This window comes from Aeromonas sp. 600886, assembly GCF_049174935.1.
Taxonomy (GTDB): domain Bacteria; phylum Pseudomonadota; class Gammaproteobacteria; order Enterobacterales; family Aeromonadaceae; genus Aeromonas; species Aeromonas veronii_A.
On sequence record NZ_JAAKUB010000029.1, the window covers coordinates 1 to 56,762 of the forward strand.

Consider the following 56,762-nt stretch of genomic DNA (forward strand, 5'->3'; position numbering starts at 1 on the left):
GTTCGTTTCACACCTTGTCCCATCGGGTTCTCCATGTATTGGGGGGAAAGGTGTAAACCATATTCAGGACGGGACACGGATAACGAAGAGGGGGCCCGCGGGCCCCCTCTTCTTGTTTGGCATCATGAGCGGCCTTGCTGACCCTCAGTCGCCCCGGCGCAGGGAGAGCTCGCCCCCCAGATAGTATTTGATCCCTTCACCTGTCTCCAGTCGCAGGGCGCCGCGATCGTCGATGCCACGAGCGATGCCGCGGATCTCCTGATCCCCCATCAGCAGGCGCACAGGGCGACCGGCAAAGTGATCGAGCCGGTTCCACTCATCGACAAAGCTTGCCAGCCCCTGCTGCTCAAAGGTGTGCAGCGCCCGCTGCAGATGGACGATCATCCGGGCCGCCAACTGATTGCGATCCACCAGTTCCGGATTGATGTGACGCAGCTCAGCCCAGGCCTGATCAATCTTCTCACCTTCGCGGGCAGGCATCGCCAGATTGAGACCAATGCCGATCACCAGATGACAACTGGCCCCGGCGCTACCGCTCATCTCCACCAGTATTCCCGCCAGCTTGCGGCCCTGATAGTAGAGGTCGTTCGGCCACTTGAGCTCGACGCCTTGATAGCCAAGGGACTCCAGCGCTTCAACCACTGCCACGCCGACCGCCAGACTCAGCCCCATGGCCGCCGCCATGCCTTGTTCGAGTCGCCAGTACATGCTGAGGATCAGCTGGCAACCAAACGGCGAAATCCAGGGTTTGCCACGACGACCGCGCCCGGCTGTCTGACACTCGGCCAGACAGCTCTCGCCAGAGCGCAGCTCATTGACCCGATCCAGCAGGTGTTGATTGGTCGAGCCAATGACCGGAAAACAGTGCACCGGTGCCATCGGGGCCAGTGCCTGCAAGGTAGCCTGATCATAGAGCGCCATCGGCACCGCCAACCGGTAGCCCTTGCCGGTCAGGCTAAAGAGATCCAACCCCAGCTCCTTGAGCGCCGCCATGTGTTTGCTCACCGCCGCCCGGCTGATGCCGAGCTGCTCACCCAGCTGTTCGCCGGAGTGAAACTGGCCGTCGCTAAGCAGGGTGATCAGGGTCTGTCTGATGGGAGTCAACGTCATGAGAGCACCTCGTCGAGCCAGGTTTCACCATGCGCACCCATAAAGCGCACCTCGTGCTCCAGCACCACGCCAAACGTCTGCTCCACGCTGTCGCGGACATGAGCCGCCAGCGCGATCAGCTCCATGGCACTGGCGCCCCCCAGATTGACCAGCACCAGCGCCTGCTCCTGATGAACAGCGGCACGGCCAATGGCAAAACCTTTCAAACCGCACTGATCGATGAGCCAGCCCGCCGCCAGCTTGGCCTGCCCTTCTCCAGCCGGATAGCAGGGCATCTGCGGATAGCGCGCCTTGAGATTCTCCGCCAGCGCGGCAGGCACCACCGGATTCTTGAAGAAGCTGCCCGCATTGCCGAGCACCGCAGGATCCGGCAGTTTGGCCATGCGGGTGGCACAGACGGTATCGAAGATGGCCTGCGCCGAAGGCGCGTCACCGAGCGCAGCCAGTGGGCCATAGCCCTGCACCGGTTGCCACGCCTTGGGCAGTTTGAGCCCGACGGCGGTGATCAGGTGGGAATCCTGATACTCGTGTTTGAAGATGCTGTCGCGATAACCGAAGCGGCACTCTGCCGCCGCGATCCGTTCAATCTCGCCACTCTGCCAGTTGAACGCCTCGACATAGGCGCAGAAGTCGGCCAGCTCAACGCCATAGGCACCGATGTTCTGCACCGGCGCGGCACCGACCGTACCGGGAATGAGCGCCAGATTCTCTAGCCCGAACCAGCCCTGTTGCAAGGTATGGCGCACCAGCTGATGCCAATCTTCACCGGCCGCCACATGGAGCAACCAGTGATCGCCACCATCTTCAGCGGTAATCCCCTTGAGCCGGTTGAGCACCACCAGACCGAGAAAATCGGTGGTGAAGAGCATATTGCTGCCGCCGCCCAGATTGAGGCGAGGCAACTGGTTGAGTTGTGGATCAGCACGCAGGGTCGCCAGATCGGCAACCTGCTCCACCTCGGCCAGCCAGAGGCAATACGCATCGAGGGCAAGGGTGTTGAGCTTCAACAAGGAGGCGTTGGCATTCAGTTTCATCGGTCTATCCCGGCTTGGTGCAAGGGCGCAGTCTACCTCAAGTTGCCCCATGACGAAAAACCCGAGCCCTTTTCGGGGGAATAGCAGTGGTTTAGAGTAGGCGACTTCAACTGCTGAGGAATAACTCATGAACAACCAGTTTGCCGTCATCGGCCTGGGCCTGTTTGGCAGCGCGCTGTGCGAAGAGCTGCAACGGCAAGATGCCGAAGTACTGGCCATCGATATCGACGAGAGCAAGACCCGGCAAATCGCCGCCCTCTGCAATCACGTTATCGTGGCCGACGCCACCGATGAGGCCACCGTGGCCGAGCTGGGACTGGCCAATTTCGATATCGTCTTCGTTGCCATCGGTGACAACCTGGAGACCAGCATCCTCACCACCCTCGTCTTGAAAGAGGCGGGCGTGAAGAAGGTGTGGGTCAAGGCGCGCGACAAGTTCCACGCCAAGATCCTGCAGAAAGTGGGCGCCGACAAGGTGATCAACCCGGAGTGGGACATGGGCCGCCGGGTCGCCCAGAGCATGCTGGACAACCGGCTGTTCGACTATCTGGAGCTGGGCCACGACATGGTGCTGACCGAGTTCGTGATTGGCCTGCAACAGAACGGCCGGGAACTAGGCGACTTCCATCTGCTGCAACAGAGCGATTTCCAGCTGCTCGCCATCAAGCGTGGTGACGTGCTGCACAACGTGCTGACCGGCAAGATGGAGCTGCAACTGGGCGACATCCTGATCCTGGCGGGCAACAAGCACGCCATCGACCACTGGCTCGAAACCCTATGATCAACTGGCGCAGCAGCTACGCCTTCGCCCTCCATCGGGAACAGGACTCTCGCTGGAGCGAGGCCCGGCTGATCCTCGGCAGCTTTCTGATCATTCTGCTGATTGGCACCATCTTTCTGGTGCAACCCTCCAGCCACAATGGCGAGGTTACCTTCGTCAACGCCCTGTTTACCGCCACCTCGGCCATCAGCGTGACAGGTCTTGGCGTGGTGGATACCGGCACCGCCTTCACCCTGCAGGGGCAGATTTTCCTGCTGATGCTGATGGAGATCGGCGGTCTGGGCCAGATGACCATGACCCTGTTGCTGATCGCCATCTTCAGCAAGCGGGTCGGTCTGCGCCAACAGGTACTGGCCAAGGAGGCGCTGGGACAGGAGGGCTCGGTCAACATCATTCAGCTGGTCAAACGGATCGTGCTGTTCGCTTTTATTGCCCAACTGATCGGCACCGGCATCATGGCGATCCGCTGGGTGCCCGAGATGGGTTGGGTGCACGGCCTTTACGTCAGCTTCTTCCACGCAGTATCGGCCTTCAACAACGCCGGGTTTTCGCTGTTTGCCAACAACCTGATGGACTATAGGGACGACCCCATCATCAGCCTGACCATCGCCGGCCTGCTGATCCTGGGGGGGATCGGCTTTACCGTCATCGTCGATCTGGTGCGCAACCGCCGCTGGCGCAAGCTGAAGCTGCACAGCAAGCTGATGCTGCTGATGACCCCGGCGCTGCTGCTGGCCGGTACCCTGATGTTCTGGCTGCTGGAACACAACAACCCGGGCACCCTCGGCAAGGCAGGTATCGGTGGCCAGCTGCTGGCTGCCTTCTTCCAGTCTGCCAGTGCCCGTACCGCCGGTTTCAATACCATAGATATCGGGCTGATGACCCCGGCGGCGTTGCTGTTCCTGATGATGCTGATGTTTATCGGTGCCGGTGCCACCTCGACCGGTGGCGGTATCAAGGTGACCACCTTCGCGGTCGTGCTGCTGGCGACCAAGGCGTTTCTGACCAAACGGCCCCATGTCACCGCTTTTGGCCGCACCCTGTCGCCCCAGATCGTGACCCGCTCGCTGGCTATCATCATCGTCAGCACCATGGTGCTGATGCTGGCGATGTTCCTGCTGATGGTGACCGAGGATCTGCCGTTCGACAAAATCATGTTCGAGACCATATCGGCATTTGCCACCGTCGGCCTCTCCACCGGCATCACCGCCTCCCTGAGCGAGCCGGGCAAGCTGATCCTGGTACTGGTGATGATCTGCGGCCGTCTCGGCCCCCTGACCCTGGCCTTTATGCTGGCCCGCCCGGTCGAGACTCGCATCCGTTATCCGGAAGAGAACGTCTATACCGGCTGACCGGTTATGAACACGGGGCAGCCACTAGCTGCCCCATTTTTTATTCGGCTTGTTGTTGCGCCTTGAGCCAGCGCCCCGGGCTCACCCCCAGCTCCCGCTCGAATGCCCGACCAAAGGCAACACTGCTGCTATACCCCGCCCCCAGCGCCACCTGCACTATGGGCTCCCCCGCCAGTAGTTGCTGGCAGGCGCGCGCCATGCGCCAGTGGGTCAGATAACCAAGCGGCGCTTGACCAACCCGCTCCTGAAACCTCGCGGCAAAGCGGGCCCGCGACATGCCGGCCTCCCGCGCCAGCGTGGCCACCGTCCAGGGTTCATCCCCACGCTGATGCATCACCGAGATCGCCTTGGCCAACTGGGGATCGGAAATACCTGCCAGCATCCCCTGCTGACACACCCCTTGCTCGACCAGATGACGCAGCAGCAGGATCAACAGTACCTCCAGCAAGCGGGAGATCAGCGGATCCTGCCCGTAGCGGGGGTGAAACGCCTCGTCAAACAGCTGACTCAGCACCGGCGTCAGGACAGGCAACTCACGTAGCGGCAGCACCAGCGAGCCCGGTAATGCCAGTTGCAACGGCGATGATCCCCCCTTGCCGAATACGACATTGGCGCACACCAAATCACAACCCCCCAGAGTTCTGGGTTCAAGCTTGTGAGGACGTCCCCGAGGGAACAGGATCAGAGTCGGCTCCTCGAGCAGCAAGCTGGCTCCCCCCTCTTCACGCAGCATGACGGCACCACTGCGCAGCAGATGAAGATGTCCGCCACTAGGGTAATCATCACTGGAGGAGTTCTGGCACAGGTTGCCGGCGAAGAAGATCTTGGCTTCGGGGGAGGCATGAACCAACAGGGCAGAGAGCGGATCCATATTTGAGACGAATAGTATTTATTTGCAGACGATGAGTGATAAACCGTATCACGAATGACGGCACACTGTCTCCCGTACCTTCACTACCACAGGAGAAGATCATGAGCCGTATCCAACCCGTATCCCAACCGCAACCCGCAGCCGCCCAGACCCTGGCCACCCTGCAACGCAATCTGGGTATGGTGCCCAACCTCTACGCCACCCTGGCCCACTCGCCAGCCCTGCTCAATGGCTTCCTGGCCTTTGCCGAGGCTCTTGGCAAGGGGCGTCTGACTGCCCCACAACGGGAGTTGCTGGCACTGGCCATAGGTCAAGCCAACGCCTGCCAATACTGTTTGTCTGCCCACACACTGCTCGCGGGCAAGGCCGGATTCTCGGCCCAGGAGATCCGGGCGGCCCGACTCGGCCAGGCCTCGGCTCCCCTTGATCACGCCCTGCTGCAACTGGCAACGGCGCTGGTCAACCAGCGCGGGGTGATCAGTGACGAGCAGCTTGCTAGCGCCCGTGCCGCAGGCGTAGATGACGAGCTGCTGCTGGAGGTGCTCGGCCAGGTGGTGGTCAATACCCTGACCAACTATGGCAACCACCTTGCGGCGACCGAGATCGACTTCCCGCCCGTCACTCTGACCCCTTAAACAAGGAGCCCCCATGCAGCAACATGACAAAGGCTTTCTGGTCGCCCTAGCGGGCGTGGTATTGACCCTGCTCTGGATCGGCGTCTTCAAGTTTACCCCGACCGAGGCAGCCGCCATCAAACCACTGGTAGCCAGCCACCCCTTGATGAGCTGGCTCTATGGCCCCCTGTCGGAACAGAGCGTATCGAACCTGATCGGGGTGGTTGAGATAGTGATCGCCATCGGGCTGGTCGTGGGCCTGTGGCAACCTCGCATCGGTTACTGGTGCAGCATGGGGGCTATCGTCACCTTCCTGGCGACGCTGAGCTTCCTGCTGACCCTGACAGGTGTCTGGAAAGTGGTTGATGGCGTGCCAGTCACCGAGTTCTTCCTGTTCAAGGATCTGGTGTTTCTCGGTGTGGTTCTGCACTACCAGCACAGGATCCGTGCCAGCTTGTCCACTCAGGCAGCCTGACAACAATGCCTTTGGCGCCCGGGATGGGCGCCTTTTTTCGTTATGCCGCCTTGGTCTGGCGCTTGCTGGCCGTCTTGCGCGGTCGGGACCCGCCAGTCGTGCTGGCCGCCGGACTCTTGCGCTTGGTAAAACGCCGCTTGCCGGCACCCGGCGCCTCCTTGGGCAGGGTGCTGAAGCTGGCGCCAGAGTCCTGCCGCGCCCCCTCGATCAGACCGTGCAGTTGCTCAGTGAGCGGCCCCATAAACTGCTGATAGCTGCCGTGACGCTCGGCGATCTGGCCGAGGCTCTGCTCCCACAGCGCCGTCATATCCGGCGTGGTGGCGGTGGCAGGCAGTGCCTGCACCAGTGCCCGCCCGGTCGGGGTCGCCTTGATGCTCTTGCCCTGGCGCACCAGAAAGCGGCGCTTGAACAGCAGGTCGATAATGCCCGCCCGGGTCGCTTCTGTGCCGAGACCATCGGTGTCGCGCAGGGTCTTGCGGATCTCGGGATCCTGCACATAGCGGGCGATGCCAGTCATAGCCGCCAGCAGGGTGGCATCGGTGAACGACTTGGGCGGCTGGGTCATCTTCTCCTGCAGTTCGCCCCGCTCACAGAGCAGTTGCTCTCCCTCCTTCAGTGCAGGTAGCGTGCCCGCCTTCTCTTCGTCGTCATCCTCTTCCACCCCGAGCAGTGCCTTCCAGCCTGCCTTGAGGATTCGCCGCGCCTTGGCCTGAAACAGGCCACCGGCGATGCGCAGCAGCACCTTGCTGTCGTTGTATTCGAACGGGGGATAGAACTGCAGCAGATACTGGCGGGCAATCAGGCCATAGAGCTTCGCCTCGTCGGCCCCCAGCATACCGGGGTTGCCCTGCTTCTCGGTGGGGATGATGGCGTGGTGGGCATCCACCTTGCTGTCGTTCCACGCCTTGCTGCGGATCTTGCTGTCCGCCTCGGCAACTGCCTTGGCCAGCGCGGGCGCTGTGGCGGCGATGGCACTGCGCACCTGCTCGGCCCGCTTGAAATGGTCGGTCGGCAGATAGCGGCTGTCGGAGCGCGGATAGGTGATGAGCTTGTGACGCTCGTAGAGGCTCTGGCAGATGTCGAGCACCCGCTTGGCATCCATGCCGAAGCGCTTGGCGGCATCGATCTGCAGGCTGGAGAGGTTGTAGGGCAGCGGCGCCGCATGCTTGCGGGCCTGCTCCTCCACCGATTCGACCTGTGCGGGCTGGCCGTTGATCCGGCTCACCACCTTGTCGGCCAGCGCCCGGTTGAGCACCCGCCCCTCCTCATCTTGCCACGGCAGGCAGGCTTCGGACGGCAGCCACTTGGCGGTGAAGCGCTCGTTGCTATCGGTCAGCAGATGGGCCAGCACCTCGTAGAAGGGTTTGGGCACGAAGGCCTCGATCTCGAGATCCCGCCGCACCACCAGCCCCAGCAGCGGAGTCTGCACCCGACCGACAGAGAGCAGCTCGCTGCAACCCGCCTTGCGCCCGAGCAGGGTATAGGCGCGGGTCATGTTGATACCGTAGAGCCAGTCGGCCCGACTGCGGGCCAGCGCCGAGACCGCCAGCGGTACGAACTCCTTGTTGTCCCTCAGTTTGTCGAGGGCGCGGCGCACCGCAGGCGGGTTGAGATCGCTGATGAGGCAGCGCTGCACCGGCTTGGTCTTCGGGTAGCCGAGAAAGTCGATCACCTCGTCCACCAGCAACTGCCCTTCCCGGTCCGGGTCACCGGCGTTGACCACGCAGTCCGCCTGCTTGATCAGCCGCTTGATGACGGTGAGCTGGGTTTTGGTCTTGGGCTTGGCCACCAGCTGCCACTGGGCGGGGATGATGGGGAGATGCTCCATCCGCCACTGCTTGAAGGCGGCGTCATAGGCATCGGGCTCGGCCTGCTCCAGCAGATGGCCGATACACCAGGTGACCACATCCCCCTGGGCTGTTTCGATAAAACCGTCGCCCTTCTTATGGGGCTTGGGCAGGGCATCGGCAATGGCGCGGCCCAGCGTGGGCTTCTCGGCGATAAAGAGTCGCATCGGTGGCTACCTGCAATACTGTATATGCAGACAGTATACAACTGCCACCGCGAAAGCCCAACTGCCCCTATTCGTCGAACGGGTGATCGTGGATAGCAGCAAACAGCCGCGCCTGATTGAGCAGCGGCGCATAGTGGAAGGCATTCTCGCCATCCTCCGCCAGCAGGTAGTCGGTCAACTGTTCGCGCACCGCCTCTTGCAGGGTCTCCAGCTTCCACGGCTTGGCTAGGTAGTAGTGCAACCCCCCGCGATTGACCGCTTCGACGGTGGCCTCCAGCCCCGCTTGTCCGGTCAGCAGCAATTTGCGGCTGGCACGGGTGGTGGCACGCCGGTTCAACTCCACCAGAAAGTCGACCCCCAAAGTTCCCGGCATGATGTGATCGCAGAGGATCAGCGCCAGCTTGCCCCCCTCCTCTTCCCACTCGTGCACCACCTCCCGCGCTTCGTCGACGCTCTCGGCGGCTTCCAGTTCGAAGTGGGAACGGAACGGGGCGAGATCGTGGATCACCGCATCCAGCACCTCCCGCTCATCGTCCACACACAGGATCAGATAGTGTTTGTTCATTGCTCCTCCTTGGCGACATGGTTTGGCACGCCGCGCGATTGATGCTGGCGACGGCTCAGGCCGCATGCTCCTTGTTGTGATGAGGTTCGCCCCCGTAACCGGCCTGCCCCATGCCGTCCAGCGGCAGACAGACCCGCATCCGGGTGTAACGGCCCGGTTCGGAGGTCACCTCGATCCGGCCGTGGTGCTGCTGAACTATCTGCAGCGAAACGCTCAGACCAATCCCGAGGCCGAAATGTCCCTCCCGCTTGGTGGTGAAGTTGAGATCGAAGATCCGCTGCCACAGCTCGGGCTCGATGCCGCAACCGCTATCCTCGATCTCCACCATGACCCACTCGGGATCCAGCAATCCGGTGCGGATGGTGAGTCGCCCCGGGCCGCTCATGGCATCCAGACTGTTGGCGATCAGGTTGGTCCACACCTGTTGCAGGGCGATGGGGTGACAGCGCACCAGCGGCAGCGGCTGGTACTCCTTGCAGAGCTCATGATGCTTGAGGCGGTTTTCGAAAATCATCAGGGTATCTTCCAGCCCCTCGTGCAAGTCCACCAGCGAGGGCTCGGCCCGATCCTGCCGGGCATACTGCTTGAGGCTCTTGACCAGATCGCCGATGCGACGGGCACACACTTCGATATTGCGCAGGAAGCTGCCGGTCTGCTGGAACAGCTCCAGCCGGGAGAGCAGCGCCTCCCGCTCGTCGGCAGTGCGGCTGGCAAACCAGCGCTGCCAGTTCAGCTCGTCATCCAGATTCATCTGCACCGCCAGCCGCGCCTGCTGACGATCGCCAAAGCGCCCCTCCGCCTGCCGGGTCTTGTCACGGATTTCGCTGGTCGAGACCGGCTGGGAGGAGAGCGCCTGACAGAGGGTCTGGTTGCCCAGCCCCTTGATGGTTGCTGGCAGCTCGAGATTGACCAGATCGGGGATGGCGGCCCGCAGGGTCTCGCTGCCACGGATAATGGCCGCCACCGGGTTGTTTAGCTCGTGGGCGACACCGGCCACCAGCTGACCCAGCATCGCCATTTTTTCGCTCTCCACCAGCTGGGCGTGAGCGGCATCGAGGGAGTTGAGGGTCTGTTGCAGCCGCATCTCGGTGCGGATGCTGTTTTGCAGGCGGCGATTGAAGTGGCGCAGCAGCAGGTTGGTAAAGGAGGGGAGCAGTTCGCTGCGCGCCTGCATCACCCGGGAGAATTGCAGCTTGTCGAGCTTGATCACCTCGGCGCCGGTCAGGGTCACGCCGGTGGTGAAAGCGGGTTCGCCGGTCACGAAGGACATACCCCCCACCAGCGAACCGGTGCGGTAGTGCACCACCTCCTGATCTATCCCCTGCTCGTCCCGCTTGCGCAGCACCACCTCACCCTTGGCGATAAACCAGAGAAAGCTGTTGGGCTCCCCCTCGCGGGTCAGCACATGGCCCGGACTGTAGTGGCGGCAGACCCGCGCCTCGTCATTGCCATCGAAAAACTGGTAGAGGCCGTCGATCACCACCCGCGACAGCTCTTCATCACTGCAGTGGGTGTAATCCATAAAACCCTGCCGATAGGCCGCCAACTGGCGATCGACGTGGACCCGCAGCAACTTCTGGTTGTCGAGCACGGCGGCATAGCTCAGCAGGTCAGCCTCGGGCTGGAGCAGCACAAAGTGGCTGGCCTGCTCGATCACCGCCCGGCGCAGGCTGCCATCGCGCCAGGGGCGTTGCAGGTAGTAGTCGAGACGACCGAGGTTGACCGCCTCGATGATCGATTTCATCTCCGGCTGGCTGCCCAACAGGATCTTGCGGCACGCCTCGTGGCGGCTGCCGAGGCGGATTAGAAAATCGGCCCCTCGCCCATCCCCCAGCTCGCTGTCACACACCACCACGGCGGGCGGCTGCCCCTTGCGGTCCAGCTCGTCGAGGGCCAGCTCCGCCGACTCCTGCCCGACCACCACCACCAGCGCAAAATGGCCGAGCAGCGGGGCCAGCTCCTGTTCGAATTCGGTCAGCAGCTGCACGTTGGCGGCGACACACAGCAGTGAGAAAGGGCTCATCGGCGACACTCCGTTGTGGCTCACTGTTCACTATATCAACGAATCTTGTGGGGTTTTGCGAGGGGGCTAACAGCTGCCAAGGAAAGTGTCAAAAGCGGATAAATACAATAAAACAGAATTTAATTCGATATTATTGTCAATAACAGAACTATGAATTGAGTGTGACTTCCATCAAAAAATATAAACCATGATGGAGGTCAACGCCTTATCCCTATCATTACTACTACTATTGGACTAGTACTATGTAGGTAATTATTGACCGTAGGAAAACGCCGCCATGATTGGAAAACTGATAAGAAAAACCTGGTTCTGGCTCCTGCTGCTCGGGGCCCTGTTGGGGGTCGCGGCACTGGGTGTCACCGTGACCGTGCTGCACAAGACCAGCTCCACCGAATTCTGCGTCTCCTGCCACTCCATGCAGACACCGCTCGCCGAGTATCAGGGCAGTGTCCACTTCCAGAACACCAAGGGGATCCGCGCCGAGTGCGCCGACTGCCACATCCCGGGCGACCCCACCTCCTACCTGTGGACCAAGATCCGCGCCGTGAAGGATATCTATCACGAGGCGATCGGCACCCTGGATACCCCGGAAAAGTATGAAGCCCACAAGCTGCGGATGGCTCAGTCCGTGTGGGACGAGCTGAAAGCCAACGACTCCGCCACCTGCCGCAGCTGCCACAGCTACGAGGCGATGGACATTCTGGCCCAACGCCCCAATGCCCGTGCCGAGCACCCGGTCGCCATCAAGGAAGGCCAGACCTGTATCGACTGCCACCGCGGTGTCGCCCACATCATGCCTGACATGAGCGGCCTGGCTGCCGCCGGTGCCAGCGAGCTGGCGCAGGCTGCGGCCCAGACCCCGGCCAATGTCACCACCCGCTACGCCATCGCCACCACCCCGCTGTTCCTTGATGCCGCTGCCAAGACCGACGAAGGTACCCTGATGCCCTCCACCAAGGTGGAAGTGCTGGCCAACGAAAATGGCCGCGCCAAGGTGCAGATCGAAGGCTGGCAACAGGATGGTGTGAGCGAAGTATTCTACGCCGCACCGGGCAAACGGATCCTTAGCGTACTGGTCGGCGATGCCGCCAAGAAAGCGCTGGTCACCGGCCAGAGCGAAACCGACAGCGCCACCAACCTCACCTGGCATCAGGTCAAGCTGACCGCCTGGGTAGACCAGAGCCAGCTCATCGGCGATCAGGGCAAGCTGTGGCAATACGCCTCCACCCTGATGTCCAATAACTGTACCGGCTGCCACGGCCTCACCGCGCTGGATCACTTCAATGCCAACCAGTGGATCGGCGTCATCAAGGGGATGGAATCTCGTACCTCCCTGACCCCGGAACAGGCTCGCATGTTGACCCAGTATGTCCAGAAACACGCCAGTGACATGAGCGCGGCCCACTAAGGCTGGCACAGAGGAAAACCGTTATGACTTTTTTCAATGACAAGAAGACCAATCTGTCCCGCCGCAACCTGCTCAAGGGGCTCGGCGCCTGCGCAGCCCTGCCCCTGCTCGGCGGCATTTTTCCCAAGAGTGCGCTGGCGCAAGCCATCAGCACCGCATTGAGTCAGTTCCCGACCCTGGTGCCCGCCCAGAAGGGCATTCTGACCGGCGCCCACTGGGGTGCGTTCGAGGCGATCGTCGAGGATGGCCGCATGGTGCGCGTCCAGCCGGTGGCCGATGATCCGGCGCCGAACGATCTCATCGATATGGCGCCATTCCAGGTGCATGCCAAGAACCGCATCAAGTACCCCATGGTGCGCAAGAGCTGGCTGGAGCATGGCCCGGGCGCCAAGCCTGAGCTGCGCGGTGCCGACGAGTGGGTACGAGTGAGCTGGGACAAGGCGATCGAACTGGTGGCCGGCGAGATTCAGCGGGTCCAGACCGACTTCGGCCCGCAGGCGATCCACGCCGGTTCCTACGGCTGGAAGAGCGTCGGCATGTTCCACAACAGCCGTACCCTGCTGCACCGCCTGATGAACCTCTCCGGCGGCTTCACCGGTTATGCCGGTGACTACTCCACCGGCGCGGCTCAGGTGATCATGTCCCACGTGATGGGCTCCATCGAGGTGTACGAGCAGCAGACCGCCTGGCCCAACGTGGTGGAGAACGCCGAACTGGTGGTGCTGTGGGGGGTCAACGCTCAAGTAACTCTGAAGAACAGCTGGAACATGCCGGATCACGAAGGTCAGGCCGGCTTCATGGCGCTGAAAGAGAAAGGCACCCGCGTCATCAGCATCGACCCCATCTACAACGAGACCGCCAAGCTGGTCGGTGCCGAGTGGATTGCGCCGAACGCCTACACCGACGTGGCCATGATGCTGGGTGTGGCCCACACCCTCTACAGCGAGAAGAAGCACGATCAGGCCTTCCTCGATCGCTACACCGTCGGCTTCGACAAGTTCCTGAACTACCTGCTCGGCAAGGATGACGGCCAACCGAAGAGCGCCGAGTGGGCGAGCACCGTCTGCGGCGTCGATGCCAAGGTGATCCGCCAACTGGCTCTCGACATGGCCGCCAAGCGCACCATGATCATGGCCGGTTGGGGCATGCAGCGTCAGCAGCACGGCGAACAGCCCAACTGGATGCTGGTCACTCTGGCCTCCATGCTGGGCCAGATCGGCCTGCCGGGCGGCGGCTACGGCTTCAGCTACCACTACTCCTCCGGTGGCAGCCCCACCGCCAAGGGCGGCATTCTGGCGGGCATCTCCGCCGGCAACGCACCGAAGAACAGCCCGGCCCCGATCCCGGTGGCCCGCATCGCCGACTGTCTCGCCAACCCGGGCAAGACCATCGACTTCAACGGCCGCAAGGTGACCTATCCGGACATCAAGCTGGTCTACGTGGCGGGTGGCAACCCCTTCCACCACCATCAGGACACCAACAACCTGCTGCAGGCGTGGCGCAAGCCGCAGACCGTGATCGTGCACGAGCCTTACTGGACGGCCACCGCCAAACACGCCGACATCGTGCTGCCGGTCACCACCAGCTACGAGCGCAACGATCTGGAGATGGGCGGCGACTACTCCCAGCGCTATGTGTTCCCGATGCACCAGTGCGTACCGCCGCAGTTTGAAGCCCGCAACGACTTCGATATCTTCAGCGCCATCGCCGCCAAGCTGGGCGTGCAGGAGCAGTACACCGAAGGCAAGGACGAGATGCTGTGGCTCAAGCAGATGTACGACGGCATGGCGGCGCAGGCCCGCGGCGCCCGCGTGGCGCTGCCGCCGTTCAACATGTTCTGGGAGTCCAACAACTACATCCGCTTCCCGATCCCCGAGGCAAACCGCCAGTGGATCCGTCACGCCGATTTTCGCGAGAACCCGCTGCTCAACCCGCTCGGCACCCCATCCGGCAAGATCGAGATCTTCTCCAACACGGTGGCGGGGATGGGTTACGCCGACTGCGCCGGCCACCCCAAGTGGTATGAGCCCAAGGAGTGGGTGAAGAGCGAGGTGGCGGCGCGCTATCCGCTGTCGCTCAACACCTCCCACCCGACCCAGCGGCTGCACTCCCAGCTCGACAACACCCCGCTGCGGGACAAGTTCGCCATCGCCGACCGCGAGGCGATCATGATCCATCCGCTGGATGCCAAGGCTCGTGGCATCGCCCAGGGGGATCTGGTGCGCGCCTTCAACGAGCGCGGCCAGATCCTGGTGGGCGCCCTGCTCTCCGAGGATGTGCGCCAAGGGGTGGTGCGGATCTGCGAAGGGGCCTGGTATGACCCGGCCAAGCCGGGCGAAGCGGGCAGCATCTGCAAGAACGGCAACGTCAACTGCCTCACCTTCGACGAAGGCTCGTCCAGTCTGGCGCAGGGCAACTGCGGCCACATGGCCCAGCTGCAGATCGAGAAGTACACTGGCCCGATGCTGGCCAACACCGCCCACGCGGTACCGGCCAACGGCTAAGGCGATTGCCACCCAATAAAAACGGCGCCATCAAGGCGCCGTTTCTTTATCTGTCTGCCAAAGAGCACACATAGTCCGGACAGATTTAAAAATCCCCCTCTTCCATATACTCCTGCGCGCACTCCACCAGCTGTGGCCACAGCTCTTCCGGCACCCAGGCGTCCGGGTCATCTTCGTCACCGTCGTACTGGCTCCAGAAATAGCGGCGCAGGCCGGAGGCAAACTCGTCGCTGATCTCGGCCAGCTCGGAGAGCGGCCCCAACCAGGCGATGCGACGCAGGCCGGAGGCGAGATCGTTGATGGCATCCATCAGGGTGCGATCGTCGAAGCTCTGCTCCACCAGCAGGGTGAAGCGCTCGCGCGCCTGCTCGGTCTGCTCCTCGTCCAGTTCGCCCACATCGGCCAGCAAGTCGACAAAATCTTCCAGCAGGAACGCGATCAGGCCATCCCTGTCTTCAAACCACTGGATCTGGGCGCCCTTGACCCCCAGTACAGAGGCATCGAATGAATCGTCAAGATGGCACAGGGCCCACGGATCGTCGGTCATGGTTCTCTTCCTCAGGCTAAAACAAATGCCATATCTTATGCCTAGCTCTCGACCCTTGCCACCTTGGGCAACGAGAGGGAGGCGGCCAGCCCGCCCAGTTCGGCGCGGCCCATAATAAAGCTGCCGCGATAGGCTTCCGCCAGATCGGAGACGATGTTGAGACCGAGACCGGAACCCGGCACCTTCTCGTCGAGCCGCACCCCGCGCAGCACCGCCTTGGCGATCTGATCCTCGCTCATGCCGGGGCCGTCATCCTCGATACGCAGGGTGATCCAGCCCCCCAGCTCGGCGCTGGAGATACGCAGCTCGCTGGCGGACCATTTGAAGGCGTTCTCCAGCAAATTGCCCACCATCTCGTCGAAGTCCTGCTCCTCCACCCCGACCGCCAGATTGGCGGGCACTTGCAGATCCACCGTCTTGCCCGGATAGAGGCGGGAGAAGGCGCGGCAGATATACTCCACCCGCGCCCGCACCGGGGTCGACACCCCGAGGATCTTGGCGGCGCCGGTCACCCGCGCCTTACCGAGGTGATAGTCGATATGGCGCTGGATCTGGTCGAGCTGCTCGCCGATGGCGGCCTGATCCTCCGGCGGCAACTGGGCAACCTGATTGCGCATGATGCTGAGCGGCGTCTTGAGGGCGTGAGCCAGATTGCCGGTGTGGGCACGGGCACGCTGCAGCAGCTCGCCGTAGTGGTGCAGCAGCCGGTTGATATCCTCAACCAGCGGCTGGATCTCCAGCGGATAGCGCAGCCGGAATCCCTCCTGATGACCCTCGTGAACCCGCCCCAGTTCACGGCGCAGCAGATGCAGCGGCCGCAAACCATAGACGATCTGGAACATGAAGCCGAGCACCAGACCGGCGGCGGCAAAGCCGAGACCGAGGAACAGGCTGATGCGAGTTTTCTTCAGGGTCTGGATCAGGGTGCTGCTGTCCTTGGCCATCACCAGGGTAAAGACCCGATCCGAACCGGGCAACAGCACGGTGCGGGTCATGATCAGCAGCGGCTCCTTGTTGGGGCCCTTGCCAAAAAAGAGGTCAGGATCGCCAAAGGCAGACTTGAGGCCACGGCTCACCAGATGGGTGTCCCACAGGGATCGGGAGCGGCCCACCACATTTTCCCCCAGTTCCAACTGCCAGTAGTAGCCGGAGTAAGGTTGGCTGAAACGGGGATCGGCCATCGGTTCGATCACCACAGGTAGACCACTCTTCTCCACCTCCAGCCGGGAGAGCAGATCATAGAGCTGCAGGCGAAGGCCGTCGGCCTCCGCCTCCTGCCAGTAGTTGCGCATCATGGTCTGCAGGCTGAAGCCGGTGGCGAACAGGAACAGCCCGCACCACACCAGCGCAATGGCAAGCAGCCGCCCCCGCAGGGTTCGGACCAGCCTCATTCGTTGATCCGGTATCCGAGACCACGCACTGTCTCAATCAAGTCGGGATGGGTCTTCTTGCGGATCCGGCCGATGAACACCTCTACTGTGTTGGAGTCACGGTCGAAATCCTGAGCGTAGATGTGATCGATCAGCTCGCTGCGCGACACCACCTTGCCCCGATGCTGCATCAGGTAACCCAGCACCCGGAACTCGTGGGCGGTCAGCTTGATGGGGGTCCCTTCGTACCACACCTGGGAGGCCGCCATATCGAGCCGTACCCCGCCAATCTCCAGAACGGAGCTGGCGTTGCCTGCCGCCCGGCGCACCAGCGCATGCACCCGCGCCACCAGCTCGGCCACCTGGAACGGCTTGGTGAGGTAGTCATCGGCACCGGCATTGAGCCCCTCGATCTTCTCGTGCAGTTGGCCACGGGCGGTCAGTACCAGCACCGGGGTATCGATTCCCTTGCTGCGCCACTCCTTCAACACGCTCAGGCCATCGCGCCCAGGCAGGCCGAGGTCGAGAATGATGGCGTCATAGGGTTCGGTCTCACCGAGGAAACCGGCCTCGTTGCCGTCGTGGCAGAGGTCGGTGACAAAGCCGGAGAGGCGCAGCTGTTCGGCCAGCTGACCAGCCAGAATTTTTTCGTCTTCAACAATCAGAATTCGCATGAACAGGCTTCCACACAGGGGTTATTCATCATCCTCGACCGGGGGCTTTGGTGGTTCGAACAACCGCTCCAGATGGTGGCCCTTGGCCCACACCAGCTCAAGGTTGTCGGCCCGATAGGCTACCTTGATCACGCTGTTTTCCCGATCGATGACTCGCAGTTCATAGAGCCAGATACCATCCTCTTCTCCCAGATCCACCCGCAACACCCGCACCGGCAATCTGGCCGCCACCTCCATCATTTCATGGAAGGGCCGAACCCGTCCCTCATGGACAGCTTGCTGCAGCATGGCTTCATCAGGCGTGACCGCCTGTGCCAGCAACGGCAGCAATAACCCAAGCAGAGGGAGCGCTCTATTCATGGATGATTCATCTCCAAAAACCTAACATAATGGCGTTTATAGTCTGCCAGCCATGAATCCGGAATGAATATGATCCCGCGCAGTTTCCTGCTGATCCTTTGCCTGTTGAGTGCCACAAGCTGGGCGGCCCAGAGCCGTCTCGACATGGCCGGGCTGGTCAAACTCCTGCTGGCGCAAGGGTATCACGACATTCGGGAAGTGGAGCTGGAAGGGGACAAATTCGAGGTCAAAACCCTCAATCGCCAGGATCAGAAGGTGCATCTCATCGTCGATGCCTACACTGGCGAGATCAAACAACAAGAGGCCGATTAGGCCTCTTTTGCATTCCAGCGTCCCCGCATGGGGCGCAGCAGCTTCTCCCGCCTCGGCCAGAGCAGGGCGCAGGCCAGCAGCAGGTAGATGAGGGGCTCCCCCCAACCGCTCTTGAGCGACCACCAGTAGTGCACCGGCACCAGCAGGGCGATGGCATAGACCCAGTTGTGCAGCTTCTGCCATGCAGCGCCCATGCTGCGCTGCAATGCGGGCAGCGAAGTGATGCTGAGGGCGGCCAGCAGCAGCAGGGCCACCATCCCCACCACTATGTAGCTGCGCTTGACCAGCTCGCCGCCAATCAGCCCCCAGTCAAACTGCAGATCCAGCCCCAGCCACGCCATGAAGTGGAGCAGCGCCCAGGCAAAACACCAGAGCCCGAGGGGGCGGCGCAGCTTGATGAGCTGCCCCTGCCGCCAGCGCTTGGCCAGCGGCGAGACCAACAGGGTGAGCAGCAGCAGATTGAGCGCTCCCTTGCCGAGGTAGTGGATGAGCTCGGGCACCGGATCGCCCCCCAGCAGGCCTGCCGGGATGGCAAAAACCAGCCAGAGCAGGAAGCCGAGGGAGCACAGATGCACCAGCGCCCGCAAGCCGCTGATATGGGCCGGTTTCAATCTCAGTACCATTGGCGCAGATCCATCCCCTGATAGAGCGAGGCGACTTCGTCACCATAGCCGTTGAACATCAGGGTCGGCTGACGCTTGGCGCCAAACACTCCTCCCTCGCCGATGAAACGCTCGCTTGCCTGGCTCCAGCGCGGGTGATCCACCTGCGGGTTGACGTTGGCGTAGAAGCCATATTCGTTGGGAGCCAGCAGGTTCCAGGTGGTGGGCGGCATCTCCTCTACCAGCCGGATCGAGACGATGCTCTTGATGCTCTTGAAGCCATACTTCCACGGCACTACCAGCCGGATCGGCGCGCCATTCTGGGCGGGCAGGGTCTTGCCGTAGAGCCCCATCGCAAGGAATGAGAGAGGGTGCATCGCCTCGTCGATACGCAGCCCCTCCACATAGGGATACTCGATGCCGCCCCCCAAACTGGAGGCCTGCCCCGGCAGCTGTTTCGGATCAAACAGGGTTTCGAAGGCGACAAACTTGGCGCGACTGGTGGGCTCGGCACGGCGGATAATCTCCGCCAGCGAGATGCCGTTCCAGGGCAGTACCATGGACCAGGCTTCAACGCAGCGCAGCCGGTAGATCCGCTCCTCCAGCTCGCTTTTGTTGATGAGGTCCCACACATCGAGGGTAAAGGGCTTGGCCACCTCCCCCTCCACCTTGAGGGTCCAGGGTTCGGGCTTGAGGTAATGTGCGTTGCGAGCCGGGTCGGACTTGTCGGTGCCGAGCTCATAGAAGTTGTTGTAACTGGTGGCCTTCTCTTCCGGTGTCAGCACCAGATTGGCCGGGCGCTCCGCAGGCTTGCTGTTGAGCGGTTTGGTAGCTAATTGGGGGGCATCCTCTTTACCGCGCAGCAGGTCGAGCACTCCGGCCTGAGTGGGGAACGCCAGGGTGGCTGCGCCCAGACCCAGCCCCTTGAGAATAAGGCGGCGGTCCTGATAGACGGCTTCCGGGGTAACATCCTGTTCGGTGAGGGGGTGGGCGGTACGACGCTTGATCAACATTAAAAACTCCCGGGGCTGAGTGAGGCAGTATGGATAAGACCCGCCCCGGCAGATTTTTATTTCACACAAATTTACATCATGTGGTGCAGGGGCAGTGCCTTGGCCATGGTGCCGACCAGAAACAGGACTACGAACACCAGCAGGGGAACGATCACATTTGGCGCCATCAGACTCACTCCATGAGCAGGACAGGGCCTCTAACTATGGCCGACTGTCAGGCCGGTCACCAATGAATTTTTTTCGCGAGCGCAAGCGTATTCCTGAGTTGAAAAGGGTGATGAAGATCACACACAATTCGGCCCCCGCTTGCCGCCCCAATTGCCGGGGGTAGGCTGCCCATTTTGCGAAGCCAACTGAAGAGTCGCCCCCATGAGCCCACTGATCGCCATCGCCATCACTACTGGAATTCTCTCCGCCGTCTGGGGCTGGATTGCCGTCGCGTTCGGCCTTATCTCCTGGGTCGGCTTTCTCGGCTGCACCAGCTATTTCGCGTCAAGCGGCGGCTACAAGGCGCTGCTGCAGACCATCTTCTGCAACACCAGCGGCATGCTGTGGGCACTGCTGCTGATCCATGGCGACAGTCTGTGGGGAGCGGGTGTGGCGGGTTACGTGATGACGGGGGTGGTCGCAACCCTGATGTGCGTACAGGCCAAGCAGCAGTGGCTCGGCTACATTCCCGGCACCTTTGCCGGTTGCTGTGCCACCTTCGGGGCGGCTGGCGAGTGGCGGCTGATCCTGCCCTCCCTCATCATTGGCGCCTTGTTCGGTTACCTGATGAAGGCGAGCGGCCTCTGGCTCTCCCATAAAACCCAAAAAGCCGATGCCGCTCCGGCTGTGGTTGATCCCGCCTGATTTATCCCTTCGATTTGAAGTTTGCTGCTTCGATACCGTGCCGATTCAATAACTTGTAAAAATCGGTGCGGTTTCTACCCGCCAGGTTGGCCGCCAGAGTCACGTTGCCCTCGGTAGTGCGCAGCAAACGGATCAGATATTCCTTCTCGAATTCGGCACGAGCCTCATTGAAGGAAGGGATGCCACCACCGCCGCCGCTCAGGGCGGACTCCACCATGGAGACCCCGATCACCGGGCTGCAACAGAGGCTGGCGAGTTGCTCCACCAGATTGCAGAGCTGACGCACGTTACCGGGCCAGGCAGCTGCGGCCAACATCGCCAGCGCCTCCGGCGAGAAGCCCATCGCGGCGCAGTCGCTGTGGCGGCAGCGATAATCATCCAGCGCCTGTCTGGCCAGCAGCGGAATGTCTTCACTGCGGGCACTGAGAGACGGTAAGGTGATATTGGCGACGTTGAGACGATAGAAGAGATCTTCCCGAAAGCGTCCCTCCTCCATCGCCTTGACCAGATCCTGATGGCTGGAGCTGAGCACACGCACCTCCGGCGTGCCCTGGCCATACTCCTCCATCACCTGCAGCAGCTTGGCCTGCAAGGATTCCGACAGGCTGCCAATTTCGTCGAGAAACAGGGTCGCCCCCTTGGCCTGCTCGAACAGCCCGGACTGACCATCTTCACCAAACAGCTGCAAGTCGAGTGACGCCCACGGAATGGCGGCGCAGTTGATGGTATGGAGCGGCTTGTCGCGGCGCTGGCTGGCCTGGTGCAGCGCCTGCGCCATCGCCCCCTTGCCGGAGCCTGACGGCCCCATGATCAGTACTGGCACCTCCATGGTGGCGATGCTGTGAGCCTGGATCAGTAACTGTTCCAACTGGGGATTGCGGGTCAGGATCAGTGACTGCCACTCCTGCTGCTGTTTCGGCCGGGTCAGGCTGAGAGCATGCTCTATGGTGGCCAGCAGCTCATCCTTGTCAATGGGCTTGGTCAAAAAGCTGAAGACGCCGGAGCGGGTCGCCTGAATGGCATCCGGGATGGTGCCGTGGGCGGTCATGATGATCACCGGCAGCCCCAGCCACTGGGCCTGGATCCGCTCGAACAGCGCCAGACCGTCCATGCCCCCCATCCGCAGATCGCTCAGCACCAGATCGGCCCGCTGCTGGCGCAGCAGGTCGAGGGCCCCTTCCGCACTGTCGGCAGTATCCACCTCATAACCCTGACTGCGCAGCCGCATGCTCATCAGCTTGAGCAGACTGACGTCATCATCCACCAGCAAGATCCGGCTCATGGTATTACCTCACGATGCTCGTTGAGCTTGCGCTGGTTGAGCTGGTCATCGATGGCGGTCAGCTGTTCGATCTGGCGACGCAACCGCTGGATCTCCTGACTTTGATCATCGCGTCGGCTGTCGCGAGCCAGCAGCTGTTCGCCGAGGGCGATCCAGCTGCGCAAAAATGCCTGCGCATCGAGACCCAGCTCGGGCAGCATCTGCTTCAGGCGCGCCAGCCCGGCGGTACGATTGGCCACCGATTCGGCCGGGTGGGAATCCACCATCGCCAGACTGACCCGGCTCTCCAGATCATCCGCCCCTTTCAGGCGTTGACGCTCCTGCATCCGCTGCTGGGGGTGACTGGCCAGCAACCAGTCGGAGTATTGCAGACGTACCTGCATCTCCTTGTTGGCAAACTCCATCCGCTTGGCAAAAGCGATATCGGTGGAGTTCTGCTGTTCGTGCTGTGGCAGCAGGGCGCAACCCGCGAGCAACCCCATCATCAGGGCTGGAAATACGCGCTGTATCTTCATAGTTCTCTTTTCAACGTCAACCTGAAGCAGACATCCGCCTGTTCATCTTTCACCAGAACCAACTCACCTCCGAGACTATGGGCAGACTCCCGTGCGATAGAGAGGCCCATACCAGAGCCTTTCAATACACCTTGTCGCACTGTACTGCCTTGTTCGAAGGGTTCAAAAATACGTTGCTGATCGGCAGCGGGGATCTCTGGCCCCTCGTTGGCTACCTCCAGCCAGCTTGTCTGTTCATCCTGCCCTGCCCTGATCCAGATATTGCCCCCGCTGGCGCCGTAACTGACAGCGTTGGAGAAGAGGTTATCGAGGATCAGTCTCAACCGGTAGGGCTCCGCCCACAGGGTAACCGGCCCGATCGGCAAGTGTACACGGATCTGCTTGGACTCCAATGCCAACCGGTACTCGATGGTGAGTTCTGACAGCATGGGCAGCAGGGGGACAGATTCCAGCTCAAATGCCTCCTGCTGGGTGAGTCGATTGAAGTCGAGCAACCGCTCGATCAGGGTTTGCAAACGGCGACTGCTCTCGTCCAGCATCTGGCAGATCTCCAGCTGATCCGGCGTCAACGGCCCGACCAGCTGCTCGCAGAGCAGATCCGACCCCTCCCGCAGCACCGCTAGCGGGGTCTTGAGCTCGTGGGAAACATGACGCAGAAACTGGTACTTTTGCTGCTCCAGCTCCTTGAGCTTGTCGTAAAGCCAGAGGATCCGCTCCCCCAGCAACACCAGCTCGGCGGGGCCATCTACCGGCCTTGGATCCGGCTCGACCCCCGCCCCCAGGCTCAAGATGCGCGACTCAATCTGTCGTACCGGGTGGATGATCAGGTAGGTGAAGATAAAGACCATCAGCAGGCTGAGCGCCGCTACAGCGCCGCTCACCCACCAGAGCTCCCTGGTCAGTCCGGCGATGGTGAGTCGCACCCGATCCATGTGTTCGTCAACCCGGCTGCGCGTGACCATCTCAAGCTGCTTGTTGGCATCGTTAAACAGCTCTAGCTTGTCCCCCGCCACCGCAGCCTGGGCCAGCGCGGCATCCTGCAAGCTGTCGAGCCAAGCCAGCCCCTGATCGAGCCCCCTGTAGAGCTGACCGTCGGAGATAGAGCTGCGATGTTCTGCCAGCAACACCCGATACCCGTCGAGTTGCTGCTGGTAGCTGGTGAGACTGCGGCGATCCCCCAGCACCGCGAAGCGGCGCAAGGTGCGTTCGATATCGATGGCTTGCGCCGTCAGCAGGGTGGCGCGGCGGGTATCCTTGACCGCCCGCTCCATCTCGTCGCTGGTGAGCTGACTGAGGTGGGCAAGGGAGGTGCTGTTGTGCCAGATCATGCCGCCCAGCGGCATCAACACCAGCACAAATCCCATCAATACTACCTGCAGCAGGGAGCGTGGGCGAACCTTGGTCATCATCTCTTCTCTTGCATTCTCACCGGTGCGCCAGCATAGCCGCACCGCCCCAAAAAACAAAACCGGCCAACAGGCCGGTTTGGATTATCTGGATTGTGGTGATTCACGCCAACGCGACAGAGGCCAGACAGATAATCATGATCATCGCCAGCGCACCCGAAGCGGTCAACAGCGCCCATTTCAGCTCCACACTCATGCAAACCTCCTTTCTGCCAATCAGTGCCGGATCACAATAGATAAGACAATGTTAAGCCATAGTTAATCCGATAACCGTGAGCTGCGTATACATTTCAGATGAGCCCAACCCCGGGAAGGTCAGCATGTTCTATCTGTGTAGCATTGGTTCCAATATTGACCCGCATATCCATGTCAGCCGCGCGCTGGCCGAGCTGTTTGAGAACGTCGGTCCCCTTCGGCTGAGTTCGGTGATCCGCACCAAGCCGGTGGGAATGCACTCCAGCCACGACTTTCTCAACTGCCTGCTGGTGGTGGAGAGCCCGCTCGATGCCGCCCGCCTCAAGCAGCACTTTGTCGCCCTCGAGGTGGCTCACGGCCGTGATCGCAGCGATCCGCTCTGCAAGGTGCACGACCGGCCACTCGACATCGATATTCTGGCCAGCAACAGGAGCGGTAACTTTGCCTCGGCAGAGGTCGATTCCTATCTGGCGGAGCTGCTGGCAGAGCTCTACGGCCATGGCGAGGTGCATGACCCCAAGGTGGCGCTGCAAGTTACGCTCCCCGCCCAGTCGGGCAAGCTCAAACCCGGCAAGGGCTTGCTGACCCGGCAGGTCGGGCTGGGGCCGCTGGTGCTCGGCAACCCCTCAGAGGTTGGCCAGAGCACGCCCGCCATCTACCTTGATGCTGGCACCCGTCATATAACTGTTCCCCACCAGTAGCTGCACCGCCTGCCAGATGGGCTCAAGTCCACCCTCCCGCGCCAGCGGCGTTTTCGCCAACACCTGCTGGCGCCAGCTCTCGTCATGTTCATCGAGAAACAGGATCGGCCCTGGCTCTATGGTGTTGACCCGAACCGTGGGCGCCAGCTCGCGGGCAAAGCTCATGGCCAGCGAATGGGCTCCCGCCTTGGTGGCCACATAGCTGGCAAAACGGGGGGCCGGGGCATGGATATAGATATCGGTGATGTGAATGATGCTGGCGTTGGGGTTGCTGGCAAGCTGAGGGGCCAGCGCCCGGTTAAGCTGGAAGGGGGCCGCCATGTGTACCCGGTAGAACTGCTCGAACTGGGCCAGTTGCGCCGCCGGATCAGTTGCCTGAGGTTCGAAAGCAGAGGCGTTGTGGATCACCAGCGCCAGATCCTGATGGGCAGCCAGCACACCGATCAGCTTGCCAACGTCCTCTTCCCGGCCAAAATCCGCCTGCACCAGTTCGACCCCCAATGCAGCCAGCGTGGCCAGCTCCGGCCGCTCGCTGCGATAGCTGCCCGTCACCTGCCAACCCGCTGCCACCAGCTGTTCACAGAGATAAAATCCGAGTCGACGGCCACAGCCCGTTACCAATGCACGCATATGATCTCCTTTCCCTTTCATGGTCTTGCATGAACGAAGCCCGCCTGCCAGCGGATCACCGCCGATGGCCGGTGCCTATCAATCTCTGCGGCACAAGCCATTGGTCGCGGGCCACCCACCCGCGTCATAGTGGCGGCATCCCCCTCTTGCGGAGTCACCACCATGCTGAAAGTACACCACCACATGGGTCGCCTGACCCACTCCCTCACTGCCGGACTCGGCCTGGCCGAGGCGCTGGATCGCCTGCATCAATCGGGTCTTGGCGGCCTGCCGGTGCTGGATGAGCAAAAACGGCTTATCGGCTTTCTTTCCGAACAAGACTGCATTCCCAGCCTGCTCACCGGCAGCTACCACTGCGATACCCGCACCAGGGTGGAGGATCTGATGAACCGCTCGCCCCTCTCGGTCGGGCCGGATGAGAGCATTCTGGATCTGGCTCGCCAGATGGCCGATGCCAAGCCCAAGATCTACCCGGTGCTGCAACAGGGCAAGGTGATCGGCATCATCAGCCGCCGTCAGGTGATGCAGGCCCTCAACCAGCAGATGAAGGTGTGCCAGCAGACCTAGATCTGGTAACGCCCCTTGTCACCGATATCGAAGTGCAGGGGCATCCGCCACTTGGCCAGCGCCAGCAAGGTCAACAGGGCCCCGCATACCAGCGCCACCAGTGCGGCGGCCCACTCCACCCGCAACCACTCCAGCAGCCATAACGCCGGCAGCAAAATGGGCACCAGTTTGATGCCGGGAATCGAGAAGCAAAACTGCTCCTTGAACGCCAGCCCGGAGAGGGTCGCCAAGGCCGCTCCCAGCACCAGCGCATCCGGCGCCCCCACCGCAGCCAGGGCCAACGCGCACCAACCAAACCCCTGCAGAATCAGGCGAATCCGCTTGTCGTAGATATGCAGCGAGAAGCCGCATATTGCGCTTGCCACTGCCAGCGACACCAACCATTGTGCCGACGGGAGCAGTGCCATCCCGCTCAGCAGCGCCGCACCGCGGCAAAGCAGCAACAGGGCAGCCGCACTCAAGCCAAGGCGGTAGAGCGAGACGGTCAACTTGTCGATCCCGTCCAGCGGGCTCTCGATTTCAGGACTTGCCATAAACAGTCGCTTCTAACGGATCAGGTGCCATCCAATATACTGGAATCAGGTCTTGGAATATCTTCAAACGGGCTCAGGAGACGTAGTTTGCGTGTGATCCCCCTGTTTTGGTTGCTGTTTCCACTCGGATTGCCCGCCAAGGAGCTGGTGATCTGCGGCACCATGGAGCCCCCGCTCAAGTATCTCGATGCCGATCAGAAACCCCGCGGACTCGATATAGACATAGTCACCACCATCTTCGACAAGCTGGAGACGCCCTTTCGGATCGAGCTGGCCGACTCCGGTGCCCGCCTCACCCGCAATGCCGAAACCGGCGCCTGCGACCTGGTGATGACCCACTCCTACAAGGCAGAGCGGGAGAGTTATCTCATCTATCCCCAACAGGCCCATCTTCGCCACAGCTGGCACTTCTTCGTGCGCAAGGCGGACCTGATGAAGATCCGCTACGAAACGCTGGCCGATCTCAAACCCTGGCGCATCGGCGTGACCAAGGATTTCTCCTATACCCCTGAACTGGCAGCAGCCATGACCGACCCGGCCTATCAGTTTCAGGAGATCACCATGAACCAGCTGCAACTGCGCAAACTGCTGGCCGGACGGATCGATACCGTGCCCATGCCGCTGGTCACCGCCTTCACCCAGATCAAGGAAGAGGGGCTGACGGGAAAGATCGATTACCTGCCCAAACCGCTCAAGAGCAGCCCCTACTTCAACACCTGGGCCCGCGCACGGGCGGATGCACAGACCCCAGCCCTGATGGCGGCCTACGATGCCGAACTGCTGCGCATGAAACGCAACGGCAGCCTCAAGGCCCTCTACGACAAGTACGCCATCCCCTATATCGAACCCTGACCAAGGGGTCAGGGTTTCACATCCCGCAGGATAGGGTTTTGCAGCGAAATCAGGGTTTCAGTGGACTGGATCTCGTCGATGGTCTGGATCTTGTTGATCAGCACTATCTGCAGCTCGTCGATGGAGCGGGTCATCACCTTCATGAAGATGCTGTAGTGGCCGGTGGTGTAGTAGGCCTCCACCACTTCGTCCAGCGCCTGCAGCTTGGCCAGCGCCGAGGGGTAATCCTTGGCACTCTTCAGATTGATCCCGATAAAGCAGCAGACGTCGTAACCCAGCTTCTTGGGGTTAACCTGCACCCGTGTCCCCTCGATGATCCCCGCCTGTTTCATCTTCTCCACCCGCACATGGATGGTGCCCGGGCTGACCGCCAGTTGTTTCGCAAGTTCGGCGTAAGGGATCCGCGCATTCTCCATCAGAGCGGTGAGGATGGCCTGATCGAGATTATCGATCCGGTAATTTTCCGGCATTTTTTTGCACTCCAGTTGACGATACCTCATTAAACAACAGCTTATTTTGAAGAAAAAAACACACAAAGCCTATTTCTATTATCGAATATTGAATTTGGTTGGCATTCCGTTGAAGAATCACCACATCCAACGGGGTTTGAAACAGGAATTCAGCATGAAACAGCACTACATTCGCAGCCAACAGCAGATCAGCTTCGTCAAAGAGATGTTCTCCCGCCAACTCGCCCAGCAACTGGGTCTGATGGAGGTGCAAGCCCCCATTCTGAGCCGGGTCGGTGATGGCACTCAGGACAACCTCTCTGGCCATGAGAATGCAGTGCAGGTCAAAGTAAAAACTCTGCCGGATCACAGCTACGAAGTGGTCCATTCACTGGCCAAATGGAAGCGCCAGACCCTGGGTCGCTTCGGCTTCGGTCCGGGCGAAGGGATCTACACCCACATGAAGGCACTGCGTCCGGATGAAGACAAGCTCACCCCCATCCACTCCGTCTACGTGGATCAGTGGGACTGGGAGAAGGTGATGCCGAGCGAGCGCCGCGATCTGGCCTATCTGCAGGAAACCGTGCGCGGCATCTGGGCCGCCATCAAGGCCACCGAGCGCGCAGTCTGCGCCGAGCATGAGCTGACCCCCTTCCTGCCGGCCGAGATCCAGTTCCTGCACAGCGAAGAGCTGCTGGCCCGCTACCCGGATCTCGATGCCAAGGGGCGCGAGCGGGCCATCGCCAAGGAGCTGGGTGCCGTGTTCCTTATCGGTATCGGCGGTGCCCTCTCCCACGGTGAGCGCCACGATGTGCGCGCCCCGGACTACGACGACTGGAGCAGCCACAGCGAGCTGGGTCTGGCAGGTCTGAACGGCGACATTCTGGTGTGGAACCCGGTGCTGCAAGACAGCTTCGAGATCTCCTCCATGGGGATCCGGGTCGATGCCGAGGCGCTGCGTCGCCAGCTGGCCATCACCGGCGACGAGGATCGTCTGCAGTACGACTGGCATCAGGATTTGCTGGCCGCACGGATGCCGCAAACCATCGGTGGCGGCATCGGCCAATCCCGTCTGGCCATGCTGCTGCTGCAAAAAGAGCACATCGGTCAGGTTCAGGTCGGCGTCTGGCCGGCCGAGATGAAAGCCGCCGTGCAAGGCATGCTGTAACGAATGAAGGCCATGCCGGCGCCATCACAGTCGGCATGGCAACAGGCAGGTGGCCGTCGGGGTTGAGCGAGCGCATCCCCGGCAGGCTGTAAGAAGCGAGGCCAGCAGTGGCCGCGCTTCGCAATCGGGGGCTTGCCCCTGCGACCCGCTCAACCCACGTCAGGTCGCTTCACTACATTCCTCCCGGCAATCTTCGGATTGCCGTTTTTTTTACGCCGAAAACCGGAACTCGAACCCGGCTCCGATCTGGCGCTGGTGCGGTAACTCCGCCTTTCTGCTGCCGGTACAGTGACAGGCAAACAACTGATCCACCGCCTCTTCCTGCAGATAGGCACCGAGTGCTACCGCCCGCTCTGGGCCGGAAAACTTCAGGTGCAGGCCGCCGATGACGGCGTGAATCCGCTCATCGCCACACACCTCCTTGGCCCGCTCGATGATGTTTTCGACCCCGGCGTGGCCGCAGCCGATAAAGACGATAAGGCCCTTGGAGCTCTTAAAAGCCAGTGCCGAGTCGTCGCTGATGAGGTCTTTCTCCACCCGCCCACCCCGCACTATGTAGCCGAGCAGCGAAGGCGCAGCCCGGTCGCGCCGCACAATGCTGCCGAGGAACACCAGACGATCCGAGAGCCAAACCGGCTCGGCTGAGCAGTGGGGAAGCAAGCCTCTGGCCGGCAGCGACTCCCGAGCCAGCGCCCCCGACAGGCGATAGAGGTTGCGTCGCCAGAAGGGCAGCGACAGGAAGTAGCCCCGCTCGCAAAACACGTCCGGACAGGCGATGAGCGGGATGGGTCTTGGATAGACGGGCAGCGAGCCGACCCCGCCCACATGGTCATAATGACCGTGGGAGAGCACCACATGGGTGAGCGAGGCGAGATCGATCCCCATCACGGCGGCGTTGTGGCACAGCGCCCGGCCACGGCCGCTATTAAACAGCACCCTGAGGCCGTCACACTCCAGCAGCAGCGCCAACCCTCGCTCGGGCAGACAGCCTGGCAGATGAACGTCGTCATCCACCAGCACGGAAAACTTCAGCATCTCGCTTCCCCTGAAAACAAAACGCAGGCACAAGGCCTGCGTTTTTCATCGGCAATCCCATTACTGGGTCATGGTGAGGCCGTTGCTGTCGGCTCCCAGCAGCAGTTTCTTGCCGGGAACGATGCGACCGGAGAGCAGCGCCTGCGCCAGCGGGTTCTCCACCTTCTGCTGGATCGCCCGCTTGAGGGGTCGTGCCCCGTAGACGGGGTCGAACCCGGCGTGAACCAGCTTGTTGAGCAGCGCTTCGCTCACCTCCACCTCGTAACCCTGAGCCTCCAGACGGCACATCAGGCTCTTGAGCTGGATCCGGGCGATGGACTTGATGTGCTCCTCGCCGAGCGGATGGAACACCACCGTCTCGTCGATCCGGTTGATAAACTCCGGCCGGAAACTGCGGGTCAGCACATCCATCAGCATGGCCTTCATCTCGTCGTAATCCTTCTCGGAGTGGTGCTCCTGAATCAGATCCGAACCAAGGTTGGAGGTCATAATGACCACGGTGTTGCGGAAATCGACGGTACGGCCCTGACCATCGGTCAGGCGGCCATCATCCAGCACCTGCAGCAGGATGTTGAACACATCCGGGTGCGCCTTCTCCACCTCGTCCAGCAGGATCACCGAGTAGGGACGACGGCGTACCGCCTCGGTCAGATAACCGCCCTCTTCATAACCCACGTATCCGGGAGGCGCCCCCACCAGACGGGCCACGCTGTGTTTCTCCATGAACTCGGACATATCGATCCGCACCATGGCATCCTGGGTATCGAACAGGAACTCGGCCAGCGCCTTGCACAGCTCGGTCTTGCCCACCCCGGTGGGCCCCAGGAACAGGAAGGAGCCGATGGGGCGATTCGGATCGGAGAGACCGGCACGGGAGCGACGAATGGCATTGGAGACCGCATCGACCGCCTCCTCCTGACCAATCACCCGGCTGTGCAGCTGATCTTCCATCCGCAGCAGCTTGTCGCGTTCACCTTCCAGCATGCGGGCGACCGGAATCCCGGTCCAGCGGGCCAAGACGTCAGCAATCTCCACGTCGGTGACCCGGTTGCGCAGCAGACTGGTCTCCTGCATCTCGGCTTGCGTGGCGAGATCCAGCTGTTTCTCCAGCTCGGGAATGCGTCCGTACTGCAGCTCGGACATCCGGCCCAGGTCGCCTGCCCGGCGCGCCACGTCGAGATCCTGACGGGCCTGCTCCAGCGCTGCCTTGATGTGCTGGGTGCCGGCAAGGGCGGCCTTTTCGGCCTTCCACACTTCGTCCAGCTCGTTGTATTCCCGATCTTTTTCGCCAATCTCCTGATTGATTAGCTCCAGACGCTTGCGGCTGGCGTCATCGTCCTCTTTCATCAGCGCCTGCTGCTCCAGCTTGAGCTGGATGATGCGCCGCTCGAGACGATCGAGCGCCTCGGGCTTGGAGTCGATCTGCAGCCGGATGCTGGCCGCCGCCTCGTCGATAAGGTCGATGGCCTTGTCCGGCAGCTGGCGATCTGCGATATAGCGGTGGGACAGCTGGGCCGCAGCCACGATGGCGGGATCGGTGATCTGCACATGGTGGTGCAGCTCGTAACGCTCTTTCAGGCCGCGCAGGATGGCGATGGTATCTTCGACTGTCGGCTCTTCCACCAGCACCTTCTGGAAACGGCGCTCCAGCGCGGCATCCTTCTCGATGAACTGGCGATACTCGTCCAGGGTGGTGGCACCGACGCAGTGCAGCTCGCCACGGGCCAGCGCAGGTTTCAGCATGTTGCCCGCGTCCATGGCCCCTTCGCCCTTGCCGGCGCCGACCATGGTGTGCAGCTCGTCGATAAAGAGGATGACGTTGCCCTCCTCCTTGGCGAGATCGGTCAGTACGGCCTTGAGCCGCTCTTCAAACTCGCCGCGATACTTGGCCCCGGCCACCAGCGCCCCCATGTCCAGCGACAGCACCCGCTTGTTCTTGAGCCCTTCCGGCACTTCGCCGTTGATGATGCGCTGGGCCAGCCCCTCGACGATGGCGGTTTTACCGACACCGGGAGCACCGATCAACACGGGGTTGTTCTTGGTGCGGCGTTGCAGCACCTGAATGGTACGGCGGATCTCGTCATCACGGCCGATCACCGGGTCGAGCTTGCCGATTTCGGCCCGCTCGGTCAGATCGATGGTGTACTTCTCCAGCGCCTGACGGTTCTCCTCGGCGTTGGCATCTTCCACCTTCTTGCCGCCACGCACCTTGTCGATGGCCGCTTCGAGTTTCTCTTTGGTCAGCCCCTGAGCACGCAGCAGCTCGCCCAGCGTGCCCTTCTCGTCGAGGGCCGCCAGCACGAACAGTTCGGAGGAGATGAACTGATCCTTGCGCTGCTGGGCCAGTTTGTCGCAGACGTTGAGCAGGCGGCCGAGGCCGTTGGAGAGCTGCACATCCCCTTCCACACCACTGACACGCGGCAGGCGATCCAGCTCCTCGCCAAGGCGGGAGCGCAGGGCATTGATATCCATCCCGGTCAAGGTGAGCAACGGACGGATGGAGCCGCCATCCTGATTGACCAGTGCGGTCATCAGGTGAACGGGTTCGATGAATTGGTGGTCACGACCCAGCGCAAGAGACTGGGCATCGGAAATAGCAATCTGGAATTTGCTGGTAAGGCGATCGAGGCGCATTGCACTCCCCCTTCAAACAGGCAGACGCCGCTTGCGCGGCAAACAACATAACTTTCTGAGATGAAAGATGAGGCCCGTACGGGCTATTTCAAGGGCATGGGCTGGTTATTTTTTCTGCAAAGCGGGGAGAGGGCAGGAGCCCCGCCTCTCTCATACGGCTCTGGTCTTGAGAGAGACGGGGTATTACTTGGCGGGTGATTGCTTAGCGGGCCAACCAGATGAGGGAGGCCATCCGGCCGGTCTGGCCGTCGCGACGATAGGAGTAGAACTGCTCGCTATCGCTGAAGGTGCAGTATTCGCCGCCATAGACGGCGGTAACGCCGGCACGGGCGAGGCGCAGCCGGGCCAGCTGGTAGATATCCGCCAACCATTTGCCGTCGTTGGCGGAAGGCACGAAAGCCGCGACCGCTTCAGCCTGCTCCGCCATAAAGGCTTCGCGCACCTCGCCACCCACTTCAAATGCAGTGGGGCCGATGGCCGGGCCCAACCAGGCCAGGATCTCGCCCGGCTCGCAGCCCATGGCGGCGATGCTCGCCTCCAGCACGCCCTCTTTCAGTCCACGCCAGCCTGCGTGGGCCGCTGCGACCACGGTACCTGCCCGATCGCAGAACAGCACCGGCAGACAGTCAGCAGTCATCACGATGCAGGCCAGCTCCGCCTCATGGGCGCAGGCGGCATCCGCATCCGGCGCCAGCTCATAATGGCTGCTGACCGGATGAACCACGGTGCCGTGCACCTGATTGAGCCAGTTGAGGGGCCCCGGGATGGCGGCCGCCTGCTGCAAGCGAGCACGATTGGCCTCGACTCGCACCGGTTCATCCCCCACGTGGGCACCCAGATTGAGGCCGGCAAAGACCCCTTCACTGACGCCGCCATCCCGGGTGGTCGACAACGCCCTGACACACGCCGGGGCTGGCCAGTCGGGTTCGATCCATTTCATCTGTGACTCCTTCAATTCACCGATATAAAAACGGGGCTCCTGCAAGGGAACCCCGTTTGGCATCTGTTCGGGCCGGATGACGCCAGAAACCGACGCAGCAGGCCCTATCGCATCAGTTCCAGACTAAATCATCCGGATTGGCGAGAGTATCCGCGCGCAGCACTTCCATCAGCTCCACCATGTCTTGCGGTGTAGCTGAATGCCACTGCATCACTTCACCCGTGATGGGGTGAGCCAGTTGCAGCATGGTGGCATGCAGCGCCTGACGGTTGAAGTTGCGCAGTGCCTGGGTCAGCTCGGGGGTCGCGTTGCGCAGCGGGCGCAGACGACCACCATAAGCTGGATCACCCACCAGCGGATGTTTGATATGCGCCATGTGGACACGGATCTGGTGGGTACGGCCGGTCTCCAGACGCAGACGCAGACGGGTGTGGCCACGGAACTTCTCGTGAACCCGGTAGTGAGTTACGGAAGGACGACCATTGGGCACCACGGCCATATGGGTACGCTGGGTCGGGTGACGGCCGATGGGCGCATCAACAGTGCCACCTGCGGTCATGTGACCGATGGCGATCGCTTCGTACTCACGGGTGATCTGGCGCGCCTGCAACGCTTCCACCAGATGGGTCTGGGCGGGTACGGTTTTGGCAACCACCATCAAACCTGTGGTGTCTTTATCCAGACGGTGCACGATACCGGCGCGGGGTACCTCGGCAATGCCGGGGTAGCGGTGCAGCAGGGCGTTGAGGATGGTGCCATCCGGCGTACCTGCACCCGGGTGAACCACCAGTCCGGCCGGTTTGTCGATCACCAGAATGTGTTCATCTTCATAAACGATGTTGAGCTCGATATCCTGGGCATCCCAACGAGTATCATCTTCCAGCTCGACATTCACATGCACCTGCTGCCCGGCCAGAATCTTCTCGCGCGGGGTGTTGGCAACCTGACCGTCCAGGGTCACTCTGTCCTGTAAAATCCACTCCTTGATGCGGGTGCGGGAGTAGTCTGGAAACAATTCGGCCAGGGCCTGGTCGAGTCGCTGCCCGAATTGGTGATCCTGGAATTCGCCTGTCAGTTCAATATGCTGGCTCATGTATGGTCTCTTGAGCGGGGGGTATCAATTCGAAATAATCCGGGTATTCTAGCTTTTCTTTTAGCCAAGCATAACGGATACTTTGCCAATTTCGTGGAAATGGACCGGATGTTGTTGATGGGAAAGAAGTCTCACCTGCTGATGTCGCTCGCCTTGGTCGCTACCTTGATCACAGGCTGTTCCAGCACCAAACCCAAGGTACCCGACGAACCGCCGGAGACCCTGTACCAGAAAGCACGCCTCAAACTGGACGTTGGCAATTACGTGCAAGCCACTGAATTGCTGGAGGCTTTGGACTCTCGCTACCCGTTCGGCGCCTACTCCAACCAGGTGCAGCTTGACCTCATCTATGCCTACTACAAGCAGGATGATACCGCTCAGGCGATCGCCAATATCGACCGTTTTATCCGCCTCAATCCGGCGCATAAAAATATCGATTACGTCTTCTATATGCGCGGCCTGACCAACATGGCGGCGGATTACAACTTCTTCCAGAGCCTGTTCGGTATCGATCGGGACGACAAAGACCCGGCTTATGCCCGTCAGGCATTCCAGGACTTCAAGACCCTGTTGCAGAACTACCCCAACAGTGTCTATGCCGCCGATGCCCGCGCCCGCATGATTGGCCTGAAGAATCGTCTGGCCCGATATGACCTGAGCGTGGCCGAGTATTACGTGAAGCGTGATGCACTGGTCGCGGCCGCCAACCGGGCCAAGCTGATTGTCGAGACCTACCCCGACACAGCCGAAACCGAGAAAGCGCTGGAGATCATGGTCGAGTCTTACGACGCCCTGAAAATGCCGCAGCTGGCCAAGCACGCCCGCGAAGTGCTGGCCAAGAACTACCCGGAGAACCGCCTCGGCCGTGGCTGAGTGATACGGAACAACCGGTAATAAAAAAACCGATGCCAAGGCATCGGTTTTTTTATCTTTGCAATCCACCAATCCGGCTGGGTGAAGTTCCTGCAACCCATAGCGGTCGCGGCCCCTCACACCCCATCTATCCCATTCATTAGCCACCTGCGAGATGGCCGCATCGTGAAGTTCGCTTATCACCAAGGGTTGCAAACCCGCTGTCAGCCCGACGCCAGGCCGGGAAGAGCGGAACCGTCACCACACGGCCATATTGCCTCATACAGTGCCCCTGAATGGGAATAGATGGCTTAATGGCACTGTAATCCTGCCACCAGAGTCAGTAGTTGCCCCTTGTCCGAGCGCAGAGCGGTCTGGGCCAGCAACTGATAGGGAATCCCCTCCAGCAGCTTGACCCTCTCCCCGGCCGTACCATTGACCAACACGGCATCAAACCGGGCATCACGACAGGCAACCACATCCCTCACTTTCTCCCTGTCCAGATTCATTACCTGCATCTGCTCATAGGCAGAGAGCAGACCAAGCTCCGTCTCCCCCAATTGCCAGCCGGCGATGCGATCCCGCTTCTCGAGCGGTATTCCCTCAAGCAACCGGGCCATCTTTCCCGATACTCCCTTGGCGGCATCGATCAAGGGGTAAACCAGTGTAAAGGTGAGCAGAAACATGATGGCCACCGAGCTGGCAACATGAGTAGCGCCATGCACCTCCTTGCGCCGCAACAACAGCGCCAGCGCAATCACGAAGAGCATACTGGCGGGGATATAACGCCACCCCAGCTTGCTGGCGACCTGTAGCACGTCTGCCGGAACATGACTGGCCACCGGTAGTGAAGGGCCCAGCAGAGGTAGCCCTATGACCACGACACAGAACAGCAGCATGAAACAGAGCCATCCCCGACCATAGCGAGCCGTCCATCCCGGCCAGTTCAGGCTGACCTGACCCAGCATGATGGCAAATACCGGCAACAACGGAAAAAGATAGAGGGTGCGCTTGGTGGATGAGAGGGTTAACAGCAAAAGGGTGCCCACTGCCCAGCACAACAGAAATAACCTCTCACGACTCCAGCGTCGCTGTTTGATGGTTTGCCAACCCCAATAGAAAATGAATGGCAACCAGGGGATGGTATATTCAGCCATCCCCAATAAATAATAAAGATATGCCCCTTTCTTGATATGGCCGAGTTCGGTCGAGGTGCCTGTCAGGCGGCCTACCTGATTCTGCCAGAACCACTCATTCCATAAAGCATCGCCATCGACATGATTAATTAATTCACGAATCCACGCTGCCACTGGCAATATAAAACAGAGCAGCATCAGCAGATGCTGCCAGATAAATCCTGGCAGTTTTTTGTCGATGGCGGCACATCTTGCAGCGAAGAAGAATAGCGGGAACCAGCCAAAAAAAACTGTCAGTGGCCCAATAGGACCTTTTGCCATAAAACAGCCCGCCAACCCTATTCCGGCCAGTATCGCCATCCACCGACTGCTTACAAGGTAATATTCTGAAAATGCCCAAAGGGTAAATATGACAAAGAAGGCAAGCGCACTGTCCGTTCTAATCCAGTGCGTGTTGATGATAAATCCTTCCATGGTGCCCAGTGCGATCACCGACCAGATCGCGGCCGATCTATTGCCAAGCAGGCGATAGGCCAGCAGGCCGGTAAAGAGCAGCATACCCGCCGCCCAGACCACGCCCGCCAACCGCAGGCTATTGGTCACCCCCAGCCAGGATTCAAACCCATCAAGAAACGGCAGAGCGGCCATATAGAAGAGCGGCGGCTTCTCGATAAAGCTGTGCCCGCCAAGGGTCGGTACCACCCAATCGCCATTGCGGTACATCTCGAGTGCAATGGCTGCCTCACGCGGCTCGTCAGGGGTCCAGAGCTGATGGTCAAACTGGCCAAACAGCAGCACCAGCGTAACCAGCAGCAACATCCAGCAGAGCGTGCGCTCCGAAATATCAGCACTCTGCATGGCTCATACCTTCTGTAATGGTCTCCCCACGCCCGATGGCATAGTAGGAAAAGCCCAGCCCCTTCATCTTGAGCGGATCGTAGAGATTGCGACCATCGACGATGAGGGGGTGCGCCAGCATCTTCCTGATCTGGGCAAAATCGGGCGCCTTGAACTCGTTCCACTCGGTACAGATGACCAACGCATCCGCCCCCGCCAGCGCTGCCTCCCTGGTCCCCATCAGCGACAGCTCGGGCTGGCAACCATAGATACGCTGTGCCTCCTTCATCGCCACCGGATCGAAGGCCTGCACCCGGGCCCCCTCCTGCCAGAGCGCCTCCATCAACACCCGGCTCGGCGCTTCGCGCATGTCATCCGTATTGGGCTTGAAGGCGAGTCCCCAGATGGCGATGGTCTTGCCCGCCAGCGACTCGCCTCGCTCGTGAAAGTGGCAGGCCAGGGTGTCGAAGAGCTTGAACTTCTGCCGCTCGTTGACCCGCTCCACCGCACGAATAAGCGGCGTGTCGTAGTCGAGGGCCGCTGCAGTCGCCAGAAATGCCCTCACATCCTTGGGGAAACAGGATCCGCCATAACCACAACCGGGATAGATAAACTGGTAGCCGATGCGCTGGTCGGCACCAATCCCCTGCCGCACCAGCTCGATATCGGCACCGACCCGCTCGGCCAGCCCGGCCATCTCGTTGATAAAGCTGATCTTGGTGGCCAGCATGCAGTTGGCGGCGTACTTGGTCAGCTCGGCACTGCGAACATCCATAAACAGAATGCGGTCGTGATTGCGATTAAATGGCTCATACAACTCGCGCATCACGGCTCTGGAACGCTCCTTGCCGGTGCCGATAACAATGCGATCCGGGCGCTGGCAATCCCTGACGGCCGCCCCCTCTTTCAGAAATTCCGGATTGGAGACCACATCGAATTCAAACTGCTTGCCAAGTTCGGCCTGCTGCTCCCTGACCCAGTAAAACACCTTGTCTGCCGTACCAACCGGCACGGTGGATTTGTTGACGATGATCACCTCATCTGCGCGATGCTGGGCAATCGATCTCGCCACCGCCCTGACGGCGCTCAGATCGGCCGAACCATCCTCATCAGGGGGCGTACCGACGGCGATAAATTGCACGTCACCATGGGTAACCGCCATGGGAATATCCGTGCTGAATGTCAGCGAGCCATTTTGCAATGTCTGGTGTAATAACACATCCAGTCCCGGCTCATATATTGGTAATTCGCCATGGGATAATCTATTTATTTTATCTGCATCGAGATCGATACAAACAACCTGGTGCCCTACATCTGCCAATACAATTGCCTGTACCAGTCCGACATAGCCACTGCCAAACACTGTGATATTCATAACGATTTTTCCATAATGCGTAATGATGGAAACTTTACATCCTTTACTCAATTGCACTACGGGCAATTTGTAACAAGCAATGTCAATTCTGAATGACACCCAACCTGTTGAGCAATAGCAGATGATTTAGGTGGCGACAGTCAAAAAAGTGGCTAAACACCAACCTAAAATAAAGCCAAGCGATTTTTTGTTACGAGATATTTCCATATTAAGCCACGCCATCAAAACGGCAGTAATTGTTACCAAGTGTTGCTGTGCGCTTGAATAAAAACTCGTTATTCAGCTACTTTCAAAATATATCGAGCAATCTCGACACTTTCCCCAAGCATATTTCCAGTGAAAATCAGCAATGCAGATTTTCATCGTCATTTTATTTTTTGCGACATTAAGACCGGAGTCGTATGAAAGACTTTCTGCCATTCTCAAAGCCTGCCATGGGCGAGGCCGAGATCCGTGCCGTCAGCGAGGTGTTGCAATCGGGATGGATCACCACGGGCCCGAAAAATCATGAGCTGGAGCAGCGTTTCTGCGAGACCTTTGGCTGCCAGCATGCGGTCGCGCTTTGCTCCGCGACCGCGGGCATGCATGTCACCCTGATGGCGCTGGGGATTGGCCCGGGTGACCAGGTGATCACGCCCTCCCAGACCTGGGTCTCCACCATCAACATCATCACCCTGCTGGGGGCCACCCCGGTCTTTGTCGATGTGGACAGGGATACTCTGATGGTCAGCGCCGACCAGATAGCGCCGCTCATCACCCCCAACACCCGGGCCATCATCCCGGTCCACTACGCAGGGGCACCGGTCGACCTCGACCCCATCCTCGCCCTGGGTCGCCAGCACGATATTCCAGTCATCGAAGATGCCGCCCATGCAGTCGGCACCCGCTATCGCGCGCGCTGGGTCGGGGAAACCGGCACCGCCATCTTCTCTTTCCACGCCATCAAAAATCTTACCTGTGCCGAGGGAGGAATGCTGGTGACCGATGACCAGGCGCTGGCCGACAAGGCTCGCATGCTGAAATTTCACGGCCTGGGAGTCGATGCCTTCGACCGCATGACGCAGGGACGCAAGCCGCAGGCGGAGGTGATCATGCCGGGCTTCAAATACAACCTGGCCGACATCAACGCCGCCATCGCCCTGGTGCAGCTGGCCCGCCTGCCCGAGCTCAATGCCAAGCGGGTCGAACTGGTGTCTCGCTACCATGAACGTCTGGCCAACCTGCCGCTGGCACCGCTGGCCATCCCCACCTACCCCCATCTGCATGCCTGGCACCTCTTCATGGTGCGGGTCGACCCCGAGCAGTGCGGCCTCGATCGCGATCAGCTGATGCAGGCGCTGCAGGAGCGAGGCATCGGCAGTGGCCTGCATTTTCGCGCCGCCCACACCCAGAAGTACTACCGGGAGCGCTATCCGGATCTTTCGCTACCCAACACAGAGTGGAACTCGTCACGGCTCTGCACCCTGCCCCTCTTCCCCGACATGACGCTCTCCGACGTGGATCGGGTTGTGGCAGCCCTGACCGACATACTGGAGTAACAATACGTGAACCATAACGACATCAAACGGGTCTCAGTCATCATCCCCGTCTACAACGAGGAGGCGAGCCTGCCGGAACTGCTGCAACGGGTGACCGACACCTGCGAGCAGCTGAGCCAGGATTACGAAGTGATCCTGATCGACGACGGCAGCAACGACCGATCCGCCACCATCATCAGCGAAGCCGCCAATCGCGAAGGGAGCAAGCTGGTCGCCGTGCTGCTCAACCGCAACTATGGCCAGCATGCCGCCATCATGGCCGGCTTCGAGACGACAACAGGGGATCTGGTGATCACCCTGGATGCCGATCTGCAGAACCCGCCGGAAGAGATCCCGCGGCTGGTCGCCACCGCCATGGAAGGGTATGACGTGGTCGGCACCATCCGCCGCAACCGGCAGGATTCATGGTTTCGCAAGACAGCCTCACGCTTTATCAACAAGTCGGTACAGCGGGCCACCGGCGTCCAGATGAGCGACTACGGCTGCATGCTGCGTGCCTATCGCCGCCACATCATCGACGCCATGCTCTGCTGTCAGGAGCGCAGCACCTTCATCCCCATCCTGGCCAACAGCTTTGCCCGCCGCACCACCGAGCTGGAGGTGGGCCACGCCGAGCGGGCCCACGGCGAATCCAAATATGGCCTGATGCACCTTATCAACCTGATGTACGATCTGGTCACCTGCATGACCACGGCCCCGCTGCGCCTGCTCAGCATCGTTGGCAGCCTGGTGGCGGGGATCGGCTTCACCTTCTCGATCCTGCTGCTGCTGCTGCGTCTGTTACTGGGCGCCGACTGGGCAGCAGATGGCGTCTTCACCCTGTTTGCCATTCTCTTCACCTTTGTCGGCGTACAGCTGATCGGGATGGGGCTGCTGGGTGAGTACATAGGCCGCATGTATACCGATGTGCGCGCCCGCCCCCGCTACTTCATTCACCAAATCGTTCGCTCCACACCGGATGCTTCGCAACAGGAAACTCAATCATGAACGTTGTCGTCTTTGCCTATCACGATATCGGCTGCACCGGTATCGAGTCACTGCTTCAGGCCGGTTATCAGATCCAGGCGGTCTTCACCCACGCCGATGATCCGGGCGAGAACCGCTTCTTCGGTTCGGTGGCCCAGCTCTGCGCCGAACATGACCTGCCGGTCTACTCTCCCGAAGACGTGAACCACCCGCTCTGGGTCGAGCGTATCCGCGAACTGGCGCCCGAGGCCATCTTCTCCTTCTACTACCGCAACCTGCTCAAGCAGGAACTCCTCGATATCCCGACCGTCGGGGCCTTCAATCTGCATGGATCCCTGCTGCCTGCCTATCGTGGCCGGGCGCCCATCAACTGGTGTCTGGTCAACGGCGAACGCGAAACCGGCATGACCCTGCACCGGATGACAGCCCGTGCCGATGCCGGCGATATCCTTGCCCAACAGGCAGTAACCATTGCCCACGATGACACCGCGCTGACCCTGCATGGCAAGATGCGCCAGGCAGCCCGCGCCCTGCTGGAAGGGGAGCTGGTCAAACTCAAGCGCGGTGACGCCACCTTCACCCCGCAGGACGAGAGCAAGGCAAGCTACTATGGTCGCCGCACCCCGGCCGATGGCGAGCTGCGCTGGGATAAGCCCGCCAGGGATCTCTATAACCTGGTACGTGCCGTTACCCAGCCCTACCCGGGAGCCTTCAGCTTCGCCGGTGATCGCAAGCTGACGGTCTGGCAGGCAAAGCCGCTGGCGATCCAGAGCGACCAGCAGCCGGGCACCATTCTCTCCCACGACCCGCTGCAGGTGGCCTGTGGTGAAGGGGTGCTGGAGATCCTGACAGGCCAGGCCGAAGGAGGGCTCTATGTACGCGGCGCCCAACTTGCCCGCGAGCTGGGGCTGATGGAAGGGATGAAGATCGGCGACAAGGCGAGCAAGGCCATGCGCAAGGCACGGCTGACCCGGGTGTTGATCCTCGGCGTCAACGGCTTTATCGGCAACCACCTCACCGAGCGTCTGCTCAAGGATGGCGGCTACGAGGTCTATGGCCTCGATATTGGCTCCAGCGCAGTGGAACGCTTCATCGGCCACCCCCACTTCCACTTCGTGGAGGGGGACATCAGCATCCACACCGAGTGGATCGAGTACCACATCAAGAAGTGCGACGTGATCCTGCCGCTGGTGGCCATCGCCACCCCCATCGAGTACACCCGCAACCCGCTGCGGGTGTTCGAACTCGACTTTGAAGAGAACCTCAAGATCGTCCGCTACTGCGTCAAGTACCACAAGCGCATCATCTTCCCCTCCACCTCCGAGGTGTACGGGATGTGCGACGACCACAGCTTCGACGAAGATGAATCCCGCCTCATCGTCGGCCCCATCAACAAACAGCGCTGGATCTACTCGGTCTCCAAGCAGCTGCTGGATAGGGTGATCTGGGCCTACGGCAAAAAAGAGGGGCTCAACTTCACACTGTTCCGTCCCTTCAACTGGATGGGCCCACGCCTCGACAGCCTGGACTCTGCCCGCATCGGCAGTTCCCGCGCCATCACCCAACTGATCCTCAATCTGGTGGACGGCACCCCGATCCAGCTGGTGGATGGCGGCGCCCAGAAACGCTGCTTCACCGATATCGAGGATGGCATTGAAGCCCTGTTCCGCATCGTCGAAAACAGTGGCAATCGCTGCAACGGCCAGATCATCAACATCGGCAACCCGGATAACGAGGCGAGCATTCGCGAGATGGCCGAGGTGCTGCTCGCCAAGTTCGAGGCCCACCCATTGCGCCACCACTTCCCGCCATTTGCCGGCTTCAATCTGGTGGAGAGCAAGTCCTTCTACGGCGACGGCTATCAGGATGTCTCCCACCGCCGCCCGAGCATCCGTAATGCCCGCAAGCTGATCGACTGGGAACCGGCCATCGAGATGGAAGAGACCATCGGCAAGACGCTGGACTTCTTCCTGCAGGGGGCGGTCACGACGGGAGTCGAGCATGACTGAAGTGGGTCTGCGGATCGACGTCGATACCTTCAGGGGAACCCGTGACGGGGTTCCCCGCCTGCTGCAACTGCTCGACAAGCATCAGGTGAAGGGGAGTTTCTTCTTCTCGGTCGGTCCGGACAACATGGGGCGCCACCTGTGGCGCCTGCTAAAACCCCGCTTCCTGCTCAAGATGCTGCGTTCCAACGCCGCATCCCTCTATGGGCTCGATATCCTGCTGGCTGGCACCGCCTGGCCCGGCAAGTCCATCGGCAGAGAGCTGGGTTCCCTGATGCGCGACACCGATAAGGCGCACCATGAGGTGGGGCTGCATGCCTGGGATCACCACGGCTGGCAGGCCAATACCGGTCGCTGGGACGAAGCCGAACTGATCCGCCAGACCCGGCTCGGAGTCGATGCCCTGAGCGAGATCCTGGGGCGCGAAGTGGATTGCTCCGCCGCCGCCGGCTGGCGAGCCGATCCCCTCACCACCCAGGCCAAGGAGCAGTTCGGCTTTCGCTACAACAGTGACTGCCGTGGCTGCGGCCTGTTCCGTCCCATTCTGGAGGATGGTCGGCCCGGCACCCCGCAGATCCCGGTCAACCTGCCCACCTTTGACGAGGTGATTGGCAGCCAGGTGACGGCCGAGCGCTTCAACCACTTCCTGCTGGAGCAGCTGACTGCGGCACCGCAACCGGGCCCCCATGTCTACACCATCCACGCCGAGGTGGAGGGGATCGTCATGGCCGAGCAGTTCGATCTCCTGCTCGATGAAGCCAGGTCGCGCGGCATCCACTTCATCCCCCTTGGCAACCTGCTTCCCCCCGACCCAGCCCTCTTGCCGACCAGCCATCTGCTGCGCGGCTCCCTGCCAGGACGCGAAGGGTGGCTCGGTTGCAAGATGACGCCATGAACCCGCTCGCCAGATTGCAACAGAGAATCTCATGAAGATGACCCGATGGGCCCTGCCCCTTTTCTTCCTCGCCTTTTACCTGCTGCCACTCAACCAGCGGATGCTGTGGAGCCCGGACGAAAACCGTTACGCCGAGATCAGCCGGGAGATGATCACCACGGGTGACTGGGTGGTGCCCCACTTCCTTGGCCTGCGCTACTTCGAGAAACCCATCGCCGGTTACTGGTTCAACAGCCTCAGCCAGCTGCTGTTTGGCGAGAGCAACTTTGCGGTCCGCTTCGCCTCGGCCGCAGCCACCGGCCTGAGCGCCCTGCTGATCTTCTGGTTCGCTCTGCAGCTGTGGCAGTGCCGGCGTACAGCGTGGTTCGCCAGCCTGATCTATCTCTCGACCCTGATCGTCTACGGCATCGGCACCTACAGCGTGCTGGATGCCATGGTCACCCTCTGGCTCAATGCCGCCATGGTGAGCTTCTACCTCATCCGGCAAGAAGGGCCGCCCGGTCGCAGAGTGGCAGGCTATCTGCTGTTCGGCCTCGCCTGCGGCATGGGCTTTCTCACCAAAGGCTTTATCGCACTGGCGGTACCCGTGGTAGCCATCATGCCCTACGCCATCTATCAGCGCCGCCTGCGCGAGCTGGTATGTTTCGGGCCGCTGGCCATCCTTAGCGCGGCTCTGCTGGTCGCCCCCTGGGCCATCGCCGTACACCTGCGCGAGCCGGACTACTGGCACTACTTCTTCTGGATTGAGCACATCCAGCGCTTCGCCTCGGAAGATGCGCAGCACAAGGCGCCATTCTGGTACTACCTGCCGATGGGGCTGCTCGGCACCCTGCCCTGGCTCGGCCTGCTGCCGGGGGCACTGAAGCAAGGATGGCAAGCGCGCAAGAACAGCCCGGAAACCCTCTATCTGTTGGCCTGGGTGGTGTTGCCGCTGCTCTTCTTCAGCATTGCCAAAGGCAAGCTGCTCACCTATATCCTGCCCTGTTTCGCCCCGCTGGCCATGCTGATGGCCACCAGCGCCGTGGACAAAATCAAGGAAGGTAAAGAGCGGGCCTTCAAACTCAACGCCTGGCTGAACGGCCTGTTCGGCCTCATCGGACTGGTAGTGCTGACCGTGCTGGCTTTATCCCGCGACCAAGCCATCTACGGTGAAGAGGATCACGGGGCACTGTCGGTGGCCATGGCCATCTTTATCGGCTGGTCCCTGCTCGGACTCATCCAGTTGCAGGCGGTCAGTCGCCGCTGGGTCCTGAGCGCGCTCTGCCCCATGATACTGGCCATCGGCCTGCCCTGGGCGCTGCCGCAATCACTGATCGACTCAAAGCTGCCAGAGCGTTTCATCGAGACCAATCAGGCCGTGCTGCAGGGTTCAGAGACTCTGCTGGCCAGCGATCCGGGACTGGCATCCGCTCTCGCCCGGAGCACACGGCGCGGCGAGATCATGCTGTTCGACGACAAAGGAGAGCTAGCTTACGGCCTGGGCTATCCGGATGCCAAGGGCCGCTATGTTGCCCGTGCAGAGTTCCCGAGATGGTTGGCACAAGCGCGCGAGAAGGGGCAAGTTGCCCTGCTGATGAAGACCGATCACGACGGAGAGACCGGCCCTCTGCCCCCTGCCGACGAGACCCTCGTCAGCCACCGGCTGACCCTGCTCATCTACCATGGAGTACGCTGATGGATATAGTGCTGCTATTACTGGTGTGCCTGCTGACCAGCAGCGGCCAGATGCTGCAAAAGCAGGCCGTTATCTGCTGGCAGCGTAACCCCTGTAACCACCTGCAAAAGCTGCGTTCCCCCTGGCTTGTTGCCAGCGTGGCAGCACTTGGCAGTGGCATGCTGCTCTGGATTTATCTGTTGCAACGACTGCCGCTGAGCATGGCCTACCCCATGCTCAGCATTAATCTGGTGCTGGTGCTGCTCGGCTCACGCCTCTTTTTCCACGAGCCGGTGAGCAGCCACAACTGGCTGGGGGCTGCCACCATCATCGTCGGCGCCCTGCTGCTGGGAGGCCTGCGATGAAGGGCTATCTCTACGTGTTAGGCAGCATAGTGCTGGTGACGGTGGCGCAGCTCTGCATGAAGTGGGGAGCGATCAGCCTCCCTGCATGGCAGGCCGATCCCGCCGTGATGCTGGCTCACCCCCTGCCACTCCTCACCATCGTCATCGGCATCCTCTGCTACGGGCTATCGCTGCTCTGCTGGCTGGCCGCGCTGCACTCCACACCGCTCAATATCGCCTACCCACTGCTCAGCACCAGTTACGGGCTGGTCTATCTGCTGGCGGTGAGCATGCCGGTCTTTGCCGAACCGCTGGTGGCAAGCAAGGCGGCAGGTGTTGCGCTTATCTTCTTCGGCGCCGTGCTGGTCGGCAGCAAACCGGCGACAGGCAAGCCGGAGCGGCAAGATCCCCCTGCCAATCCCTGAGGCAGCTTTAAACAAAAAGAAGAGGTGGCCCCCTGTGCCGCCTCTTCTCATTTTCCGCCTGACCAGCGCCTGTTACTTCGCGACGTTGCCCGCCACGTTCAGGGCATCCCAAGTGCGGGAGAAGGGCGGCGCGTAGGCAAAGTCCAGCATGCCGAGCTGCTCGGTGGTCACCCCCATGGTGATGGCCACCGCCAGAGCGTCAATGCGGTGTACCGCCCCCTTGCGACCGAGGATCTGGCCGCCCAGCAGCCGCTTGCTGCCCGCCTCGTAGACCAGCTTGACGTGAATGTCGGACTGACCCGGGCAGTAGTTGGTGTGGCACTTGTCCTTGATCACCACGGTGCGATAGTCGATGCCCATCGCCTTGGCTTCCTGCTCGGAGAGGCCGGTACGGGCCGCCTCCAGCCCCAACACCTTGAGCGCCGCAGAACCGAGGGTACCCGGGAACTCCTGCTCGGCCCCGGCCAGGTTCTCACCCACCATGCGCCCCAGCTTGTTGGCGATGGTGGCGAGCGGTACATAGACCTGCTGCTGCTTTACGCTGTGCCAGACGCTGGCACAGTCGCCGGCCGACCAGACGTTGGCCAGCGAGCTGTGCCCCTGACGGTCCACCTTGATGGCACCATTGCCGAGCCGCTCGATGCCGGTATTAGCCAGAAACTCGGTGTTGGGCTTCACCCCGGTGCAGACCACCACGATATCGGCCTCGTACTCGCCCTGGCTGGTGCGCACGCCGGTCACCCGACCATCCCCCAGCAGTGCTTCAACTCGCTCACCCAGATGGAGAGATACCCCCTGCTCGCGCAGTTCTGTTTCGATGTGCTGGGTGATCTCGCCATCAAACGCATCGGGGATGACTCGATCCGCCAGTTCGATGAGACGCACCTCTTTACCCTGATGGACCAGCGCCTCGACCACTTCCAGCCCGATAAAGCCGGAGCCGATCACCACGGCGCGGCGATTGTTCTTGTCTTGCACCGCCGCCTTCAATGCCAACCCATCGGCCATCCGGCGCAGACCGAATACCCCTTGCTGCTGCAAACCGGGGATGGGGGGCATCACTTCGCGGGCACCGGTGGCGATCATCAGCCGGTCGTAGCGATCGGTGAAGGTGTCGCCGTTATGCTCCACCACCAAGGTCTGGGCAGTTGCGTCAACGCTCAGCACCCGATGGCCAATCTTGACCTCGATCCCCTTGGCGGCGAACTGCTCGGGGGTGAACTCGGCCATGTAACCGGGCTCCTGAAACTCGTCACCGACGAAGTAAGGCAGGCCGCAGGCACCAAAGGAGATCACCTCGGAGGCCTCATACACCACGATTTCGGCATCGATGGCCAGACGGCGTGCCTTGGCCGCCGCACTCATACCGGCGGCTTCGCCACCGATGATCAGAATTCTCATAGTTTTTCCTCTCAATGGCGCAGGGAGGGCATGCCCTCCCTGCGGTCTATGACGGGAAAGAGTCACCCCTTTCCACGGGCAGATCAACCGACAGCAAATCAGACGGTGGACTCTTCGCCGTCCAGACTCACTTCGTGATCGCTGTTGAACACATGCATGTCGGTCTCGCCCATCAGGCGGCTGGTGACCGTCCCTGCGGTGATGGAGCCGGAGACGTTGAGCGCGGTACGACCCATGTCGATCAGCGGCTCGATGGAGATGAGCAGACCGGCCAGCGCCACCGGGAAGTCCAGCGCGGAGAGCACGATCAGCGCGGCAAAGGTGGCGCCGCCGCCAATGCCGGCCACCCCGAAGGAGCTGACGGTGATGATGGCGATCACGGTCATGATAAAGCCGGGATCCATCGGGTTGACCCCGACGGTCGGGGCAATCATCACGGCCAGCATGGCCGGATAGATACCGGCACAGCCGTTCTGGCCGATGGTGGAACCGAAGGAGGCGGCGAAGTTGGCGATCCCCTCCGGAATCCCCAGCGACTTGGTCTGGGTCTGCACGTTCATCGGGATGGAGCCCGCACTGGTGCGCGAGGTGAAGGCAAACGCCAGCACCGGCGTGATCTTCTTGAGGAAGCGCAGCGGGTTGATGCCGACCATGCTCACCAGCAGCAGGTGCACGACAAACATGATGGCGATGGCACCGTAAGAGGCCATCACAAAGCTGAGCAGGTTGAGAATATCCGCATAGTTGGAGCCGGAGACCACCTTGGTCATCAGCGCCAGCACGCCGAACGGGGTCAGGCGCAGCACCAGAGTCACCATTCGCATTACGATGGCATGAGCCACGGCCACGAAGTGGCTGAAGCTGGCGAAGATCTCCGGCTTCTTGCGGGCGATGCCGGTAGCGGAGAGGCCGATGAAGATGGAGAAGATCACCACGGCGATGGTGGAGGTCTTGCGGGCCCCGGTCATGTCGAGGAAGGGGTTGGCGGGAATGAACTCCAGCATCATCTTGGCGAACGACATGCTCTCGACGCTACCGAGGGTGGTCTGCAGCGCGGCGCCACGGGCGCTCTCGGCGGCACCGGAGGTGAGCCCTTCAGCGGTCAGGCCAAACAGGTTGGACATCAGAATGCCCGCCCCGGCGGCGATGGCGGTGGTGAAGATCAGCACGCCTATGGTCATGGCGCTGATCTTGCCCAGCGCAGTGCCGCCATTGAGCTTCAAGATAGCGCTGATGATGGAGACCATGATCAGCGGGATGATGATCATCTGCAGCAGCTTCACATAGCCGCTACCCACGATATCCAGATAGTCGATGGTCTGAACAATGACGGGCGAACCTGCACCGTAAAGCAGTTGCAACGCGGCGCCGAACAGAATACCGAGCCCCAGACCGGCAAATACCCGGCGGGTGAAGCTCACATGTTTTTCCTGTAACCGGTAGAGAAAGAACAGCAAGATGGCGGCGATGGCCAGATTGCCGATAACGCTAAATGTCATGGTATGACTCCCCAAAAAGCGGGCTTGCACCCGAGAAACAAGAGCAAGCGCCATGCTTGCCCTGGCAACCGTGTCAGACGGTCTGCGCCGTCGTGACAAGAACAAGGGGGTCTATCGCCCCCTTGTCACAGATTCACTGCTTCTGCTGTTTCGCTCGCATGATGTTGATGATTTCGATGTCGGTATCCAGCATCCCCTCTTTGGAGAGGCGGCCCAGATTGGCGATGGTCTGGTCCACATCGTCGGAGACGATCCCCTCGCTCTGGGGGACGTGCAGGTTGTTGATGGCCATCAGCGAAGACTTTACCGCCGCCGAGGTGGAGGTGGAGACCTTCATGGAGCAGGCGCTGCCCGCGCCGTCGCAGATGATGCCGGAGACATCGCCAATCATGTTGTTGATGCAGTGGCTGATCTGCTGATACTGGCCGCCCAGCAGCCAGGTGATGGCGGCACCGGCCCCCATGGCGGCGGTACTGGCGGCACAGAGGGCCGACAGCTTGTTCTGATAGGTCTTGATGTAGATGGCCACCAGATGGCTCATCACCAACGCCCGGGTCAGCGGCTCGTCGCTCGCCTTGAGGAAGCGGGCGGCCGCGACCACCGGCATGGTGGCGGCAATGCCCTGATTGCCGGAACCGGAGTTGGACATGGCGGGCAGCATGGCGCCATCCATCCGCGCATCGGAGGCAGCGGAGGAGAGGCGCATGGCCAGGGTCATCAGATCGTCGGAGAGCAGCTTGCGCTCCACCTGCTCGGTGAGGATCTTGCCGATCTTCAGGCCGTAACCCTGCAACCCTTCATCTGCCAGCGCCTGATTCATGGTGGCGGCATCGCGGATAAAGTCGATCTCCGCCAGCGGCACTTCCAATGCAAAATCGACGATCTCCCGCAGGGTCATGGCCGGTTTGGCGGATTTGGCCGGCTGGATCTGCACGCCGGGAGCGCTGGCCTGCGCCATCAGCACCTCGCCATCCTTCTCCATCAGGATGATGCGAGTGTGGTCGGTACAGATCACCACCCGGGCACTGTGCCCTTCAACTTCGGCCAGCACCTCGGCATAGAGCACGTCCGGCACATCCTTCACATCCACCTTGATGACCGGCAGCAACGTCTTGGCCGCTTCCACCTGTTCTGGTGTAAGGGTCTTGAGCACCTCCAGCCCGGCATCCGGGTTGCCGCCGGTGATGCCGACCGCAGCGGCCACCGGAAGACCGATCATGCCGGTGCCCGGCACTCCGACCCCCATGCCGTTCTTGAACAGATTGCCACTGACCCAGACGCTGATGCGGGTCGGAGTCTCCCCCAGCAGCTTGCGGCAGTTGGCCGCCGCCAGCGCCACCGACATCGGCTCGGTACAGCCCAGGGCCGGCACCACTTCACGCTTGAGCAGGGTAATAAAGTCGGTCCATTGTGGTTTCATCTGTGCATTCTCATCTTGGTGGCGCAATGCCTGTCATCGCCACAGGCAACAGCATGGCAAAAAAGGGTGACACGGGATCAACATCAAGCAGGAGCGCGTCGCCAAGGCGTCGCGAGAGAGGTGGCCGTCTGATGACTGCCCCATGCAAATCAACTTAATTTGATTCTAATATCAATAAAATCAAATTAAGTTGCGCAACATCGCTTTTTTAGCGCCATTATGCCCGTCTTTTAACAAAGCGCGACAATTTGTGATGCAACGCACAGACGATGGAGTCACCTAGAGATGATAGCGGGCCAGCAGCTGCTGGTAGGCCGGGGTCTGCTTGAACTGTTTCAAGGCAGCCGAGAAGCGCCTCGCCAACTGGTCATGGCCGGGCTTGTGGGTAAATCCGAGAAAGTTGCGGTTATCGTCGGTCAGCAGGCGGCGACCATTGAACACCTGATCCTGCAGCCCCTGGGTACGCAGCAGATAACGACCAACTTGTTCATTGAGCACGACACCATCCAGTCGGCCGGCCATCATCAGATGCAACTGCTTGACCATCTTGCCATCGCCCGTCATGGCGACCCTGATCACCCCTTCATCGGCCAGAAAATCGGGGCTGTAGGCATAGTCGGCCTGAATGCCGATCCGCAACCCCTTGAGGTCGGATAATTGCTCGAATTTCACCGGACGATCCACCGGATAGAAGAGCACTTCGCCACTACGAGAGAGCGGCTCTTCGGGATAGTGGAGCCACTCTTGGCGATCCTTGTTATAGAAGACGTCGAGTACCGCATCCCCCTGCCCGAGGCGGGCCTGTTGCAACACCCGCTTCCATGGCAGCACCTTCACCTCGGTGCGATAGCCGAGCTGCTGCAGCACGGTGCGAGCCAGCTCGAGATCTGCGCCCACCAGCTCCCCCTTGTCGCTGTGCATCACATAGGGGGGCCACAGTTCTGTCAATATGGTCAGGGTCGGCTTGTCATGAGCCATAGCCATGCCACCGACGAGAAGAGATGCCAGCAGCCAGCCGTACCACCCGATCCTTCGCCAACCCTGACACCACATCATGGAGATCCCTCATGGTCCGTATGGATTGAGGATATACAAGGGATGGGCAATAAAAAAGGAGGCCGAAGCCTCCTTGATATCCACTCTCTGAATGGCACTTACAGTGCTTTCAGGATTGCCTCGACGCTGGCCTTGGCATCGCCAAACAGCATCTGGGTATTTTCCTTGAAGAACAGCGGGTTCTGGACACCGGCGTAGCCAGTGTTCATGGAGCGCTTGAAGCCGATGACATTCTGCGCTTTCCACACTTCCAGCACCGGCATACCGGCGATCGGGCTGCCCGGATCTTCCATCGCGGCCGGGTTGACGGTGTCGTTGGCACCGATCACCAGCACGGTGTCGGTATCGGCGAAGTCCTCGTTGATCTCGTCCATTTCCAGCACGATGTCATACGGGACTTTCGCTTCCGCCAGCAGCACGTTCATGTGGCCAGGCAGACGACCGGCAACCGGGTGGATACCGAAGCGCACCTTGACGCCGCGGTCACGCAGCTTCTGGGTGATCTCGGCAACCGGATACTGAGCCTGTGCCACCGCCATACCGTAGCCCGGGGTGATGATGACGGAGCTGGAGTTCTTCAGCAGGTCAGCCACTTCCTCGGCGCTGGTTTCGCGGTATTCGCCCATCTCCTGATCAGCCGTGGAGGCCACGCCATCGGAGCCGAAGCCACCGGCGATCACGGAGATGAAGGAGCGGTTCATCGCCTTACACATGATGTAAGAGAGGATCGCACCGGAGGAACCCACCAGGGCACCGGTGACGATCAGCAGGTCATTGGAGAGCATGAAGCCCGCCGCCGCCGCCGCCCAACCGGAGTAGGAGTTCAGCATGGAGACCACCACCGGCATGTCTGCGCCACCGATGGAGGCAACCAGATGCCAGCCGAAGGCGAAGGCGATCAAGGTCATCACCAGCAGGGCGAAGGTAGAGCCGCCCGCGTTGACGAAGTAGACCATCAGCGCCAGAGAAGCGACCACGGCCAGCAGGTTCAGCTTGTGGCGGTGCGGCAGCATCAGCGGCTTGGAGGAGATCAGACCGCGCAGTTTGCCGAAGGCAACCACGGAACCGGTGAAGGTCACGGCACCGATGAAGACGCCCAGGAAGATCTCGACCAAATGGATGTTCAGCATGGCGCCGGTCAGGTGCTCGACCTGAGCAACGCTGTTGGCCTGCTCGAACGCCGCACGGGCGGCTGCCAGGGTGGCATCCAGGTTGGAACCGACGGAGACGACCACCTCAGCAGGTGCAGAGGGGTGCAGATCGATGAAGCTGTTGAAGCCCACCAGCACTGCCGCCATACCCACGAAGCTGTGCAGCACGGCCACCAGCTCGGGCATCTCGGTCATCTCGACCTTGAGTGCCAGACGCACGCCGATGGCACCGCCAATCACCATGGCCAGGATGATCCAGTGAACACCGCTGGTCTCCGGGTTGAACACGGTCGCGAGCAGGGCGATAGCCATACCCGCGATACCGAACAGGTTGCCATGCTTGGCCGTTTCTTGCTTCGACAGTCCCGCGAGACTGAGGATGAAGAGCACGGCGGCAACGATATAGGATGCTGTTACCAGTCCTTGAGACACGTTAAACCCCCTTAATCCTTACGGAACATCTTCAGCATGCGCTGAGTGACGGTGAAACCGCCGAAGATGTTGATACTGGCAATCAGCACGGCGACGAACGCCAGCGCGGTGACCAGGGTCGACCCTTGCCCGATCTGCAGCAGGGCACCGACCACGATAATGCCGGAGATGGCATTGGTGACCGACATCAGCGGCGTATGCAGGGCGTGCGATACGTTCCACACCACGTAATAACCGACCACACAGGCCAGGATGAATACGGTGAAGTGGGAGAGGAAGGCTGCCGGGGCAACGGAGGCGATCCAGCCGAAGGCGGCGATGCCGAGGGCACCGAACACGAACTTCTTGTTGGAGGGCTTGGCCTCTTCTTTCTTGGCGGCCGGTTTGGCGGCAGCAGGTTTCTGCGGGGCGGCAGAGACAGAGATAGCGGGCGGCGGGAAGGTCACTTCACCGGCCTGGATCACCGTCATGTTGCGCTGAACCACGTCTTCGAAGTCGATGGCAACGTTGCCGTCCTTCTCCTTGCACATCAGCTTCATCAGGTTGACCAGGTTGGTACCGTAGAGCTGGGAGGATTGGGCAGGCAGGCGACCCGGCAGATCGGTGTAACCAATCACCTTGACGCCGTTGTCGGTGACATGCAGTTCGCCCGGCACTGTGTATTCGCAGTTGCCGCCGGCCTGAGCGGCCATGTCCACGATGACGGAGCCCGGCTTCATGCTGTCGACCATCTCTTTGGTGATCAGCTTGGGAGCCGGCTTGCCCGGGATCAGGGCGGTGGTGATGATGATGTCCACCTCTTTGGCCTGCTGGGCGAACAGCTCCATCTCGGCCTTGATGAACTCATCGGACATGACTTTGGCGTAACCATCGCTGGATGCGCCATCTTCGCCACCGAAGTCGAGCTTGAGGAATTCCCCACCCATGGATTCGATCTGCTCGGCCACTTCCAGACGGGTATCGAACGCACGCACGATGGCACCGAGGGAACCGGCCGTACCAATGGCAGCCAGACCGGCAACACCGGCACCGATCACCAGTACCTTGGCAGGCGGCACTTTACCGGCTGCGGTGATTTGACCGGTGAAGAAGCGACCGAACTGGTGCGCAGCTTCAACCACGGCGCGATAGCCACCGATGTTGGCCATGGAGGAGAGGGCATCGAGGGACTGGGCACGGGAGATCCGCGGCACCATATCCATCGCCATCACATTGATGTTGCGCTCGGACAGCTTCTTGACCAGCTCAGGGTTCTGGGCAGGCCAGATGAAGCTCACCAGAGTGGCGCCATCTTTAATTTGTGCGATCTCGGCATCGGTCGGCGCATTGACCTTGAAGATAAGGTCGGCTTGCCAGACATTCGGCACCACGCTGGCACCGGCAGCCTCGAAGGCGGCATCATCGAAGCTGGCCGACAGGCCTGCGCCGGTCTCGATGGCGACCTCGAAGCCGAGCTTTTTCAGCTGCTCGACGGTAGCCGGGGTCGCTGCGACCCGGGTCTCACCGGCGAGACTCTCTCTCGGTATTCCAATCTGCATGACTATTCCCTGATGGTTAATAAACAATCGCTGCCCAGTGTCTCACTTCTGACGAAACAAGACATGACCAAAGTGCAGGTCCAGGGCTCTTTGTTATGAAAATCAGTAGGCTTTACCTCAACCTCCTGTCATGGTCAGGCCCCCGCTTTTCAGGCGCGAAGGTGATTAGTATCAAATTTTGGAGTTTTATTACAACCGCAGTCCCGACGGCACTCGTACAGAATTCAGCCCATCCCTGGCTACGATTAAAAAAAACAAACCAAATTAGAGGCTTATACCAGTAAAAACGGCTGAAAAAAGTGATCCAACCAGTCAAAAAAAATGTTTTACCGGCCCTCTATCTTAGCGTTTTTTGTTCTTACGAAATCCGCTTTCGTCTCACTTCTCGCAGCGAAACGCCGAAAAGTAACATTTTCCCAACAAAAGCGGGGCCGCTCAGCCGCCAGATGGCGGGAGAGGGCCCCGGCAATTCAATCGTTTCGCCCGTTTGGCACCGATTGGCGGCCCTTACCAGGCCGCTTCATAAATATGCTGGCTCTGCACCAGATCTATATCGCCGTGCTCGCCCAGACGGGTCATACCGTGCTCACCCAGCTTGCCGATCAGGGTATCGATACCCAGATCTTTCAGACCGTAGTCGCGCAGTCGGGTCTTGACTCCCATCCGCTCGAAGAAGTCGCGGGTCGCGGCGATGGCATCGTCGATGCGCTCCGCTTCGCTGCCGCTGTTCAGACCCCACACCCGCTCGGCGTATTGCAGCAGCTTGGCATGTTTCTGTTTGCGCTTGGCCTGCAGCAGGGCAGGCAGCACCACCGCCAGAGTCTGGGCGTGGTCGAGGCCGTGCAGGGCAGTCAGCTCGTGACCCAGCATGTGAGTGGCCCAGTCCTGTGGCACACCGGCACCAATCAGACCGTTCAATGCCATGGTGGCACTCCACATGATGTTGGCGCGCACCTCGTAGTTGTGCGGCTCGGCCAGCGCCTTGGGGCCCTCTTCGATCAGGGTCAGCAGCAAGCCTTCGGCGAAGCGATCCTGCACCTTGGCATTGACCGGATAGGTGAGGTACTGCTCCACGATGTGGACGAAAGCATCCACTACCCCATTCGCCACCTGACGCTCGGGCAGGGTGTAGGTGAGCACCGGATCCAGCACGGCGAAGCGCGGCATCACGAACGGCGAGAAGAAGTGCACCTTGTCGCCACTGCTGCGACGGGTGATGACGGCGCCCATGTTCATTTCGGAACCGGTCGCCGGCAGGGTCAGCACGGAACCGAGCGGGATGGCGGAACGCACTTCGCTGCCGACGGTCTCGAGAATGTGCCAGGGATCCTTGGCCAGATCGTAATGCGCGGCAGCGGCGATAAACTTGGTGCCATCAAGCACGGAACCACCGCCAACGGCGAGCAGGAAGTCGACCCGCTCGGCACGGGCCAGCTCCACGGCGCCCATCAGGGTCTCGTAGGCCGGGTTCGGTTCGATGCCGCCAAATTCAAACAGGGTCATGCCGGCCAGCTCGTTGCGGATCTGCTCCAGCAAGCCGCTGCGTACCACGCTGCCGCCACCATAGGTGATCATGACGCGGGCATCGCTCGGGAGCTGCTCGCGCAACTGGGCGATCTGCCCTTGGCCGAACAGGATTTTGGTCGGGGTATGGAGAGTAAAGTTGTTCATCGACATTGCCTTCTTCTGATAGTCAGGGCGGCCTGGCCGCGAAATCGTGATTGCATTTTTCTCCAGAACCACCCTACCATCAAGG

General features: G+C 60.9%; 52 protein-coding genes. 20 read left to right on the top strand and 32 right to left on the bottom strand.

The features are described 5' to 3' along the window. Window positions 1-144: 144 nt before the first annotated feature. Together birA and murB are read right to left on the bottom strand one after the other, a co-directional pair. Window positions 145-1,110, bottom strand: coding sequence for a bifunctional biotin--[acetyl-CoA-carboxylase] ligase/biotin operon repressor BirA (gene birA, locus G5179_RS18320; protein ID WP_227341803.1), 966 nt, complete (start codon window positions 1,108-1,110; stop codon window positions 145-147). Continuing rightward, window positions 1,107-2,144, bottom strand: coding sequence for a UDP-N-acetylmuramate dehydrogenase (gene murB, locus G5179_RS18325; protein WP_158110830.1), 1,038 nt, complete (start codon window positions 2,142-2,144; stop codon window positions 1,107-1,109). Before murB ends, birA begins: the two co-directional genes overlap by 4 nt. A 127-nt stretch (window positions 2,145-2,271) precedes the next feature. Between murB and G5179_RS18330 the strand changes: the two genes are divergently transcribed. Both G5179_RS18330 and G5179_RS18335 read left to right on the top strand, forming a co-directional pair. Beyond that, window positions 2,272-2,925: a potassium channel family protein gene (locus G5179_RS18330; protein WP_005339863.1), complete on the top strand. Its 654-nt coding sequence runs from the start codon at window positions 2,272-2,274 to the stop codon at window positions 2,923-2,925. Then, entirely contained in the window at window positions 2,922-4,277 is a 1,356-nt protein-coding gene (locus G5179_RS18335) for a TrkH family potassium uptake protein (protein ID WP_005356363.1), read from the top strand. Before G5179_RS18330 ends, G5179_RS18335 begins: the two co-directional genes overlap by 4 nt. Window positions 4,278-4,317: 40 nt before the next feature. Here the strand turns inward: G5179_RS18335 and G5179_RS18340 are convergent, their stop codons facing one another. Continuing rightward, window positions 4,318-5,148 (bottom strand): cupin domain-containing protein, encoded by an 831-nt coding sequence (locus G5179_RS18340; RefSeq protein WP_421258863.1) that lies wholly within the window; start codon window positions 5,146-5,148, stop codon window positions 4,318-4,320. A gap of 101 nt (window positions 5,149-5,249) precedes the next feature. On the opposite strand from G5179_RS18340, the gene G5179_RS18345 reads away from it, so the two are divergent. Together G5179_RS18345 and G5179_RS18350 are read left to right on the top strand one after the other, a co-directional pair. Beyond that, window positions 5,250-5,783 carry a carboxymuconolactone decarboxylase family protein gene (locus G5179_RS18345; RefSeq protein ID WP_043823097.1) on the top strand — a complete coding sequence of 178 codons (534 nt, stop codon included), beginning with the start codon at window positions 5,250-5,252 and terminating at the stop codon, window positions 5,781-5,783. Between the two features lie 13 nt (window positions 5,784-5,796). Further along, the gene (locus G5179_RS18350; RefSeq protein WP_005341854.1) at window positions 5,797-6,237 is read left to right on the top strand and encodes a DUF417 family protein; all 441 of its coding nucleotides are present in this window, start codon (window positions 5,797-5,799) and stop codon (window positions 6,235-6,237) included. 40 nt (window positions 6,238-6,277) lie between these two features. Here G5179_RS18350 and G5179_RS18355 read toward each other — a convergent pair whose 3' ends face one another. From G5179_RS18355 to G5179_RS18365, 3 genes are all read right to left on the bottom strand, one after another. After that, the gene (locus G5179_RS18355; protein WP_421258864.1) at window positions 6,278-8,251 is read right to left on the bottom strand and encodes a DNA topoisomerase III; all 1,974 of its coding nucleotides are present in this window, start codon (window positions 8,249-8,251) and stop codon (window positions 6,278-6,280) included. 67 nt (window positions 8,252-8,318) lie between these two features. After that, window positions 8,319-8,816 carry a response regulator gene (locus G5179_RS18360; protein ID WP_421258865.1) on the bottom strand — a complete coding sequence of 166 codons (498 nt, stop codon included), beginning with the start codon at window positions 8,814-8,816 and terminating at the stop codon, window positions 8,319-8,321. Between the two features lie 55 nt (window positions 8,817-8,871). Further along, window positions 8,872-10,839, bottom strand: a complete 1,968-nt coding sequence (locus G5179_RS18365) for an ATP-binding protein (protein ID WP_421258866.1) — start codon at window positions 10,837-10,839, stop codon at window positions 8,872-8,874. 277 nt (window positions 10,840-11,116) lie between these two features. Here G5179_RS18365 and G5179_RS18370 point away from each other — a divergent pair, with 277 nt between their 5' ends. Then, a complete protein-coding gene (locus tag G5179_RS18370) occupies window positions 11,117-12,247 on the top strand; it encodes a NapC/NirT family cytochrome c (protein ID WP_005339847.1) in 1,131 nt (376 codons plus the stop codon). A gap of 23 nt (window positions 12,248-12,270) precedes the next feature. Then, the gene (torA, locus tag G5179_RS18375) at window positions 12,271-14,751 is read left to right on the top strand and encodes a trimethylamine-N-oxide reductase TorA (RefSeq protein WP_421258867.1); all 2,481 of its coding nucleotides are present in this window, start codon (window positions 12,271-12,273) and stop codon (window positions 14,749-14,751) included. Between the two features lie 85 nt (window positions 14,752-14,836). Here torA and G5179_RS18380 read toward each other — a convergent pair whose 3' ends face one another. Genes G5179_RS18380 through G5179_RS18395 form a run of 4 tightly spaced genes read right to left on the bottom strand, consistent with a single transcriptional unit; the run spans window position 14,837 to window position 17,702 of the window. After that, the gene (locus G5179_RS18380) at window positions 14,837-15,298 is read right to left on the bottom strand and encodes a hypothetical protein (protein ID WP_108542312.1); all 462 of its coding nucleotides are present in this window, start codon (window positions 15,296-15,298) and stop codon (window positions 14,837-14,839) included. A gap of 41 nt (window positions 15,299-15,339) precedes the next feature. Continuing rightward, entirely contained in the window at window positions 15,340-16,689 is a 1,350-nt protein-coding gene (locus G5179_RS18385) for a sensor histidine kinase (RefSeq protein WP_216952239.1), read from the bottom strand. Beyond that, window positions 16,686-17,342 (bottom strand): response regulator transcription factor, encoded by a 657-nt coding sequence (locus G5179_RS18390; protein WP_005341873.1) that lies wholly within the window; start codon window positions 17,340-17,342, stop codon window positions 16,686-16,688. The genes G5179_RS18385 and G5179_RS18390 overlap by 4 nt, the downstream gene beginning before the upstream one ends. A 21-nt stretch (window positions 17,343-17,363) precedes the next feature. Then, on the bottom strand, window positions 17,364-17,702 hold the full coding sequence (locus G5179_RS18395) for a PepSY domain-containing protein (protein WP_005339825.1): 339 nt from the start codon (window positions 17,700-17,702) through the stop codon (window positions 17,364-17,366). A gap of 63 nt (window positions 17,703-17,765) precedes the next feature. Here G5179_RS18395 and G5179_RS18400 point away from each other — a divergent pair, with 63 nt between their 5' ends. Continuing rightward, complete coding sequence (locus G5179_RS18400; RefSeq protein WP_013724184.1) at window positions 17,766-18,014, top strand: PepSY domain-containing protein; 249 nt, start codon at window positions 17,766-17,768, stop codon at window positions 18,012-18,014. Here G5179_RS18400 and msrQ read toward each other — a convergent pair. Next, a complete protein-coding gene (gene msrQ, locus G5179_RS18405) occupies window positions 18,011-18,637 on the bottom strand; it encodes a protein-methionine-sulfoxide reductase heme-binding subunit MsrQ (protein WP_421209075.1) in 627 nt (208 codons plus the stop codon). The two genes, G5179_RS18400 and msrQ, sit on opposite strands and share 4 nt — an antisense overlap. After that, a complete protein-coding gene (gene msrP / locus G5179_RS18410) occupies window positions 18,628-19,629 on the bottom strand; it encodes a protein-methionine-sulfoxide reductase catalytic subunit MsrP (RefSeq protein WP_184236585.1) in 1,002 nt (333 codons plus the stop codon). Before msrP ends, msrQ begins: the two co-directional genes overlap by 10 nt. A 369-nt stretch (window positions 19,630-19,998) precedes the next feature. On the opposite strand from msrP, the gene G5179_RS18415 reads away from it, so the two are divergent. Further along, window positions 19,999-20,481, top strand: a complete 483-nt coding sequence (locus G5179_RS18415) for a DUF1097 domain-containing protein (protein WP_005339809.1) — start codon at window positions 19,999-20,001, stop codon at window positions 20,479-20,481. A gap of 1 nt (window position 20,482) precedes the next feature. Here the strand turns inward: G5179_RS18415 and G5179_RS18420 are convergent, their stop codons facing one another. The 4 genes from G5179_RS18420 to G5179_RS18435 all read right to left on the bottom strand — a co-directional run bounded on the left by G5179_RS18420 (window position 20,483) and on the right by G5179_RS18435 (window position 23,880). Beyond that, on the bottom strand, window positions 20,483-21,763 hold the full coding sequence (locus G5179_RS18420; RefSeq protein ID WP_421223022.1) for a sigma 54-interacting transcriptional regulator: 1,281 nt from the start codon (window positions 21,761-21,763) through the stop codon (window positions 20,483-20,485). Continuing rightward, window positions 21,760-22,278: a hypothetical protein gene (locus G5179_RS18425; protein WP_227341794.1), complete on the bottom strand. Its 519-nt coding sequence runs from the start codon at window positions 22,276-22,278 to the stop codon at window positions 21,760-21,762. Before G5179_RS18425 ends, G5179_RS18420 begins: the two co-directional genes overlap by 4 nt. Then, a complete protein-coding gene (locus tag G5179_RS18430; RefSeq protein ID WP_421252063.1) occupies window positions 22,275-23,684 on the bottom strand; it encodes a sensor histidine kinase in 1,410 nt (469 codons plus the stop codon). The genes G5179_RS18425 and G5179_RS18430 overlap by 4 nt, the downstream gene beginning before the upstream one ends. Before the next feature lie 103 nt (window positions 23,685-23,787). Next, window positions 23,788-23,880: a YnhF family membrane protein gene (locus tag G5179_RS18435; protein WP_005339800.1), complete on the bottom strand. Its 93-nt coding sequence runs from the start codon at window positions 23,878-23,880 to the stop codon at window positions 23,788-23,790. A 124-nt stretch (window positions 23,881-24,004) separates the two neighbouring features. Between G5179_RS18435 and G5179_RS18440 the strand changes: the two genes are divergently transcribed. Beyond that, a complete protein-coding gene (locus tag G5179_RS18440; RefSeq protein WP_421258868.1) occupies window positions 24,005-24,580 on the top strand; it encodes a 2-amino-4-hydroxy-6-hydroxymethyldihydropteridine diphosphokinase in 576 nt (191 codons plus the stop codon). Here G5179_RS18440 and G5179_RS18445 read toward each other — a convergent pair. After that, window positions 24,506-25,210: an SDR family oxidoreductase gene (locus tag G5179_RS18445; protein ID WP_227341792.1), complete on the bottom strand. Its 705-nt coding sequence runs from the start codon at window positions 25,208-25,210 to the stop codon at window positions 24,506-24,508. The genes G5179_RS18440 and G5179_RS18445 overlap by 75 nt on opposite strands. A 162-nt stretch (window positions 25,211-25,372) precedes the next feature. Here G5179_RS18445 and G5179_RS18450 point away from each other — a divergent pair, with 162 nt between their 5' ends. Continuing rightward, window positions 25,373-25,777: a CBS domain-containing protein gene (locus G5179_RS18450; protein ID WP_005356342.1), complete on the top strand. Its 405-nt coding sequence runs from the start codon at window positions 25,373-25,375 to the stop codon at window positions 25,775-25,777. Here G5179_RS18450 and G5179_RS18455 read toward each other — a convergent pair. Beyond that, the gene (locus tag G5179_RS18455) at window positions 25,774-26,310 is read right to left on the bottom strand and encodes a DUF2301 domain-containing membrane protein (RefSeq protein WP_421258869.1); all 537 of its coding nucleotides are present in this window, start codon (window positions 26,308-26,310) and stop codon (window positions 25,774-25,776) included. The genes G5179_RS18450 and G5179_RS18455 overlap by 4 nt on opposite strands. A gap of 87 nt (window positions 26,311-26,397) precedes the next feature. On the opposite strand from G5179_RS18455, the gene G5179_RS18460 reads away from it, so the two are divergent. Beyond that, window positions 26,398-27,162 carry a substrate-binding periplasmic protein gene (locus G5179_RS18460; protein WP_201937438.1) on the top strand — a complete coding sequence of 255 codons (765 nt, stop codon included), beginning with the start codon at window positions 26,398-26,400 and terminating at the stop codon, window positions 27,160-27,162. An 8-nt stretch (window positions 27,163-27,170) separates the two neighbouring features. Here the strand turns inward: G5179_RS18460 and asnC are convergent, their stop codons facing one another. Beyond that, window positions 27,171-27,632, bottom strand: a complete 462-nt coding sequence (gene asnC, locus G5179_RS18465) for a transcriptional regulator AsnC (protein WP_005339783.1) — start codon at window positions 27,630-27,632, stop codon at window positions 27,171-27,173. A 154-nt stretch (window positions 27,633-27,786) separates the two neighbouring features. Between asnC and asnA the strand changes: the two genes are divergently transcribed. Next, window positions 27,787-28,779, top strand: coding sequence for an aspartate--ammonia ligase (asnA, locus tag G5179_RS18470; RefSeq protein WP_005339781.1), 993 nt, complete (start codon window positions 27,787-27,789; stop codon window positions 28,777-28,779). 210 nt (window positions 28,780-28,989) lie between these two features. Here the strand turns inward: asnA and G5179_RS18475 are convergent, their stop codons facing one another. The 4 genes from G5179_RS18475 to rluD form a co-directional block, all read right to left on the bottom strand. Continuing rightward, window positions 28,990-29,814, bottom strand: coding sequence for an MBL fold metallo-hydrolase (locus G5179_RS18475; RefSeq protein WP_421258870.1), 825 nt, complete (start codon window positions 29,812-29,814; stop codon window positions 28,990-28,992). 60 nt (window positions 29,815-29,874) lie between these two features. Further along, entirely contained in the window at window positions 29,875-32,448 is a 2,574-nt protein-coding gene (gene clpB / locus G5179_RS18480) for an ATP-dependent chaperone ClpB (protein ID WP_421258871.1), read from the bottom strand. A 202-nt stretch (window positions 32,449-32,650) separates the two neighbouring features. Continuing rightward, on the bottom strand, window positions 32,651-33,388 hold the full coding sequence (gene pgeF / locus G5179_RS18485) for a peptidoglycan editing factor PgeF (RefSeq protein ID WP_421258872.1): 738 nt from the start codon (window positions 33,386-33,388) through the stop codon (window positions 32,651-32,653). Window positions 33,389-33,500: 112 nt separating this feature from the next. Further along, window positions 33,501-34,481 (bottom strand): 23S rRNA pseudouridine(1911/1915/1917) synthase RluD, encoded by a 981-nt coding sequence (rluD, locus tag G5179_RS18490; protein ID WP_005339771.1) that lies wholly within the window; start codon window positions 34,479-34,481, stop codon window positions 33,501-33,503. A gap of 117 nt (window positions 34,482-34,598) precedes the next feature. On the opposite strand from rluD, the gene G5179_RS18495 reads away from it, so the two are divergent. Next, entirely contained in the window at window positions 34,599-35,354 is a 756-nt protein-coding gene (locus G5179_RS18495) for an outer membrane protein assembly factor BamD (RefSeq protein ID WP_019446583.1), read from the top strand. Between the two features lie 290 nt (window positions 35,355-35,644). On the opposite strand, the gene G5179_RS18500 is transcribed toward G5179_RS18495, so the two are convergent. Continuing rightward, window positions 35,645-37,327 carry an ArnT family glycosyltransferase gene (locus tag G5179_RS18500; protein ID WP_421258873.1) on the bottom strand — a complete coding sequence of 561 codons (1,683 nt, stop codon included), beginning with the start codon at window positions 37,325-37,327 and terminating at the stop codon, window positions 35,645-35,647. Further along, the gene (locus G5179_RS18505) at window positions 37,314-38,681 is read right to left on the bottom strand and encodes a UDP-glucose dehydrogenase family protein (RefSeq protein WP_421258874.1); all 1,368 of its coding nucleotides are present in this window, start codon (window positions 38,679-38,681) and stop codon (window positions 37,314-37,316) included. Before G5179_RS18505 ends, G5179_RS18500 begins: the two co-directional genes overlap by 14 nt. Before the next feature lie 401 nt (window positions 38,682-39,082). On the opposite strand from G5179_RS18505, the gene arnB reads away from it, so the two are divergent. From arnB to arnF, 7 genes are read left to right on the top strand one after another with little or no spacing between them, the layout of a single operon-like run. After that, on the top strand, window positions 39,083-40,219 hold the full coding sequence (arnB, locus tag G5179_RS18510; RefSeq protein WP_421258875.1) for a UDP-4-amino-4-deoxy-L-arabinose aminotransferase: 1,137 nt from the start codon (window positions 39,083-39,085) through the stop codon (window positions 40,217-40,219). A 6-nt stretch (window positions 40,220-40,225) separates the two neighbouring features. Continuing rightward, window positions 40,226-41,206, top strand: coding sequence for an undecaprenyl-phosphate 4-deoxy-4-formamido-L-arabinose transferase (gene arnC, locus G5179_RS18515; RefSeq protein WP_421258876.1), 981 nt, complete (start codon window positions 40,226-40,228; stop codon window positions 41,204-41,206). Further along, window positions 41,203-43,194, top strand: a complete 1,992-nt coding sequence (arnA, locus tag G5179_RS18520; protein ID WP_421258877.1) for a bifunctional UDP-4-amino-4-deoxy-L-arabinose formyltransferase/UDP-glucuronic acid oxidase ArnA — start codon at window positions 41,203-41,205, stop codon at window positions 43,192-43,194. The genes arnC and arnA overlap by 4 nt, the downstream gene beginning before the upstream one ends. Beyond that, window positions 43,187-44,086, top strand: a complete 900-nt coding sequence (gene arnD, locus G5179_RS18525) for a 4-deoxy-4-formamido-L-arabinose-phosphoundecaprenol deformylase (protein ID WP_216952257.1) — start codon at window positions 43,187-43,189, stop codon at window positions 44,084-44,086. The genes arnA and arnD overlap by 8 nt, the downstream gene beginning before the upstream one ends. A 31-nt stretch (window positions 44,087-44,117) precedes the next feature. Next, window positions 44,118-45,761, top strand: coding sequence for a lipid IV(A) 4-amino-4-deoxy-L-arabinosyltransferase (gene arnT, locus G5179_RS18530; protein ID WP_421206351.1), 1,644 nt, complete (start codon window positions 44,118-44,120; stop codon window positions 45,759-45,761). Beyond that, on the top strand, window positions 45,761-46,105 hold the full coding sequence (locus G5179_RS18535; protein ID WP_216952259.1) for an EamA family transporter: 345 nt from the start codon (window positions 45,761-45,763) through the stop codon (window positions 46,103-46,105). Before arnT ends, G5179_RS18535 begins: the two co-directional genes overlap by 1 nt. After that, on the top strand, window positions 46,102-46,509 hold the full coding sequence (gene arnF, locus G5179_RS18540; protein ID WP_216952260.1) for a 4-amino-4-deoxy-L-arabinose-phosphoundecaprenol flippase subunit ArnF: 408 nt from the start codon (window positions 46,102-46,104) through the stop codon (window positions 46,507-46,509). The genes G5179_RS18535 and arnF overlap by 4 nt, the downstream gene beginning before the upstream one ends. Before the next feature lie 72 nt (window positions 46,510-46,581). Here the strand turns inward: arnF and G5179_RS18545 are convergent, their stop codons facing one another. The 7 genes from G5179_RS18545 to yqhD form a co-directional block, all read right to left on the bottom strand. Beyond that, window positions 46,582-47,910, bottom strand: coding sequence for a CoA-disulfide reductase (locus G5179_RS18545; RefSeq protein ID WP_421258878.1), 1,329 nt, complete (start codon window positions 47,908-47,910; stop codon window positions 46,582-46,584). A gap of 98 nt (window positions 47,911-48,008) precedes the next feature. After that, window positions 48,009-49,409 carry an L-cystine transporter gene (locus G5179_RS18550; protein WP_421258879.1) on the bottom strand — a complete coding sequence of 467 codons (1,401 nt, stop codon included), beginning with the start codon at window positions 49,407-49,409 and terminating at the stop codon, window positions 48,009-48,011. Window positions 49,410-49,542: 133 nt separating this feature from the next. Continuing rightward, on the bottom strand, window positions 49,543-50,829 hold the full coding sequence (locus G5179_RS18555) for a serine dehydratase subunit alpha family protein (protein ID WP_421258880.1): 1,287 nt from the start codon (window positions 50,827-50,829) through the stop codon (window positions 49,543-49,545). A gap of 279 nt (window positions 50,830-51,108) precedes the next feature. Next, entirely contained in the window at window positions 51,109-51,885 is a 777-nt protein-coding gene (locus G5179_RS18560; RefSeq protein ID WP_047440371.1) for a substrate-binding periplasmic protein, read from the bottom strand. A 98-nt stretch (window positions 51,886-51,983) separates the two neighbouring features. Further along, window positions 51,984-53,468, bottom strand: a complete 1,485-nt coding sequence (pntB, locus tag G5179_RS18565) for a Re/Si-specific NAD(P)(+) transhydrogenase subunit beta (protein ID WP_069526987.1) — start codon at window positions 53,466-53,468, stop codon at window positions 51,984-51,986. Window positions 53,469-53,479: 11 nt separating this feature from the next. Beyond that, a complete protein-coding gene (gene pntA, locus G5179_RS18570) occupies window positions 53,480-55,006 on the bottom strand; it encodes a Re/Si-specific NAD(P)(+) transhydrogenase subunit alpha (protein WP_005357557.1) in 1,527 nt (508 codons plus the stop codon). A gap of 507 nt (window positions 55,007-55,513) precedes the next feature. Further along, entirely contained in the window at window positions 55,514-56,677 is a 1,164-nt protein-coding gene (gene yqhD / locus G5179_RS18575) for an alcohol dehydrogenase (RefSeq protein WP_040070066.1), read from the bottom strand. Window positions 56,678-56,762: the final 85 nt, after the last annotated feature.

Excerpts from the sequence above, each read along its gene's own strand:
- birA (WP_227341803.1), bottom strand. The coding sequence starts at position 1,110 with ATGACGTTGACTCCCATCAGACAGACCCTGATCACCCTGCTTAGCGAC.
- murB (WP_158110830.1), bottom strand. The coding sequence starts at position 2,144 with ATGAAACTGAATGCCAACGCCTCCTTGTTGAAGCTCAACACCCTTGCC.
- G5179_RS18330 (WP_005339863.1), top strand. The coding sequence starts at position 2,272 with ATGAACAACCAGTTTGCCGTCATCGGCCTGGGCCTGTTTGGCAGCGCG.
- G5179_RS18335 (WP_005356363.1), top strand. The coding sequence starts at position 2,922 with ATGATCAACTGGCGCAGCAGCTACGCCTTCGCCCTCCATCGGGAACAG.
- G5179_RS18340 (WP_421258863.1), bottom strand. The coding sequence starts at position 5,148 with ATGGATCCGCTCTCTGCCCTGTTGGTTCATGCCTCCCCCGAAGCCAAG.
- G5179_RS18345 (WP_043823097.1), top strand. The coding sequence starts at position 5,250 with ATGAGCCGTATCCAACCCGTATCCCAACCGCAACCCGCAGCCGCCCAG.
- G5179_RS18350 (WP_005341854.1), top strand. The coding sequence starts at position 5,797 with ATGCAGCAACATGACAAAGGCTTTCTGGTCGCCCTAGCGGGCGTGGTA.
- G5179_RS18355 (WP_421258864.1), bottom strand. The coding sequence starts at position 8,251 with ATGCGACTCTTTATCGCCGAGAAGCCCACGCTGGGCCGCGCCATTGCC.
- G5179_RS18360 (WP_421258865.1), bottom strand. The coding sequence starts at position 8,816 with ATGAACAAACACTATCTGATCCTGTGTGTGGACGATGAGCGGGAGGTG.
- G5179_RS18365 (WP_421258866.1), bottom strand. The coding sequence starts at position 10,839 with ATGAGCCCTTTCTCACTGCTGTGTGTCGCCGCCAACGTGCAGCTGCTG.
- G5179_RS18370 (WP_005339847.1), top strand. The coding sequence starts at position 11,117 with ATGATTGGAAAACTGATAAGAAAAACCTGGTTCTGGCTCCTGCTGCTC.
- torA (WP_421258867.1), top strand. The coding sequence starts at position 12,271 with ATGACTTTTTTCAATGACAAGAAGACCAATCTGTCCCGCCGCAACCTG.
- G5179_RS18380 (WP_108542312.1), bottom strand. The coding sequence starts at position 15,298 with ATGACCGACGATCCGTGGGCCCTGTGCCATCTTGACGATTCATTCGAT.
- G5179_RS18385 (WP_216952239.1), bottom strand. The coding sequence starts at position 16,689 with ATGAGGCTGGTCCGAACCCTGCGGGGGCGGCTGCTTGCCATTGCGCTG.
- G5179_RS18390 (WP_005341873.1), bottom strand. The coding sequence starts at position 17,342 with ATGCGAATTCTGATTGTTGAAGACGAAAAAATTCTGGCTGGTCAGCTG.
- G5179_RS18395 (WP_005339825.1), bottom strand. The coding sequence starts at position 17,702 with ATGAATAGAGCGCTCCCTCTGCTTGGGTTATTGCTGCCGTTGCTGGCA.
- G5179_RS18400 (WP_013724184.1), top strand. The coding sequence starts at position 17,766 with ATGAATATGATCCCGCGCAGTTTCCTGCTGATCCTTTGCCTGTTGAGT.
- msrQ (WP_421209075.1), bottom strand. The coding sequence starts at position 18,637 with ATGGTACTGAGATTGAAACCGGCCCATATCAGCGGCTTGCGGGCGCTG.
- msrP (WP_184236585.1), bottom strand. The coding sequence starts at position 19,629 with ATGTTGATCAAGCGTCGTACCGCCCACCCCCTCACCGAACAGGATGTT.
- G5179_RS18415 (WP_005339809.1), top strand. The coding sequence starts at position 19,999 with ATGAGCCCACTGATCGCCATCGCCATCACTACTGGAATTCTCTCCGCC.
- G5179_RS18420 (WP_421223022.1), bottom strand. The coding sequence starts at position 21,763 with ATGAGCCGGATCTTGCTGGTGGATGATGACGTCAGTCTGCTCAAGCTG.
- G5179_RS18425 (WP_227341794.1), bottom strand. The coding sequence starts at position 22,278 with ATGAAGATACAGCGCGTATTTCCAGCCCTGATGATGGGGTTGCTCGCG.
- G5179_RS18430 (WP_421252063.1), bottom strand. The coding sequence starts at position 23,684 with ATGACCAAGGTTCGCCCACGCTCCCTGCTGCAGGTAGTATTGATGGGA.
- G5179_RS18435 (WP_005339800.1), bottom strand. The coding sequence starts at position 23,880 with ATGAGTGTGGAGCTGAAATGGGCGCTGTTGACCGCTTCGGGTGCGCTG.
- G5179_RS18440 (WP_421258868.1), top strand. The coding sequence starts at position 24,005 with ATGTTCTATCTGTGTAGCATTGGTTCCAATATTGACCCGCATATCCAT.
- G5179_RS18445 (WP_227341792.1), bottom strand. The coding sequence starts at position 25,210 with ATGCGTGCATTGGTAACGGGCTGTGGCCGTCGACTCGGATTTTATCTC.
- G5179_RS18450 (WP_005356342.1), top strand. The coding sequence starts at position 25,373 with ATGCTGAAAGTACACCACCACATGGGTCGCCTGACCCACTCCCTCACT.
- G5179_RS18455 (WP_421258869.1), bottom strand. The coding sequence starts at position 26,310 with ATGGCAAGTCCTGAAATCGAGAGCCCGCTGGACGGGATCGACAAGTTG.
- asnC (WP_005339783.1), bottom strand. The coding sequence starts at position 27,632 with ATGCCGGAAAATTACCGGATCGATAATCTCGATCAGGCCATCCTCACC.
- asnA (WP_005339781.1), top strand. The coding sequence starts at position 27,787 with ATGAAACAGCACTACATTCGCAGCCAACAGCAGATCAGCTTCGTCAAA.
- G5179_RS18475 (WP_421258870.1), bottom strand. The coding sequence starts at position 29,814 with ATGCTGAAGTTTTCCGTGCTGGTGGATGACGACGTTCATCTGCCAGGC.
- clpB (WP_421258871.1), bottom strand. The coding sequence starts at position 32,448 with ATGCGCCTCGATCGCCTTACCAGCAAATTCCAGATTGCTATTTCCGAT.
- pgeF (WP_421258872.1), bottom strand. The coding sequence starts at position 33,388 with ATGAAATGGATCGAACCCGACTGGCCAGCCCCGGCGTGTGTCAGGGCG.
- rluD (WP_005339771.1), bottom strand. The coding sequence starts at position 34,481 with ATGAGCCAGCATATTGAACTGACAGGCGAATTCCAGGATCACCAATTC.
- G5179_RS18495 (WP_019446583.1), top strand. The coding sequence starts at position 34,599 with ATGGGAAAGAAGTCTCACCTGCTGATGTCGCTCGCCTTGGTCGCTACC.
- G5179_RS18500 (WP_421258873.1), bottom strand. The coding sequence starts at position 37,327 with ATGCAGAGTGCTGATATTTCGGAGCGCACGCTCTGCTGGATGTTGCTG.
- G5179_RS18505 (WP_421258874.1), bottom strand. The coding sequence starts at position 38,681 with ATGAATATCACAGTGTTTGGCAGTGGCTATGTCGGACTGGTACAGGCA.
- arnB (WP_421258875.1), top strand. The coding sequence starts at position 39,083 with ATGAAAGACTTTCTGCCATTCTCAAAGCCTGCCATGGGCGAGGCCGAG.
- arnA (WP_421258877.1), top strand. The coding sequence starts at position 41,203 with ATGAACGTTGTCGTCTTTGCCTATCACGATATCGGCTGCACCGGTATC.
- arnD (WP_216952257.1), top strand. The coding sequence starts at position 43,187 with ATGACTGAAGTGGGTCTGCGGATCGACGTCGATACCTTCAGGGGAACC.
- arnT (WP_421206351.1), top strand. The coding sequence starts at position 44,118 with ATGAAGATGACCCGATGGGCCCTGCCCCTTTTCTTCCTCGCCTTTTAC.
- G5179_RS18535 (WP_216952259.1), top strand. The coding sequence starts at position 45,761 with ATGGATATAGTGCTGCTATTACTGGTGTGCCTGCTGACCAGCAGCGGC.
- arnF (WP_216952260.1), top strand. The coding sequence starts at position 46,102 with ATGAAGGGCTATCTCTACGTGTTAGGCAGCATAGTGCTGGTGACGGTG.
- G5179_RS18545 (WP_421258878.1), bottom strand. The coding sequence starts at position 47,910 with ATGAGAATTCTGATCATCGGTGGCGAAGCCGCCGGTATGAGTGCGGCG.
- G5179_RS18550 (WP_421258879.1), bottom strand. The coding sequence starts at position 49,409 with ATGACATTTAGCGTTATCGGCAATCTGGCCATCGCCGCCATCTTGCTG.
- G5179_RS18555 (WP_421258880.1), bottom strand. The coding sequence starts at position 50,829 with ATGAAACCACAATGGACCGACTTTATTACCCTGCTCAAGCGTGAAGTG.
- G5179_RS18560 (WP_047440371.1), bottom strand. The coding sequence starts at position 51,885 with ATGATGTGGTGTCAGGGTTGGCGAAGGATCGGGTGGTACGGCTGGCTG.
- pntA (WP_005357557.1), bottom strand. The coding sequence starts at position 55,006 with ATGCAGATTGGAATACCGAGAGAGAGTCTCGCCGGTGAGACCCGGGTC.
- yqhD (WP_040070066.1), bottom strand. The coding sequence starts at position 56,677 with ATGAACAACTTTACTCTCCATACCCCGACCAAAATCCTGTTCGGCCAA.